Origin of the sequence: Brevibacillus parabrevis (assembly GCF_003710905.1) — a bacterium.
GTDB classification, from domain to species: domain Bacteria; phylum Bacillota; class Bacilli; order Brevibacillales; family Brevibacillaceae; genus Brevibacillus; species Brevibacillus parabrevis.
The window spans coordinates 1-56,398 of the sequence record NZ_RHHV01000023.1; the positions used below are offsets into that span (position 1 = coordinate 1).

The 56,398-nt window shown below is 51.6% G+C and carries 58 protein-coding genes (1 of these 58 cut by a window edge); 7 read left to right on the top strand and 51 right to left on the bottom strand.

All coding sequences use genetic code 11. From position 1 onward, the window contains the following. Positions 1-769 precede the first annotated feature (769 nt). Entirely contained in the window at positions 770-2,401 is a 1,632-nt protein-coding gene (gene groL / locus EDM60_RS26000) for a chaperonin GroEL (protein ID WP_063229481.1), read from the bottom strand. Positions 2,402-2,456: 55 nt separating this feature from the next. After that, positions 2,457-2,741: a co-chaperone GroES gene (groES, locus tag EDM60_RS26005; protein WP_007721023.1), complete on the bottom strand. Its 285-nt coding sequence runs from the start codon at positions 2,739-2,741 to the stop codon at positions 2,457-2,459. A gap of 263 nt (positions 2,742-3,004) precedes the next feature. On the opposite strand from groES, the gene EDM60_RS26010 reads away from it, so the two are divergent. Continuing rightward, the gene (locus EDM60_RS26010) at positions 3,005-4,348 is read left to right on the top strand and encodes a CAP domain-containing protein (RefSeq protein WP_122966557.1); all 1,344 of its coding nucleotides are present in this window, start codon (positions 3,005-3,007) and stop codon (positions 4,346-4,348) included. A gap of 7 nt (positions 4,349-4,355) precedes the next feature. Here EDM60_RS26010 and EDM60_RS26015 read toward each other — a convergent pair whose 3' ends face one another. The 6 genes from EDM60_RS26015 to EDM60_RS26040 all read right to left on the bottom strand — a co-directional run bounded on the left by EDM60_RS26015 (position 4,356) and on the right by EDM60_RS26040 (position 8,281). Then, on the bottom strand, positions 4,356-4,766 hold the full coding sequence (locus EDM60_RS26015; RefSeq protein WP_122966558.1) for a hypothetical protein: 411 nt from the start codon (positions 4,764-4,766) through the stop codon (positions 4,356-4,358). A 130-nt stretch (positions 4,767-4,896) separates the two neighbouring features. After that, entirely contained in the window at positions 4,897-5,673 is a 777-nt protein-coding gene (gene tatC, locus EDM60_RS26020) for a twin-arginine translocase subunit TatC (protein ID WP_122966559.1), read from the bottom strand. A gap of 18 nt (positions 5,674-5,691) precedes the next feature. Next, entirely contained in the window at positions 5,692-6,051 is a 360-nt protein-coding gene (gene tatA / locus EDM60_RS26025) for a twin-arginine translocase TatA/TatE family subunit (protein ID WP_063229477.1), read from the bottom strand. A gap of 41 nt (positions 6,052-6,092) precedes the next feature. Next, positions 6,093-7,094 carry a molybdopterin-binding protein gene (locus EDM60_RS26030; protein ID WP_122966560.1) on the bottom strand — a complete coding sequence of 334 codons (1,002 nt, stop codon included), beginning with the start codon at positions 7,092-7,094 and terminating at the stop codon, positions 6,093-6,095. Next, entirely contained in the window at positions 7,088-7,603 is a 516-nt protein-coding gene (locus EDM60_RS26035) for a MogA/MoaB family molybdenum cofactor biosynthesis protein (protein ID WP_122966561.1), read from the bottom strand. The genes EDM60_RS26030 and EDM60_RS26035 overlap by 7 nt, the downstream gene beginning before the upstream one ends. A gap of 99 nt (positions 7,604-7,702) precedes the next feature. Further along, positions 7,703-8,281, bottom strand: coding sequence for a 5-formyltetrahydrofolate cyclo-ligase (locus tag EDM60_RS26040; RefSeq protein WP_122966562.1), 579 nt, complete (start codon positions 8,279-8,281; stop codon positions 7,703-7,705). 105 nt (positions 8,282-8,386) lie between these two features. Here EDM60_RS26040 and EDM60_RS26045 point away from each other — a divergent pair, with 105 nt between their 5' ends. Next, positions 8,387-10,321, top strand: a complete 1,935-nt coding sequence (locus tag EDM60_RS26045) for an ABC-F family ATP-binding cassette domain-containing protein (RefSeq protein ID WP_122966563.1) — start codon at positions 8,387-8,389, stop codon at positions 10,319-10,321. An 18-nt stretch (positions 10,322-10,339) separates the two neighbouring features. Here EDM60_RS26045 and EDM60_RS26050 read toward each other — a convergent pair whose 3' ends face one another. The 7 genes from EDM60_RS26050 to EDM60_RS26080 all read right to left on the bottom strand — a co-directional run bounded on the left by EDM60_RS26050 (position 10,340) and on the right by EDM60_RS26080 (position 17,123). Beyond that, positions 10,340-12,574, bottom strand: coding sequence for a hypothetical protein (locus EDM60_RS26050; protein WP_122966564.1), 2,235 nt, complete (start codon positions 12,572-12,574; stop codon positions 10,340-10,342). Positions 12,575-12,814: 240 nt separating this feature from the next. Then, a complete protein-coding gene (gene tsaD, locus EDM60_RS26055; RefSeq protein ID WP_122966565.1) occupies positions 12,815-13,903 on the bottom strand; it encodes a tRNA (adenosine(37)-N6)-threonylcarbamoyltransferase complex transferase subunit TsaD in 1,089 nt (362 codons plus the stop codon). Continuing rightward, on the bottom strand, positions 13,903-14,358 hold the full coding sequence (rimI, locus tag EDM60_RS26060) for a ribosomal protein S18-alanine N-acetyltransferase (RefSeq protein ID WP_122966566.1): 456 nt from the start codon (positions 14,356-14,358) through the stop codon (positions 13,903-13,905). The genes tsaD and rimI overlap by 1 nt, the downstream gene beginning before the upstream one ends. A gap of 4 nt (positions 14,359-14,362) precedes the next feature. Next, positions 14,363-15,085 (bottom strand): tRNA (adenosine(37)-N6)-threonylcarbamoyltransferase complex dimerization subunit type 1 TsaB, encoded by a 723-nt coding sequence (gene tsaB, locus EDM60_RS26065; protein WP_122966567.1) that lies wholly within the window; start codon positions 15,083-15,085, stop codon positions 14,363-14,365. Beyond that, entirely contained in the window at positions 15,066-15,536 is a 471-nt protein-coding gene (gene tsaE / locus EDM60_RS26070) for a tRNA (adenosine(37)-N6)-threonylcarbamoyltransferase complex ATPase subunit type 1 TsaE (protein WP_122966568.1), read from the bottom strand. The genes tsaB and tsaE overlap by 20 nt, the downstream gene beginning before the upstream one ends. A 16-nt stretch (positions 15,537-15,552) precedes the next feature. Then, on the bottom strand, positions 15,553-16,584 hold the full coding sequence (gene thiL, locus EDM60_RS26075) for a thiamine-phosphate kinase (RefSeq protein ID WP_122966569.1): 1,032 nt from the start codon (positions 16,582-16,584) through the stop codon (positions 15,553-15,555). An 80-nt stretch (positions 16,585-16,664) separates the two neighbouring features. Beyond that, positions 16,665-17,123, bottom strand: a complete 459-nt coding sequence (locus tag EDM60_RS26080) for a SprT family protein (protein WP_122966570.1) — start codon at positions 17,121-17,123, stop codon at positions 16,665-16,667. Positions 17,124-17,233: 110 nt separating this feature from the next. Here EDM60_RS26080 and EDM60_RS26085 point away from each other — a divergent pair, with 110 nt between their 5' ends. Both EDM60_RS26085 and cmpA read left to right on the top strand, forming a co-directional pair. After that, complete coding sequence (locus tag EDM60_RS26085) at positions 17,234-17,569, top strand: hydrolase/acyltransferase (protein ID WP_122966571.1); 336 nt, start codon at positions 17,234-17,236, stop codon at positions 17,567-17,569. A gap of 79 nt (positions 17,570-17,648) precedes the next feature. Then, complete coding sequence (gene cmpA / locus EDM60_RS26090) at positions 17,649-17,771, top strand: cortex morphogenetic protein CmpA (RefSeq protein WP_122966572.1); 123 nt, start codon at positions 17,649-17,651, stop codon at positions 17,769-17,771. Positions 17,772-17,792: 21 nt separating this feature from the next. Here the strand turns inward: cmpA and EDM60_RS26095 are convergent, their stop codons facing one another. From EDM60_RS26095 to EDM60_RS26160, 14 genes are all read right to left on the bottom strand, one after another. After that, complete coding sequence (locus tag EDM60_RS26095; protein ID WP_122966573.1) at positions 17,793-19,955, bottom strand: Tex family protein; 2,163 nt, start codon at positions 19,953-19,955, stop codon at positions 17,793-17,795. 110 nt (positions 19,956-20,065) lie between these two features. After that, entirely contained in the window at positions 20,066-20,863 is a 798-nt protein-coding gene (gene sigB, locus EDM60_RS26100; protein WP_122966574.1) for an RNA polymerase sigma factor SigB, read from the bottom strand. Then, a complete protein-coding gene (rsbW, locus tag EDM60_RS26105) occupies positions 20,832-21,326 on the bottom strand; it encodes an anti-sigma B factor RsbW (protein ID WP_122966575.1) in 495 nt (164 codons plus the stop codon). The genes sigB and rsbW overlap by 32 nt, the downstream gene beginning before the upstream one ends. Then, positions 21,326-21,652, bottom strand: a complete 327-nt coding sequence (locus EDM60_RS26110) for an anti-sigma factor antagonist (RefSeq protein ID WP_063229461.1) — start codon at positions 21,650-21,652, stop codon at positions 21,326-21,328. Before EDM60_RS26110 ends, rsbW begins: the two co-directional genes overlap by 1 nt. 25 nt (positions 21,653-21,677) lie before the next feature. Continuing rightward, a complete protein-coding gene (locus tag EDM60_RS26115) occupies positions 21,678-22,679 on the bottom strand; it encodes a PP2C family protein-serine/threonine phosphatase (protein WP_122966576.1) in 1,002 nt (333 codons plus the stop codon). Next, positions 22,673-23,110: an anti-sigma regulatory factor gene (locus tag EDM60_RS26120; protein WP_122966577.1), complete on the bottom strand. Its 438-nt coding sequence runs from the start codon at positions 23,108-23,110 to the stop codon at positions 22,673-22,675. Before EDM60_RS26120 ends, EDM60_RS26115 begins: the two co-directional genes overlap by 7 nt. A gap of 224 nt (positions 23,111-23,334) precedes the next feature. After that, positions 23,335-23,685 carry a type II toxin-antitoxin system PemK/MazF family toxin gene (locus EDM60_RS26125; RefSeq protein ID WP_005830205.1) on the bottom strand — a complete coding sequence of 117 codons (351 nt, stop codon included), beginning with the start codon at positions 23,683-23,685 and terminating at the stop codon, positions 23,335-23,337. Positions 23,686-23,688: 3 nt separating this feature from the next. Continuing rightward, positions 23,689-23,988, bottom strand: a complete 300-nt coding sequence (locus EDM60_RS26130) for a CopG family ribbon-helix-helix protein (protein WP_025845698.1) — start codon at positions 23,986-23,988, stop codon at positions 23,689-23,691. 178 nt (positions 23,989-24,166) lie between these two features. After that, on the bottom strand, positions 24,167-25,369 hold the full coding sequence (gene alr, locus EDM60_RS26135; protein WP_122966578.1) for an alanine racemase: 1,203 nt from the start codon (positions 25,367-25,369) through the stop codon (positions 24,167-24,169). Positions 25,370-25,371: 2 nt separating this feature from the next. Further along, entirely contained in the window at positions 25,372-25,812 is a 441-nt protein-coding gene (locus EDM60_RS26140; protein WP_122966579.1) for a hypothetical protein, read from the bottom strand. 221 nt (positions 25,813-26,033) lie between these two features. After that, positions 26,034-27,482, bottom strand: a complete 1,449-nt coding sequence (locus EDM60_RS26145) for a coiled-coil domain-containing protein (RefSeq protein WP_122966580.1) — start codon at positions 27,480-27,482, stop codon at positions 26,034-26,036. 198 nt (positions 27,483-27,680) lie between these two features. After that, a complete protein-coding gene (locus EDM60_RS26150; RefSeq protein WP_122966581.1) occupies positions 27,681-28,718 on the bottom strand; it encodes an outer membrane lipoprotein-sorting protein in 1,038 nt (345 codons plus the stop codon). Positions 28,719-28,960: 242 nt separating this feature from the next. Next, entirely contained in the window at positions 28,961-29,347 is a 387-nt protein-coding gene (acpS, locus tag EDM60_RS26155; RefSeq protein WP_122966582.1) for a holo-ACP synthase, read from the bottom strand. Between the two features lie 118 nt (positions 29,348-29,465). Beyond that, positions 29,466-29,633 (bottom strand): gamma-type small acid-soluble spore protein, encoded by a 168-nt coding sequence (locus EDM60_RS26160; protein WP_063229453.1) that lies wholly within the window; start codon positions 29,631-29,633, stop codon positions 29,466-29,468. Positions 29,634-29,850: 217 nt separating this feature from the next. Here EDM60_RS26160 and EDM60_RS26165 point away from each other — a divergent pair, with 217 nt between their 5' ends. Continuing rightward, positions 29,851-30,102 carry a glutaredoxin family protein gene (locus EDM60_RS26165; protein ID WP_122966583.1) on the top strand — a complete coding sequence of 84 codons (252 nt, stop codon included), beginning with the start codon at positions 29,851-29,853 and terminating at the stop codon, positions 30,100-30,102. 21 nt (positions 30,103-30,123) lie between these two features. On the opposite strand, the gene EDM60_RS26170 is transcribed toward EDM60_RS26165, so the two are convergent. From EDM60_RS26170 to pstB (EDM60_RS26195), 6 genes are all read right to left on the bottom strand, one after another. Then, positions 30,124-30,456 (bottom strand): ArsR/SmtB family transcription factor, encoded by a 333-nt coding sequence (locus tag EDM60_RS26170; RefSeq protein WP_063229451.1) that lies wholly within the window; start codon positions 30,454-30,456, stop codon positions 30,124-30,126. A gap of 95 nt (positions 30,457-30,551) precedes the next feature. Continuing rightward, a complete protein-coding gene (locus EDM60_RS26175; protein ID WP_229049803.1) occupies positions 30,552-32,189 on the bottom strand; it encodes a GMC family oxidoreductase in 1,638 nt (545 codons plus the stop codon). Beyond that, a complete protein-coding gene (locus tag EDM60_RS26180) occupies positions 32,179-32,778 on the bottom strand; it encodes a gluconate 2-dehydrogenase subunit 3 family protein (protein ID WP_122966584.1) in 600 nt (199 codons plus the stop codon). Before EDM60_RS26180 ends, EDM60_RS26175 begins: the two co-directional genes overlap by 11 nt. A 6-nt stretch (positions 32,779-32,784) precedes the next feature. Then, positions 32,785-33,177 (bottom strand): hypothetical protein, encoded by a 393-nt coding sequence (locus EDM60_RS26185; protein WP_063229449.1) that lies wholly within the window; start codon positions 33,175-33,177, stop codon positions 32,785-32,787. Positions 33,178-33,338: 161 nt separating this feature from the next. Then, positions 33,339-34,625, bottom strand: coding sequence for an arsenic transporter (locus tag EDM60_RS26190; RefSeq protein ID WP_122966585.1), 1,287 nt, complete (start codon positions 34,623-34,625; stop codon positions 33,339-33,341). Positions 34,626-34,701: 76 nt separating this feature from the next. Further along, positions 34,702-35,454, bottom strand: coding sequence for a phosphate ABC transporter ATP-binding protein PstB (pstB, locus tag EDM60_RS26195; protein WP_122966586.1), 753 nt, complete (start codon positions 35,452-35,454; stop codon positions 34,702-34,704). A 211-nt stretch (positions 35,455-35,665) separates the two neighbouring features. Here pstB (EDM60_RS26195) and EDM60_RS26200 point away from each other — a divergent pair, with 211 nt between their 5' ends. Further along, positions 35,666-37,693: a methyl-accepting chemotaxis protein gene (locus EDM60_RS26200; RefSeq protein ID WP_122966587.1), complete on the top strand. Its 2,028-nt coding sequence runs from the start codon at positions 35,666-35,668 to the stop codon at positions 37,691-37,693. A 247-nt stretch (positions 37,694-37,940) separates the two neighbouring features. Here EDM60_RS26200 and pstB (EDM60_RS26205) read toward each other — a convergent pair whose 3' ends face one another. The 12 genes from pstB (EDM60_RS26205) to EDM60_RS26260 all read right to left on the bottom strand — a co-directional run bounded on the left by pstB (EDM60_RS26205) (position 37,941) and on the right by EDM60_RS26260 (position 51,695). Next, on the bottom strand, positions 37,941-38,714 hold the full coding sequence (gene pstB / locus EDM60_RS26205; RefSeq protein WP_063229446.1) for a phosphate ABC transporter ATP-binding protein PstB: 774 nt from the start codon (positions 38,712-38,714) through the stop codon (positions 37,941-37,943). A 15-nt stretch (positions 38,715-38,729) separates the two neighbouring features. After that, positions 38,730-39,620, bottom strand: coding sequence for a phosphate ABC transporter permease PstA (gene pstA, locus EDM60_RS26210; protein WP_122966588.1), 891 nt, complete (start codon positions 39,618-39,620; stop codon positions 38,730-38,732). Continuing rightward, positions 39,621-40,568, bottom strand: a complete 948-nt coding sequence (pstC, locus tag EDM60_RS26215; protein ID WP_122966589.1) for a phosphate ABC transporter permease subunit PstC — start codon at positions 40,566-40,568, stop codon at positions 39,621-39,623. It lies immediately after the preceding gene. A 94-nt stretch (positions 40,569-40,662) separates the two neighbouring features. Then, positions 40,663-41,616 carry a phosphate ABC transporter substrate-binding protein gene (locus EDM60_RS26220; RefSeq protein WP_122966590.1) on the bottom strand — a complete coding sequence of 318 codons (954 nt, stop codon included), beginning with the start codon at positions 41,614-41,616 and terminating at the stop codon, positions 40,663-40,665. Between the two features lie 187 nt (positions 41,617-41,803). Continuing rightward, a complete protein-coding gene (locus EDM60_RS26225; protein WP_122966591.1) occupies positions 41,804-42,352 on the bottom strand; it encodes a GerMN domain-containing protein in 549 nt (182 codons plus the stop codon). A 14-nt stretch (positions 42,353-42,366) separates the two neighbouring features. Next, positions 42,367-44,046, bottom strand: coding sequence for an N-acetylmuramoyl-L-alanine amidase (locus EDM60_RS26230; protein WP_122966592.1), 1,680 nt, complete (start codon positions 44,044-44,046; stop codon positions 42,367-42,369). A 186-nt stretch (positions 44,047-44,232) separates the two neighbouring features. Continuing rightward, on the bottom strand, positions 44,233-44,613 hold the full coding sequence (locus tag EDM60_RS26235; RefSeq protein WP_229049802.1) for a hypothetical protein: 381 nt from the start codon (positions 44,611-44,613) through the stop codon (positions 44,233-44,235). Positions 44,614-44,761: 148 nt separating this feature from the next. Next, on the bottom strand, positions 44,762-45,019 hold the full coding sequence (locus tag EDM60_RS26240; protein WP_063229439.1) for a hypothetical protein: 258 nt from the start codon (positions 45,017-45,019) through the stop codon (positions 44,762-44,764). Between the two features lie 111 nt (positions 45,020-45,130). Continuing rightward, positions 45,131-46,720, bottom strand: coding sequence for a peptide ABC transporter substrate-binding protein (locus EDM60_RS26245; RefSeq protein ID WP_122966593.1), 1,590 nt, complete (start codon positions 46,718-46,720; stop codon positions 45,131-45,133). Positions 46,721-46,901: 181 nt separating this feature from the next. Further along, a complete protein-coding gene (locus EDM60_RS26250) occupies positions 46,902-48,548 on the bottom strand; it encodes a peptide ABC transporter substrate-binding protein (RefSeq protein WP_122966594.1) in 1,647 nt (548 codons plus the stop codon). A gap of 433 nt (positions 48,549-48,981) precedes the next feature. After that, positions 48,982-50,607, bottom strand: a complete 1,626-nt coding sequence (locus EDM60_RS26255) for a peptide ABC transporter substrate-binding protein (protein WP_122966595.1) — start codon at positions 50,605-50,607, stop codon at positions 48,982-48,984. A 281-nt stretch (positions 50,608-50,888) separates the two neighbouring features. Next, complete coding sequence (locus EDM60_RS26260) at positions 50,889-51,695, bottom strand: helix-turn-helix transcriptional regulator (protein WP_122966596.1); 807 nt, start codon at positions 51,693-51,695, stop codon at positions 50,889-50,891. A gap of 118 nt (positions 51,696-51,813) precedes the next feature. On the opposite strand from EDM60_RS26260, the gene EDM60_RS26265 reads away from it, so the two are divergent. Then, entirely contained in the window at positions 51,814-52,263 is a 450-nt protein-coding gene (locus EDM60_RS26265) for an SRPBCC family protein (protein WP_122966597.1), read from the top strand. Between the two features lie 72 nt (positions 52,264-52,335). Here EDM60_RS26265 and EDM60_RS26270 read toward each other — a convergent pair whose 3' ends face one another. The 4 genes from EDM60_RS26270 to EDM60_RS26285 form a co-directional block, all read right to left on the bottom strand. After that, positions 52,336-53,988 carry a peptide ABC transporter substrate-binding protein gene (locus EDM60_RS26270; RefSeq protein ID WP_122966598.1) on the bottom strand — a complete coding sequence of 551 codons (1,653 nt, stop codon included), beginning with the start codon at positions 53,986-53,988 and terminating at the stop codon, positions 52,336-52,338. Between the two features lie 190 nt (positions 53,989-54,178). Next, positions 54,179-55,021: a MetQ/NlpA family ABC transporter substrate-binding protein gene (locus tag EDM60_RS26275; protein ID WP_122966599.1), complete on the bottom strand. Its 843-nt coding sequence runs from the start codon at positions 55,019-55,021 to the stop codon at positions 54,179-54,181. Between the two features lie 56 nt (positions 55,022-55,077). Further along, positions 55,078-55,743 (bottom strand): methionine ABC transporter permease, encoded by a 666-nt coding sequence (locus tag EDM60_RS26280; protein ID WP_063229431.1) that lies wholly within the window; start codon positions 55,741-55,743, stop codon positions 55,078-55,080. Then, positions 55,744-56,398, bottom strand: partial view of a methionine ABC transporter ATP-binding protein gene (locus EDM60_RS26285; RefSeq protein ID WP_122966698.1) — the 3' portion only. Its footprint extends 359 nt past the window's final position; the window shows 655 of its 1,014 coding nt (coding positions 360-1,014); the start codon falls outside the window, past its right edge — the gene reads right to left on this strand; it ends in the stop codon at positions 55,744-55,746.

Consider the following 56,398-nt stretch of genomic DNA (forward strand, 5'->3'; position numbering starts at 1 on the left):
CAGTTTTCAAAGAGCATTTTGTTCTTCTTTTTGTCATCAGCACCTCGTGGCGCCGACCTTTTAAACTATATCATGTCTTCTTTTTAAAATCAAGGGTTATTTTTAGAAGTTCATGTTTTTTTCACTCTGTTTAAAAACCCTTTCAAAAGCGACAAGAGTTATCTTATCAAGTTCACGATCAAAACGCAAGTATAAAATCACTGGAATTTTAACCCATAAATCCACTGCGGAAAACCATGCGCAGCTTCTCCGCAAAACGGCTACAGCAGAAGATAGAAACGGTTCCAATCGTTCTTGCATTTGCAATGGCTGATCTATAGAAGATTGCTCCCGCACCTGCACTCGACCAGACAACAGCTGAAATGTCTTCTAATTGGGCTACTAAGTGCCCGTACAGCTATGAGTGATATTCTTCCGTAACCCCCTAGCAGCCATCACAAGGGCCTTAAAACGCATAGAAGTCATACTCTGGCTTCTCCCCCTCAAAAGCTTCACAAGCTCTCCTTGCTTCAGCAGATGAACCGGGGTGCAATACATAATGCCTTTTTACAGGCGACTCGCTATTCAAGCTCGCCACAGCACCGAGCGAGCAGCAACAGACAGATGAAGCATCACCGCAAATGTATGCTTTCAGCGCAAACAGTTATATCGCAACACTCCGGCAAGAAGCGGAACAACAGTTGCCGACACGAGCAAAGAGAGCCTTTCCAATAAAAAAAGAGACAGACATATGTCTGCCTCTTCTTGCAGAAAACGGCGAGCCGCTTTCTTACATCATGCCCATACCGCCCATGCCACCCATATCTGGCATGCCCATAGGAGCTTTGTTTTCTTCTGGTTTGTCAGCAATTACTGCTTCTGTAGTCAGGAACATAGCCGCTACAGATGCAGCGTTGGACAGTGCGGAGCGAGTTACTTTCGCTGCGTCAACGATACCAGCTTCGAGCATGTTCACATACTCTTCGCTCGCTGCGTTGAAACCAATGCCAACTGCTTCTTTTTTCAGACGCTCTACGATTACAGAACCTTCCAGCCCTGCGTTCGCAGCGATTTGACGAACTGGCTCTTCCAGGGAACGGAGTACGATTTGTACACCTACAGCCTCTTCGCCGTCTACTTTGATCGCTTCAACCGCTTTGATTGCGTTGATCAGAGTAGTACCACCGCCAGGTACGATACCTTCTTCTACTGCTGCGCGAGTAGAGTTCAGAGCGTCCTCGATGCGGAGTTTTTTCTCTTTCAATTCGGTTTCAGTAGCTGCACCGACTTTGATAACTGCTACGCCGCCAGCCAGTTTAGCCAGACGCTCTTGCAGTTTTTCGCGATCGAAATCGGAAGTAGTATCTTCGATTTGTTGACGGATTTGCGCTACGCGGCTTTCGATAGCTGCCTTGTCGCCAGCACCTTCAACAACAGTTGTGTTTTCTTTGGTAACCACGATTTTGCCAGCGCGGCCCAGTTGCTCCAGCTTGGTGGATTTCAGATCCAGACCGAGCTCTTCTGTAATCACTTCGCCACCAGTCAAAGCAGCGATGTCTTGCAGCATAGCTTTGCGGCGATCGCCGAAGCCAGGAGCTTTTACCGCTACAGCTGTGAAGGTACCACGCAGTTTGTTCACTACGAGAGTAGCCAGCGCTTCGCCTTCCACATCTTCAGCGATGATCAGGAGTGGTTTGCCGCTTTGTACTACTTGCTCCAGTACAGGCAGAACTTCCTGGATGTTGGAGATTTTTTTGTCAGTGATCAGGATGTAAGGGTTGTTCAGAACCGCTTCCATCTTGTCAGTGTCAGTGATCATGTAAGGGGAAGCGTAGCCGCGGTCAAATTGCATACCTTCTACTACTTCCAGTTCCGTTACGAAACCTTTGGATTCTTCAACGGTGATTACGCCGTCTTTACCCACTTTTTCCATAGCTTCAGCGATCAGGTTACCAACTTCTTGATCGTCAGCGGAAATCGCAGCTACTTGTGCGATAGAAGATTTGTTTTCAACTGGTTTCGCGATGGATTTGATTTCTTCCACAGCAGCGCGAACAGCTTTTTCCATACCGCGACGGATTACCATCGGGTTAGCGCCAGCTGTTACGTTTTTCAAACCTTCACGGATCATAGCTGCAGCCAGAACAGTTGCAGTGGTTGTACCGTCACCCGCGATGTCGTTTGTTTTGGTAGCAACTTCTTTAACCAGTTGCGCACCCATGTTTTCGTAAGCGTCTTCCAGCTCGATTTCTTTCGCGATGGTTACGCCGTCGTTTGTAATGAGTGGAGAACCGAATTTTTTCTCCAGAACCACGTTACGGCCTTTTGGACCGAGGGTTACTTTAACCGCATTTGCCAAAGTTTCCACACCGCGGAGCATGGAGCGGCGAGCGTCTTCAGAGAATTTGACTTGTTTTGCCATCTAATCTCTACCTCCTGATATGTGTTTTGTCGTTCGACTTCCTATGTCAAGAGCCTTAACCGATGATCGCGAGGATATCGGATTCGCGCAGCACGAGGTATTCTTTATTGTCTACCTTAACTTCAGTACCAGCGTATTTGGAGAAGATTACTTTATCGCCTTCTTTTACTTCCAGAGCGATGCGCTCGCCGTTGTCAGCAACACGGCCAGAACCAACTGCGATTACTCGGCCTTCTTGCGGTTTTTCCTTTGCAGAATCAGGCAAAACGATACCGCTTGCAGTCGTTTCGTCTTTGGAGATAGCTTCGATTACCACACGGTCACCCAATGGCTTAAGCACTAAAAACACCCTCCTCAAAAAATGTAGGTAAACAAAGTTTCTGTTGTTAGCACTCATAACAGTTGAGTGCTAACACCCAATTCCTATAATAATGAATCGCTATGTACTTTGCAAGTAGTTTCCCTCATTTTTTCCCAACCGCTCGTCTCGATTTGCCGTTCTTCTACTAGATGACTTTTTCTAGCAGACGGTTCTAGCAATCAGTCTGTCTCATATAAATCAAACATACGATCAGACAAGCCTGCCAAGGAGGGAAATGTTCCATGCAAAAATGGCTCTGGATCGGCTTGATTGCCCTCGGTGTGCTGGGGATCAGCCGTTTGTTCTCATCGGACACCACTTCCTTTATACGGGTAAATATCTACCCTGCCGACATCTACTGGGACGGACGCAAAATCGCCACAGGCAATGCGCAAGGGTATTATGTAGAGAGAGGCCAGGAGTTGCCCGCTTCCCTGGAATATCGCGGAACGCTTTACGTCCCTCTTTCCATGATCGGGCGGCATCTCAACAAACCTGTCGGCTGGGACGAATCCTCGCATTTTGCCTGGGTTGGTCAGCCTCCGACAGTCCCGACCGAGCTGTCGTCAGAAGTCAGCGGCTCCCCTGCTCCATCGTCTCCCAAAGCGGAGGACGCCATACCCGCTACCGCACCAGCTCAAAACGCTCCGGCAAAAACGGCCGATTCGGGAGATGCTTCAATGAAATCATCTGCTACGCTTTTTGGCATGACAATCGGCATGTCCTCCGATGAGGTCAAAAAGCTGTTGGGCGAACCGGCTCGCAAAGACCCGAGCAGTCTCGGCTATGAATGGTGGGTGTACAATCGCGATCCGGCCAAGTTCGTGCAGGTGGGCATCGCAAGCGGCAAAGTCGTCGATCTCTACTCTCTCGCCCCGGATGCAGCACTTGGCAACATCGGCGTGGGCAGCAGCCTGCAAGCATTGGAGCGCCAGTACCCTCTGCAAAATACAATCACCTTTTCCTATATGGGAGCGAACATCCAGATCACCAACCAAAAGCAGCAGCGCCCGCTCGTCATGAAAGACGGAGTCCCGCACATTTTTTATTTGGACAAGCAAAATGGCAACAAAGTGACCGGGTTGCGCATGATCGACACGCAAATGCTTTTGCGCGGCGGATTTTACGAGACGAAATGGTCCTACCAAGGGCAAGCGCCTGACTTCGATCCTCCAGCCCTGAATGTAGGCCAACGGGAACAAGTCAACCTCGCCAACGAACGGCAGACCATCGATCTCGTCAACGTCACCCGCTACCGCTACAAGCTGCCTCCCCTGCAATGGAACGAGGAAGCTGCCCAGGTTGCCAGAGGGCACAGCCTTGATATGGAAACAAACGATTACTTCGACCACATCTCCCCGACGACCGGAAGCAGTCCTTTTGACCGTCTGAAGCAAGCGAATATCACCTACAGCATGGCGGGGGAAAATATTGCGGCAGGTTACCCCGACGCCATTGAAGCGCACGAAAGCTGGATGAACAGTCCCGGGCACAGGAAAAACATCCTGGAAAAGGACTTCACCCAGCTAGGTGTCGGGGTCATCACTGATTATTTCACCCAAGCGTTCCTTACTCCCAACAAGTGATCCTTCCTCAGCGCAATTGAACGTTCGCCCGCAACTGATCCACCGCGCCTGTAAACTCGACCACGACCGTCTCGTACTCTTTCGTGTGCAAAATCAGCCAGGGACGTCTTCCGCCTTTTTTGGGCATGATGACGAACATCTCGGCAATGTCGGTATCCAAACTAGCCGAGGCAAGCTTCAACCGCTTGGGAGGAGCCAACGGTATTTTCACAATCATCACATGGTCCAAAGACGGGTTCAGTTCCTGCACTCGCCCACTCACTGTCGCAAGCAGCTGCTCCGCTTCTTTTTGAAACACGTCTGAATTGGCAAACGTGGCGACAACCTGCTGCTTGTCGGAATCGAACAACTCTACCTGCTCTGCACCAACTGCGGAACCGGACGAAAAGAACAGAGTCAAACATAAAATCAGCCACATGGTTTGCAAGCACCTCCCTTATTAACTTTTCTAGTATCTCCCACCTGTTTGCAAAGTCATGCCAACCGCTTGGCAATAAAAAAAGACCCGCTGCTATCCATTCCATAGCACGGGTCTTCTTTCGTATAAGTTATCGTACCAGCTCGTCCGTTTCGTAGCTGCCGTATTCTTTTTCCCACTCGGCTTCTTCGCGCAGCTGCTTGCGGTACACGATGCGCGACAGCCAAATGCTCATCTCGTACAGCAGCAAAAGCGGAATCGTCACCATGATGTCGCTGACAATCTCAGGTGGCGTCAGCGTAATCCCGACTACAGCCAGTCCGAAATAGGCCAACCGTCTTACTTTTGCCAACCTCATCGGGTTGAGGATGCGCAGACGGGTGAGGAACATCACGATGATCGGCAGTTGGAACAAAATGCCGAACGGGATGACCATGTTGAACAGGAAGCCAAAATACTCGGCGATTCCGTAATTGGGGTCAGCCCCGATCGTCGCAGTCATGCCGGTCATGAACTGCATGATCATCGGAAATACGACGTAATAACCAAACAAAATGCCTACGATAAAAAGCAAACAGGCCGCCGGAATAAAGTAAAGCGAACCGCGTCGCTCACGTTCCTCCAAACCTGGCGAAACGAAGCGCCAAAGATGGAACAAGGCGACAGGCAGCGCCGCCACCGCACCAATCAAAAAGGCAAACTGCATGTACACGCGAAGAGCATCGGATGGATGCAGGGAAATAATCGGCACTCCATCGGCAATCGGCTCTTGCTTCAAGTATTCAATCAACGGACCGGCAAAGTAAAAACCGGCTATCAGCGCGACGACAAACACCGCCAGCACCCATATGATGCGCCTGCGCAACTCCGTCAGGTGTTCAACCACTGTCATTTCACGATCTCTCATGGCAACCACCTTACCTGATTATGCCTTCTGCTGCTCTTTCTCCATCTGAAGGCGTTCCAATTCCAGCTTTTCACGAATTTCCTTTTCCAAGCGCTCGCGCTCCAGACGTTCGCGAACTTCACGCTCGATTTTTTCACGATCAAAAGCGTCCTTCTCGGTCACGACTGCCGCTTTCGCCGGAGCTTCTTTGGCAGCCAGCTCCTTTTTCTTCGCTTCGTCGTCCTCATCGTCATCGCTAGTCAAACTGCGCGTAGCGTTTTTAAACTCTTTCAGCGTGTGTCCCACGGCGCGTCCAAGCTCCGGGAGTTTTTTCGGGCCGAACAGCACCAACGCCAACACGAGAATCAGAATCAATCCAGGAATCCCAATCGAACTCATTTTCTTCACTCCTTTTTCCTGTTATTTGCCAGTCTAACCAGCTAACACTTCCGTAAACCGCCATAACCGAGTCTCGTCATGTCAGAAGCAACAATTCGTTCTCCTGCAAGAATCCGCGGCAAAAACACATCAAATGAAGTGAACGGCTCATGCATCACAGCTCCAGGAAGGCCGAGAATTGGAACTTCCCCTTTATAGGCAACCATCAGCATGGAGCCAGGCAGCATCGGCGTTCCGTATCGAACCACTTCCGCTCCTACACCTGCGATCGCTCCCGGCGTCCTGTCATCCGGATCGACGGACATACCGCCCGTGACGAGCACCAGATCGACGCCTTCGTCGAGGAACGAGTGAATTTGCTGTTCAATCGCTTCCTTGTCGTCAGGAGCAAAACGTTGGTCCACAACAGTAGAGCCGAGCGCTTCCACTTTGTTCCGAATCACCGGGCCGAACTTGTCCGCAATTCTGCCGGAGAATACTTCCCCTCCGGTCGTAACGAGACCGACTCGCTTCTCCTCAAACGACTTCACCTGAATAATCGGGCCGTCAAACTGCTTGACCAACTGTTCCAGTTCAATGATGCGCGTCTCCTCGATGATCAGGGGAATAATTCTCGTGGCAGCCAAAGTATGCCCCGGATGCACGATTTGATCACCGTACATGGTGGAAAAGGCAATTCCCTCCAGCGTGTTCAAGGCATGCACCGCTTCTTCGTTGATCTTGGCAAGGCCAGTCCGCGATGCTTTCATCGATACTTTGCCCTCGTACGGAGGCGTCAGCGTCAAGCCTTGCCCGGATACGGCCTTGGCAATCCGAATGCCTGCCTCTTCTTCATGAATGAAGCCCTCAGGCATTTCCAGCACGTAAATGTGCTCCTTGCCGATGGACAAAAGCGGCTCAATATCCGCTTCGGTCACGACATGTCCTTTTTTAAACAGGCGGCCTTTAAACTCGCCAGGCAAAATTTGCGTCATGTCGTGCGGCAGCATCATGCCGATGGCTTCCCGCACTGGAACTTCCCGCATTTTCGGTTTTTCTACCAACCCAATCCTCCCCAATCTTCGTTGGCTTCCCCTGTTCCTTGCAAAATGTGCAAAGCGTCCGCGAGCATGTCGCCGATCGCATTAAAACAGATTTCGACCCCTTTAGGGTTTCCAGGGAGGTTAATGATGAGCGAGTTGCCGCGCGTACCCGCAACAGCGCGCGTCAGCATCGCACGGCGGGATTGCTGCAAGCCGGCACGGCGCATTTCTTCCGCCAGCCCCGGTACAGGCCGGTCGATGACCCATTCTGTCACTTCCGGCGTAACATCGCGCGGGCTGAGCCCTGTCCCGCCAGTGACGATCAGCAGGTCGCATTTTTCACGATCCACCAGCTCAATCATATGCTCCTGCAAGTCTTCCATATCATCAGTAACGGCACGGTAGACAGCAACATCTACGTCCAGCCAATCCCTTGTCAGATTGCGGATGATGGGAATCCGATCATCTGCCCGATCTCCTCTGGCAATCGAATCACTCGCCGAGATAACGCCTACCTTCCATTTACCCACAGTTCATTCCTCCGTTTTCTCATTCGTTCATATTGTACACTTTTTTGTCCATAGTGTAGAGAGAATAGCGCGAAAAAGGAAGCGCCTGACACAAAACCTTCACGATTGAAAATAGCCTTTTTCCGTTACAATCCCGTCAAGCCGGATGTCGTGAGGCTCCAGCGGGACATGCTCCACGACCTGCATGGAGAAGCCAACCCCTACTAAAAACGGCAGTCTGTCCAGTCCAGCCAAAAAGCGATCGTAAAACCCGCCGCCGTAGCCCATTCTGCCGCCATGCCTGTCAAAAGCGACACCTGGCACAACTACGGCCTCCAACAGAGACACATCCGCTTCCTCTGCTTTTTCCGGGTCCGGCTCCATAATTCCGTACACGCCCTGCTTCAGCATATGTTCTCCGGTAAATCGGTAAGGGATTAATCGGCGCTGCTCGACCAAAGCAAGCGGCAGCCAAACTTCCTGGCCTCTGTTCATCGCTTCCCGAATGAAAGGCAAGATGTCTACTTCGTCGCCAAACGGATGGAAGGCAAAAATCGCCCTGGCACTGGCAATCCGCTCATTCTCCAGAAGGTGACGGCATATGTGCGCAGAATACTGCTCTCGCTCACTTGCCGGAAGCGCTTTTCGCCTCTCCAAAATATGGCTTCGCAGCTGCTTTTTATTCGTTTTTTGGTCCATGGCGGCTTGTCCCCTCTCCTTTCGCACAAGGACCGCGTCCTGAAGGCTTGTCCCGTGCGCTCTCTCTAGGCTACACTTGCATTACTATATAAAGAGGTGAATCAGATGATTTTGCTACAGGCTGAACATATAGAAAAAACGTATGGCATCGAAACCATTCTACAGGACATCTCTCTGCAAATACAAACAGGAGAACGGGTCGGACTGGTCGGCGTAAACGGCGCGGGCAAATCTACCCTGATGAAAATACTTGCGGGCGAGTTGAGCTATGACAGCGGGCTGGTTCGCATCCCGAAAGACGTAACGGTCGGTTACCTGGCCCAAAACGGCGGCCTCGAATCGGAGCGATGTATTTGGGATGAGCTGCTGAGCGTGTTCGACCACTTGCGGGCGGAGGAAAAGGAATTGCGCGAGCTGGAAGCCAAAATGGGCGACCCGGCCGTGCTGGCAGATGAAAAACGATACCAGCAAATTTTGGAGAACTACTCGCTGCGCTCAGAAGCTTTCAAGGAAAAAGGCGGTTACAGCTACGAAGGGGCCATTCGCGGCGTCCTGCACGGCTTGCGCTTCGCGGACATGGACTACCAGACTCCGATCAAGACATTGAGCGGCGGGCAGAAAACGCGGCTGGCGCTTGCCAAGCTGCTGCTGCAATCTCCGACGATTTTGCTATTGGACGAGCCGACCAACTACCTCGATATCGAGACGCTCACCTGGCTGGAAACGTATTTGCAAAACTATCAGGGAGCGATCCTGGTCGTATCCCATGACCGCTACTTCCTCGACAAGCTGGTGACTGTCGTCTACGAAATCGAACGGACTCGCGCTACGCGCTATGTCGGCAACTACAGCCGCTTCCTCGATGAAAAGGCTGCCCGGCTGGAGCAAGATTTGAAGCGATTCGAGAAGCAGCAGGAGGAAATCGCCAAGCTGGAAGATTTCATCGCCCGCAACATCGCTCGCGCCACGACAACCAAACGGGCGCAGAGCAGACGCAAAACATTGGAGAAAATGGACCGTCTGGACAAGCCAATCATGAACAACAAGTCGGTGAATTTTTCCTTTGAAGTAGCCAAAATGAGCGGAACCATCGTCATGAAAGCAAGCAACCTGTCTGTCGGCTACCCGGATGCCGTTCTCTCCCGCGGCCTGACTTTTGAAATCGAGCGCGAGGAACGCGTCGCACTGGTCGGGCCAAACGGGATCGGCAAATCTACTTTGCTGAAAACGATTGTCGGACAGTTGCAAGCTCTTGCCGGAGACGTACACTTCGGAAGCAACGTCACAATCGGCTACTACGACCAGGAACACCGCAACCTGAACGAGCGCAACACTGTGCTGGGGGAAATCTGGGACGAGTATCCGAACATGCTGGAAAAAGACGTGCGGACGCTGCTCGGCAATTTCTTGTTCAGCGGCGACGATGTCCAAAAGAAAATCAGCGATCTGTCAGGCGGCGAGCGCGCGCGTGTCTCCCTGGCCAAACTGATGCTGAAGCAAGCCAACTTCCTCATTTTCGACGAGCCGACGAACCATCTGGACATTTTCAGCAAAGAAGTGCTGGAAAACGCGCTCTACGACTATCCGGGCACTATTTTGTTCGTCTCCCATGACCGCTACTTCCTGAACAAAATCGCCAGCCGCGTGCTGGAGCTGACAGGCAATGGCGTGACAAGCTATCTGGGCAACTACGACTACTACGTGGAAAAGAAGCAGGAACTGGAGGAGCTGGCCGCCGAGCAAGCCGCGCAGCCAGCGAAAAAGCAGGGAACGACTACAGCCGCCCAGGCGGAAAAATCGTCCTACGAGCTGGACAAAGAAGCAAAACGGCGCGAGCGCCAGCGCCAGCGCCGTCTGGAAGAGATCGAGGCAACGATCCAAAAGCGGGAAGCCGATATCGTCAAGTGGGAGGAAGAACTGTGTCTCCCGGAAATCTACAGCGATCATATGCAGGCCAAAGAGCGCAACGATCTGATCCAGGCCGCCAAACAGGAGCTGGAGCAGCTGTATGATGAATGGAGCTCGCTGTCCGAGGAATAAGCGAGGCAGACGCTCTGTCTACGTGGAGCAGCGCTTTTGCTCAGGCTCCTCCAAAGCCGCGTAAAGCGCTGGAACGATCAGAAACGAAATGCAGGTCGCAGCCGTCACGATCCCGGAGTCATTCAACGCAAGACCTGCGAGCGATCCGGCGATGACTCCGGCGAAGCCTTTTACCAAATAAGGCGTGTCTTGCGCCAGATGCCGGAGAAAGCGGTCATTTTTCAAAGAGAGCACGCCCAGTGCAATGAGCGAGACGGCAAAGACTTTGCTCCAGATCGAGACGCGAATCAGCCGCACGTTCATCGCCAGCTTTCGCTCGATCATCTGTCCGACCTCGCCCCATTCACCTGCGAGTATTTGCTGCGAGACTCTCCCTACATGGGTGAGCGGCTGGTCGGACAACAGACTCGTCGCCATCAACCCGATTACCCCGAGAACGAGGCCGCCTGTTAACAGCAGGAGGCCTTTTTTGCCGATTCGCAGGTTATGCAGCCGGGCAAACGCGACAAAAAGCCCGATCAAGCCTGCCAGAAAGCCGCCCGCATCTGTCCCCAGGTTCGGCGCGACCATGTAGTAGAGCACAACCGCACAGACGAGCAAGGAACCGCCGGGCAGTGCCAAGCCAGCCACAGGGAGCACTCTCGTCCGCTCCCGATACAGCTGGTACAAGGAAGCGACAAGCATGACCGTTCCTCCGATGATCACTCCCTCGTATTCATTGCCCAATCCGTAAAACCGCGCCCCGATCACCGGATCATAGCCGAGAAAAGACTGCCGCATCAACGTTGCTCCCGTCCACCCGTCGAGACATACAACTGCCACCGTGACCGCACTGACACCCAGCGTTATTTTTGCGAGCGATTGATTCTCCTGCCAAAAGGCAATCGCCAGAGCAGCCATGATCAATACTCCCAGTATCAGCGAGCCGTGCACCTTCCAATCCAGCGCCGCTTCCAGCAAAAGCAACGCAGGGAACCAGAGCAACGCCAGAAGCGCCAGGCGAACTCCTCTGCGCACGCGCGACAGCCCCACTCCTTCTCTTCTTCTCCCCCACATCCACAGCAGCGCTGCGCAGCCTACCGTCACAATTTGCAGCATCACGTAAGTGTACAGGACAGACGGCCTTGTCGCGTACGTATGATGAATCTGTTCCACTTGGCTGAGCAGTTGCGACAGGTCGCCTTCTGTCCGGTAAATGGAATGACCCGTCAACCCTTTAGGGACAGGCACGTCCAGCCAGGTCAGCACTGTCGGCAACACATCCAGCCCGCTCACGAGACCGTTCTGGCGCGTCGTTGCAGAAGTCAGCAGCCCGGAAGACTGATCCGACCACAGCAAAAGCGGCGAGAGCAGCGCCTTGTCTTTTGCCGCCACGGAATTGACGGCGGGCGATACCAGCATGATCATCTGGTTAGCTCTGCGCAAGGAAAGCAACTGGTCGAGAAACTGCGCCAAATCGTTCTGGACGCGCTGATATTGTCTCGCAAACTGCCCCGGCTCCATGTCCGGCCCCAGCTGATACAGGCGGGACAAATCAGAAAGCTGTACCGCAATCAACCCGGATGAACGGTCTGCGCGAATCCGATCGAGCAAGTAGGCCGTATTCGTTTTCACTCCGTACGGGTATCCTCTGACAGACAGCGAGTTTGCTTCCGATACGTCTCCGGCAGGAACTCTCCCTTCCTGATCCATAGCGAAAAGCACAGCCTGCCTTTGCCTGGTTTCCTCAAAGTCTCCATTGCCGTAGGAGGCGATCCGAATCTTGTATGCTGCCAGTGTCGTGCCCAACAGTCCAAGGCGGGAAGTATACGGCTTGTCGCGGTTGTCCTCATGCAGACGGAATATACCGGGAAAAAGGATCGCTGAGCGCGCCAAGTCGTGCGCCCGATAGCCTCCCAACTCCTGCATCCGCTCTCCTGCCGTCTCGCGCGGCGAAAAAATTTCCGCGGGGTGATAGGCTGTGCCGCTTCGCTCTGTGTACAGAGCCTGTCCTCCGCTCCCCATCAGCAAGTAGCCATTCGCAGCCGTTCGCGGCCCTGGCGTGCGCAAAGAAAGAGCTGCTGCCCCCGCTTGGCTGATCCACTTATCCACAAGCGGCAAGCTTTTGAGCTTTTCCAGATCGGCAAAAGACATCCCTTCCACAAACAACAGGATGACTTGCGGTTTTTCTTGAACTGCCAGCGTTTTTCCGGGATTTGTATGTGCAAACAATATCAGGATGAGCAAAAAGAGCAGCACGATTTTGGACTTCATCGGGTTCCTCCTGTTGATAACCAGAAATTTTTATCCACATATTCCACAAAATAATCCACAGGCTATACGTGAATTTCCCGGTCATTTTCTCGTGTTATCACCAGTATTCACAGGGGGCTGTGAGAACAACCCGGAAAGTTATCCTGAACTTGTGGATAATGTCGAAAAAGCTCGATTTCTGGGAGTACGAGGGACGAAAAAAAGCCCATTCCCGGGAATGGACTTTTCGTTTTAAATCGTTTACTGTTCGTTTTCATTCAGCGACAAACCAGGGACGCCGTTCAGATCGAGAGCGGCAAACTGCCCTTTTTCATACTTGATATAGCCTGCTGCCGCGATCATGGCAGCGTTGTCCGTGCAAAGCGAGAGAGGCGGGATGACAAGCGGGATTCCCTCAGACTCGCAACGTGCCTGCAAACGTTCCCGCAGGCCGCGGTTCGCAGCTACGCCGCCTGCCAAAAGCACTTGCTTCGCCTGGCAAGCGCGGACGGCGCGAATCGTTTTTTCCACCAGCACTTCGGTCACCGAGTCCTGGAAGCTCGCGGCCAAATTCGCGGGTTCAATCGTCTCTCCCCGTTGCGCTGCGTTGTGCAACGTGTTGAGCACGGCTGATTTCAGACCGCTAAAGCTGAAATCGTAGGAGTCCGGTTCCAGCCAGGAACGCGGCAACGGGACGTTCGGTTCCCCTTCATGCGCGAGTCGGTCAATGTGCGGTCCACCCGGATACGGCATGTTCAGCGCCCGCGCTACCTTGTCATACGCCTCTCCGGCAGCGTCGTCTCGCGTCTCGCCCAAAATTTCGAACTGTCCGTGCCCCTTCATCCAGACAAGCTCCGTATGACCGCCGGAAACAACGAGAGCGATCAACGGAAAGTCCATCTCCTCGACAAGCCGGTTGGCGTAAATATGTCCTGCGATATGATGGACACCGATAAGCGGGATTCCCCTTGCCAGCGAAATAGCTTTTGCCGCCGCTACCCCGACCAGCAGGGCGCCTACAAGACCGGGCCCATACGTTACCGCAATGGCGGAAATGTCCTCCAGCTTCTTGTCTGCCTCAGCCAAAGCTTGCTCAATGGTCAGCGTAATGTTCTCCACATGTCTGCGGGATGCGACCTCCGGCACCACGCCACCAAAGCGCTTGTGGATGTCTGCTTGTGAAGCGATGACATTGGACAGCACCTCGCGGCCATCGCGCACGACAGATGCCGATGTCTCGTCGCAGCTAGTCTCGATTCCTAAAATATACACGGGCGCGCCAGACTTTTTATGCGCCTCATATGCTTCTCGTACGCGCATCTCGTAGCGCGATGTAGTCGTCTTGTTCATTACAAAGTCACCCACATAATGATTGCGTCCTCATTGTTATCTGAATAGTATCTTTTGCGCACGCCATGCTCGCGAAAACCGAGCTTGGTGTACATGTTCCGCGCCACAAGGTTGGATGGACGGACTTCCAGCGTCATGCTTTTCGCCCCAAACATCCTCGCGACTCCCATCATTTTGATCATGAGACCCAGCCCGATTTTTTTCCCGCGGAACAATGGATGGACGGCCACATTGGTAATATGGGCTTCGTCAAGCACGATCCACATGCCGCAGTAAGCGACGATCCGGTTCTGGTGGACAACGACGACATAACGGGCGTTCGGGTTCTTCGTCAGCTCATTGACGAATGCGTCGTGCGGCCAAGGAGTGGAAAACGACAGTCGCTCCAATTCAGCCACAGCCCCGACGTCCTGCATCGTCATGAAACGATATTCCAAATCGATTGGTTGGCTCATCCTTCTACTCCTTTACGGCCCCCGCCTGCTTTTGGGCAAGCCACTTCGCTTCGGCTTCCGCCAGTTGCAAATACTCGGGCACTAGCTCGTGCGCACTGCCCGCTTGCTGCAGTCGGCGCAATGCCACGTATCCGATATGAGCGGCACGAGGGTGATTGGATGCGGGAGACGCAAAGCGGGCCTGCTCTCCCAGTTCTTGTGCAATCGCTTCCCGGTGAATCCGCACATCTTCGCCCAGAAAAAGAATCGGCTGTCCTTGAGCCATATCCCTGAGCTGGGGCAACCAGTCCTGGAGCAAGATGATTTTTTCATCCCCCTGCACGTCAACCGCGTCCAGACCGTTCGCGCGGTAGCAGCCTGTGTACACCTGTCCCCGGCGAGCGTCGAACAACGGTACGATCAACCCGGGAAAGCCCAAAGCATTCATAGCCACTACTTCCAGGCTGGAAACGCCGATGACTGGCACGTTCAACGACCATGCCATGCTTTTGGCCGTAGCCACTCCAATGCGCACTCCCGTATAGGAGCCTGGTCCATTCGCTACTCCAAAGCCGCCAAGCTGCTCAGGAGAGGTTCCGGTCGCATCCAGCAACTCGCTTACGCAGTCCATCAGCCGAATCGAATGGTTTTTTTGCTGATTCGTCGTCATTTCGGCAAGGACGCGTTCTTCCTCCACCACCGCTACACTTAACACCAGATTGGATGTATCAATCGCCAGTACGCGCATCAAAATCAAACTCCTCACACAATTTCACGTAACGCTCTCCCTTGGGACACAGCTCGATGCTTCGCTCATCCTCGCCAGATGTTCGCAGGAAAACCGTCAGCCGATCCGCCGGCAAGTAATCCTCAAGCAAGGAGGCCCACTCGACGACACAGACTCCCTCGCCAAAAAAGTAATCGTCCAGCCCAAGCGAATCAGGATCATCCCCTACCCGGTAGACGTCCATATGATAAAGCGGCAAGCGCCCCTGATATTCTTTTATGATCGTAAACGTCGGACTGTTCACTACTTGGCGAACGCCAAGCCCTCGTGCAAGCCCTTGGGTAAACGTCGTCTTTCCGGCCCCCAGATCGCCTTCCAGCGCCAAAAAGTCACTCGGGGCCAGACACTGTGCCAGTTGCTCTGCAAAACGCTGCGTTTCCTGCGCGCCTGCAAGCTTCCAGATATAGCCCATTTTATCCACTCCTCGCTTACTCGCGCCGCTTGAAATGATTGTAGCCTGCTTTCGGCAGAGCCGTTCGGCTTTCGCCAGTCCGCAGCGACAGCTTGGGTGCAGCAGTCTGCTCGGCTTCCACCGCACCGATTACAGAGAACAGGATGCCCGCTGCCGCAAAACGTTCGCGGACGGCATCAACCTCGCTCGCTTCGATTGTTCCGACGAGCTGGTAGTCCTCTCCGCCGTAAAATGCCCACTCCACCGGGTCTTTTCCGAACTGCAAGGCGCAGGCCCGCGCCTCTTCTTCGATCGGGATCAGGGCAGCGTCTACACAAATGCTGACCGAGCTTGCCTCCGCGATTTCCCACAGCTCAGAAGCCAAGCCGTCACTGACATCGTTCAACGCCCCGCAGACACCGGATTCCAGGAGCAGACGCCCAGCTTTTACCTGAGCGACCGGGCGCTGGTGAGCTGCTATCAGTTTCGCCCAACGCCCTGACCATTCAGTCACAGACTGCTGTTCTTGCCGATCTTGTAGCAACACATGCAAACCGGCGGCAGAGCTGCCCACATGTCCTGTTACAAAAACAGCTTGCCCCGCGCGGGCGTGCGAACGCCGAATGGGGCGTCCTTTTTCCACCTCGCCAAGCACGGTGACAGACAAGTGCAACGCATCCGGTGCGGATACCGTATCCCCGCCGATGACTTTCACGCCGTACATGTCACATGCCGCGTAAATTCCATCGTATATGCCCTGGCACTCTTCCGGCGTCCAGTGCGGTGCCACTGCGATGCTGACCAACGCATAGCGGGCGTATCCGCCCATCGCCGCGACGTCGCTTACATTGCTCGTAACGGCTTTGTAGCCGATGTCACTCGGCCGCATCGTTTCTTTTAAAAAGTGAACGGTCTCGACCATCGCGTCACAGCAGGCCACAATTTCCATCTCTGGCGAAGGAGAAAAAACGGCGGCATCATCCCCCAGCCCGACAGTCAAGCCGTCTCCTTCCTGTCCGTCCGAACGGCTCGTCCATTGCCGGATCAGGGAAAATTCGTCATGTGCCACCTCAAGCGCTCCTTTTTTGCATAGTCAGTCCATTATACCTCTCGTGTCAAAATGCACGCAAGAAAGCCGCGTCTCGCTTGCTACTTCAGTTCTCTCAGCTGCAACGTTCCCCGGCATCGTCCGCAGCGGTAGCGGGAAGGGTCCATTCGCCTTTTTCGTTTATACGTCATCCCGCACGAATGGCAGGCAAGCTCGTAGCGATAAGGCATCACCGCTCGTCCGCTTCCTACCTGCTGGCAATACCGGCTGCCGCCGACCTGGGCAAGCAGTCTGCGAAAGTCCTGGTCTATGTGGCGATAGCCTTTCTTCTCCAGATGCAAGTGATAGTGACACAGCTCATGCTTGATGATCGCAATCAGCTCGCCTTCTCCATGCTCCGCCAGATGTTTGGGATTCAATTCAATGTCGTGGGAGCGCAGCAAATACCGTCCGCCTGTCGTGCGCAATCTGCTGTTGAAGCGAGCCCGATGGCGAAATGGCTTGGCGAAAAATTGAGTGGAGATTTGCTCCACCAGCTCTTGCAATTCGGTATCGGTCATGTCCTCTCTAACGCTCCTCTCTCCTTTTCACCATAGCAGTTCCTGTTGAAAAGTGCCAGACAGATAGGCTACACTGGGTGGAAGAAAAGTAGATTGGTTTGGAGGAGCTTATGCGCTATTTGATCTTGCAGGAAAAAGACGGGTTGACGTTCGTTGCGCTGCCTGAAACGCATATGTATCAGCTTGTTGCCCTGTTCAAGCGACTGTACAAGGAAATCGACAAGCTAACCATCGAGGATCGGCCACAGCTGCCGACCGTGCTTGCGGAATGCGCTGACCTGGAGCTTTTGGGAAGCGGACTCGCCGTTGTGGATGGACTCGATTACGTCAGCAGTCTGGAAGAACGCTTTGCCGCACTCCCCGAGAGTCAGTATCCACTGATCTCCTTGTTGACCGAGATTCGCGCTTTACAGGCCCAACTTGAATTTTTGCGCGACGAAGAGTAAGTTTTTTGGAAAATAAGTACCTCCTGATCGTCTTTGTGCATACATTGCCAATAGGCGAATAATTCCAGGAGGTACCTACATGCCCCAATGGATGCGTAAGCAGTTGCAGCGTGCCTTCAACGGGAAGGACATTCGACAAATTCGTTTGCTGAACAGTTGCTGGTTCTTATATTGGGAAAAACATGGCGGCCGTCCCGAGTAGCAGGAGGCCGCCTTTTTATGTTTACGCTTCGCCCGGGGCGATCATGGTCAAGCCCACGCGCTGGCGCTTTTCATCGATTTCGACAACCCACACATCCACGATGTCTCCTACGGTCACAACGTCGAGCGGATGCTTGACGAAGCCTTTTTTCAGCCGGGAAATGTGAACAAGCCCATCGTTTTTCAGACCGATATCCACAAACGCCCCGAAGTCTACCACATTGCGAACCGTTCCTTGCAGCTTCATCCCTACTCCGAGATCGGACAGTTGCAGCACGTCGCTGCGCAAGAGCGGCTTCGGCAGCTCATCGCGGGGGTCGCGTCCCGGACGCAACAGACTCTCGACAATATCCGTGAGCGTCGGAACCCCGATGCCAAGCCGCTCGGCTGTCTTCTCGATATCGAGCGATTGCAGGCGCTCTTTGCAGCGCTCGCTGCCGATTTCGCTCGGCGCAATTTCGATCATCGCCAAAAGCTTGTGCGTAGCCGCGTACGATTCCGGGTGAATCGGGGTCTTGTCCAGCGGATCGCTTCCTCCTGTGATGCGCAAAAAGCCGATGCACTGCTCGTACGTCTTGGCTCCCAGTCGAGGAACTTCCTTCAACTGGCTGCGAGACGAGAACATGCCGATCTCTTCCCGCTTTTTCACGATGTTGCCCGCCACTTGCTTGCTGATTCCCGATACGTACTGCAACAGCGACGAGGATGCTGTGTTGACGTCCACCCCGACGTGGTTTACCGCCGATTCGACGACAAATTGCAAGCTGTCGGCCAATCTCGACTGGGACACGTCATGCTGGTATTGGCCCACGCCAACCGATTTCGGGTCGATCTTGACCAGTTCGGCAAGCGGGTCCTGCAAACGCCGGGCGATCGAGGCAGCACTGCGCTCCGCTACATCGAGGTCCGGAAACTCTTCTTTCGCCAAAGGTGAAGCTGAGTACACCGACGCTCCCGCTTCATTCACGATAATGTACATGACCTGGCGCTTGAGTTCCTTGAGCAGATTGGCAATAAATTGCTCCGTCTCACGCGAGGCCGTACCGTTGCCGATCGCGATGACACTGACATCGTACGTCTCGATCAACTGGCGAACTTTTGCCGCTGCTTCTGCCACTTTGTTTACCGGAGGAGTAGGGTAGACGACCGCTACTTCCAATAGCTTGCCCGTCTCATCGACTACAGCTAATTTACAGCCAGTCCGGAATGCCGGGTCGACCCCGAGAACGACTTTGCCTTTTACCGGAGGCTGCAACAGCAGATTGCGCAAGTTCTCCGCGAAAATGTGGATGGCCCGCTCTTCTGCCGCCTCTGTCAGCTCGGCGCGCACCTCCCGCTCGATCGACGGCGCAATCAAGCGCTTGTACGCGTCCTCGACCGTCTGCTCCATGAGTGAGCGAACGACCGTCTCGCCGGGAACCATCCGCCTTTGCACCCAGGCCAAAATCTCGGCGACTGGCGCTTCTACGGTCACCTTCAGGATGCCTTCGCTCTCTCCCCGGTTGATGGCGAGCACGCGATGGGGCACAACCTTTTTCAAAGGCTCGCTGTATGCGTAATACATCTGGTATACGTTTTTCTCGTCTGCTTCTTCTGCCTTTTGCTCGGTCACCAGCAGCCCTTTTTGCACGGTGCGCTGGCGAACCCACTGGCGGATGTCCGGATCGTCGGAAATGTGTTCGGCAACGATATCCATCGCCCCTTGCAAAGCTTGCTCGATCGTTTCCACGCCTTTTTCGGCATCCACGTATTTTTGTGCTTCCTCTTGCGGATCACCTTTTTTCGGCAGGCTCAACAAGTACGTGGCGAGCGGCTCCAATCCCTTTTCCTTGGCCATCGTCGCTCGCGTGCGGCGCTTTTGCCTGTACGGTCGGTAAAGGTCTTCCACTTCTTGCAGCTTCGTGGCCCGCTCAATTGCCGCCTTCAATTCATCCGTCAGCTTGCCCTGCTCCTCGATGAGCCGGACTACTTCTTCCTTGCGTACTGACAGGTTGCGCAAATAACGCACGCGTTCCTCGATCGCCCGAATTTGCGTTTCATCCAACTGCCCGGTCATTTCCTTTCGGTAGCGGGCAATGAAAGGAACGGTATTGCCTTCATCCAAAAGGGCAACCGTGCGTTCCACCTGATGAGGTTTGACGCCCGTATCCTGGGCGATTGTCTGGATCATCAATGTAAGCTCCATACATTCCTCCTGCGCTCGTACTTCGCCGTTTATTGTACCATATTTGCTAGCAACGTCTGGAAACGGGCAAAAAAAAGAGGTGCACATGCCCCTCCTCCCAAGCTTCCCTGTTAGGTTGCTGTTCTCGCCGTTTCCAGCTGTTCTACCCGCAAAGCCTCTCTCAACTTGCCCAATGCACGACGCTGCAAGCGGGAAATATGCATCTGGGACATGCCCATGATGTCTCCGGCCTGCTTCTGGCTCAAATTTTGATAAAAGGTTAAATGAATGATTTCTTTTTCCCGCTTGTCCAGAACGTGCAGCGCCCGGTCGAGCATCAAGTTTTGTTCGACTTGTCCGTAGCCCACTTCTTGCTGGCCGACGAGATCCAGCAGTGTGATCGTGTTGCCGTCGTTGTCTGCTTCCAGCTCGCTGTCCATGGAAAGGGAATGGTAGCTCCGCCCCATTTCGAGCGTCTCCAATACGGCTTCTTCCGTTACGCCCAGGCAGTTCGCAATATCGGATATTTTCGGCGAACGTTGCAGCTTGGCTGTCAGCTCATCCACAACGCGCTTGATCTTCGGGCTCAATTCTTTTACACGGCGCGGCACGTGCACACTCCACGTCTTGTCCCGGATGTATCGCTTGATTTCTCCGACAATCGTCGGGATCGCAAAGCTTTCAAACGTTCTGTCAAAAGAAGGGTCAAATCGGCGCAGGGACGCAAGCAGCCCGATCATCCCCACCTGGACAAGGTCTTCGTACATGACTTGTCCACGCACAAACTTTTTGGCCAACGTTTCAACTAGCGGAGTATAGGCGGTCACCAACTGCTCCTGCAGGCTTTCGTCCCTTGTCTGCCCATACAGTTGAATGAGCTGCCGGAGCTCCTCCGGACTATACTTCCGTTTCCGAGATTGTCCAGTCATCGCCAGCCACCCCATCCCGCCGAACATACTTGGTCATGGAGACCATCACTCCTGATTCGGAGCGAATCACTACCTCGTCCATCAGTGTGTGGATGAGATAAAGGCCAAGACCTCCTTCATCCAGATCCTCAAGGTTTCTTCCTGCATAAATCGGTGTCAGTTGTTCTGGCAACAGCTCTTCGGCAAATCCTACGCCCTGATCGCTCACCTCGATGCACAGACGATCGGAGCAAACCTGACATTCTATATGGATAAAACCAGCTTCTTCTTTATCCTTGTACGCGTGTTTTACTGCATTCGTGCACGCTTCCCCTACTGCAAGCTTGATATCCTCAATCTCCTCATAGGAAAAGCCCATGCGATTCGCTATCCCCGACACAGTAAGCCTCGCCACGCCCAGGTAATCCGTTTGATTTGGCAAAGTCAACCGAATCCTGTCAGCCAGAGGTTTTTGTTGAGCCATTACTCGCTCTCTCCTTTGCGGACGGCAATATGTTCGTACAAGCCTGTGATGCGAAACAGCCTTTCCACGCGTGGAGACAATTTTTGAACCTCAAACGCGCATCCGTTTTGCTTGCACGCTTTCATGGCCGCGATGAAAATTCCGATTCCTGTGCTGTCCATATACTCGACCGCTTCCAAATCGACCAAAATGCGGCTGGCGCCAGGCTGATTTGCGAGAGACATGAGTGTCTCCTTTACTTTTGGTCCTGTATGGGCGTCAATATCTCCCCCAAGGACCACCAGATGCTCTGCCTCCTGGCTAGTGGTGTTCATGAACAGATCCATCGCCATCTCCCTCCCTTGCATTGCTTCATGTTCTTCGAAGTACAATCATGGTGTAGTCATCCAGCAGTTCAAATTGGGAGAGCGTAAGCAGCCTGTTGTACAGGGCGTTCGCCATTTTTTGGGCATGGACGCCCACTTCGGCTTGCATGTGGAGAATTAACTCATCCCTTTGCAAATAGTATCGGTTTTTTTTGCATTCTGTTACACCATCTGTCAGAAGAATCAGAACATCTCCCGGTTCCAGGCGAACTTCCCGCACTTCGTATTCGCTACTCGGGCATAGCCCCAGTGCTGAGCCTTGTCCTTCCAAATCGGCAAACTTTTTTTCTGAAGCCCGATACAAAAAGCCAGGTTCATGCCCCGCCACAGCATAGCGGAATGAATGGAGCCGCGTATCGTACGCTCCGTAGAGCATCGTTACAAACATGCTCGGATCGATGTTTCGACCGACAATCCGGTTGAGATGGTGCAGCATCTCGTCAGGGCCAAGCGGCATCTCTCGCAAGCTGTCAATCGCGTACTTGAGCATGGACATGCACATCGCTGCGGAAATTCCTTTTCCCGTAATATCCGCAACGCTCAGGCAAAAGCGCTCTTCGTCCTGACAAATAAAGTCGTAATAGTCTCCGGACATTTGCTTCGCTGCTATGCTGACAAGGCCGATCTCCAAACCGGGATAAGCGGGTATTTCTCCAGGCAAAAGCGTCTGCTGCATCGCCTGGGCCACTGCCATCTCCGCTTCCAACTGTTGATGCCTGCTCCGCCAGCTATGTACGGACCGATGTTCGTTGCCGTATTCAATCATTACTTCGGTCAGGATGGAAAAGGACGCACGCACAAATTCCGGGACATCGCCCAGCTTTTCCAATGCCCGCCCATGCATATCTGTCAATTCTTCCGGCGAAATATTGCGGGCGAGCAGCCACTTGCCCATCTGCTGGGCTACGTACAGCTGATCCTCGCCAGGGCCGTTCAGGTAATCCCGAAGAAGCTTTACATACTCTTCCTCCAAGCTTCGGATTACCATTTGTCTCTCCCCTCCTCCAGCGGGCTGTTCCACTTCACGACGACCACTCGCGTTCCTTCTTCTCGGGAGCTGTGGATTTCAAATTCATCCATCATGCGCCTGACTCCTGGCAACCCTGCCCCGAGTGCGCCGGAAGTCGAATAGCCGTCTTCCAAAGCTTTGCGGATATCGGGGATTCCCGGTCCCGCATCTATTGCGGTCATTTGCAAGCCAATCACACCGTTTTTTTCAATCGGCTCAATCGTGATTGTCCCGCTACCTGCGTACAAATAAATGTTACGGGCCAATTCGGAGATGGACGTGGCGATTCGGGACTGCATGATTGTACCGAAGCCGAGCTGTCTCGACATATTTCGCCCCACTTGTCTCGCTGTTACGATGTCTGTTTCTTGTTTGATCTTGATTGTCTCAGGACTACAGCTCTGCCACAATCAAAAAACCCCTTCCGCCCTCACTTAATAGGTAGAAATAAATGAAAATGAATGCGATCGAAGTTTTTTCTCTACCTCGGAAGTAATAGCAAATCGTGTCACTTTTTGTCTACTATTCACAACAAACACATTCGCTACAGACATGGCAATTCCCTGCCCCCACAGCAAAAAAACCACTTGCTTCACCCAAGTGGCTTTTCCTCTCCCAGCGCTTGATTCATTTTTTAGAAATCAATGAGGCCCAAGCTGATTTGTAAAGACTCATTGACCCGATCCATCATCTCGTCATCGAGATGGGTAATCTTATCGGTCAGCCTTTGTTTGTCAATGGTTCGTATTTGTTCCAACAAAATGACGGAGTCACGATCAAATCCATATGTTTTTGCGTCAATTTCCACATGCGTAGGCAGCTTTGCCTTCTGAATTTGCGCCGTAATGGCTGCGACGATGACCGTCGGACTAAATCGATTTCCAATGTCGTTCTGAATGACTAAAACAGGCCGCACGCCTCCTTGCTCAGAGCCAACGACCGGTGACAGGTCCGCGAAAAATACATCGCCACGTTTGACAATCACAGGTCACACCCCGCTAACTAAGCGGACAAGAGTATGGTCAGCCTCTTCCTCAGCGCCAAAAGCCTCCGATGCCATTTTCAGATTAATCTTCGCCATCTCCATATACCCTTTTTGCATTGTCTCCCGGATCGTACGTTTTTTACGCTCCTTCAAATACAAATGCATCGCCTGACGAATAAACTCGCTGCGATTGGATTTCTCCTTTTGAATGACGCCATCCACTTCCTGTAGCAAGTGTTGCGGCAAACTGATCATGATGCGTTTCGTGTTTGACTTCGACAAGACAAATCCACCTCCAACCATGACCGTAACTTCCATCTACCATGCCAGTTCTTGAAAGAACAGCCAGTATGAACAATACCATTATGTCGAAACCATTGCAAAAATATACCTATCCGTAAGCGTTTCAGGCAAAAAAGCCCGCATTTGCGCTTAACTAATATTCGCGCTCCACTAGAAAACTCCTGCTGATTTTTGCTTGCTAGTTATTTACACTTTTTACAGGCACATGCTTCATCGCCAGCGGATGAAACACCTCAGTGATTTCCTTGTTGCGGACATAGACGCGCGGAATCCGGTAATTCAGCATGCAGGGGACTTCATAATTAATCGTTCCAAGCAACTGAGCAACCTCATCCAGAGAGATTTCCTCATCCCCCTGTTTGCCGTATAGAACGATTTCATCGCCGACCTGCCCAGCCTCCGGTTCCAGTCTGATCATGGTTTGATCCATGCAGACTCGCCCTACGATTGGATAGCGGGAACCATTGTACAACACTTCTCCCCGATTGGACAAGAGGCGGGAATACCCATCGGCGTATCCAATGGGCACAGTGGCGATTCGCTCACCTGGTTCTGCCGTATAAGTCGCGCCATAGCTGACCGTAAACGGCTCCACTGCTGTTTTTGCATGGGCAATTTTGGTTTTCAGGGAAAGGGCAGGGACAAGAGTCACGTCCGCACGCTCTTTCATGTACGGTGAAGGATACAATCCGTATAAACCTATGCCTAAACGGATCGTATCATACCCCCAATCGGGAAAAGCGATGGCGGCAGCTGTATTGCAGCAGTGTACTGTGGGCAACTGCTTTCCCGCTGCGCGCAGTGCTTGCAAAAAAGATTGAAACGTCTCGTGTTGTCGTCGCACATGGGTCGTGTCCGGTTCATCCGCGCAGGCAAAGTGGGTGAAAATGCCTGTCCATTCCAGCTTGGGGCTGTCTTCGAGAGCGCCTACCACATCGAGCAACGCCTCTGCTGTCTGGACGCCCAAACGCCCCATGCCTGTGTCCGTTTTTACATGCACGCGGACGGGATCGAGGCCCTTTTGTTCGAGCAGTCGGTTCGCTGCCCGAATCCAGTCCGTGCTGTATGTCGTCAGTTCAACATTCAGTCTGCTGGCACTTTCGAGCGAATCAGTCGGCGTATACCCGAGCACCAAAATCGGCGCTTCGATTCCTGCCTGTCGCAGAATAATCGCTTCATCGAGCATCGCCACCGCCAGAGTGTCGGCACCGCTCGCAAGCGCCTCCCTGGCTACGTGCACAGCGCCGTGTCCGTAACCGTCTGCCTTGACGACAGCCATAATGCCCGTGTTTTTCGGCAAATGGCCGCGGAACGTCTCAACATTGGTCCGGATGGCGTCCAAATCAACCTCAACCCAAGTGTCACGACAAAACGGTTTCATTCCTATCTCCTCTTGTTCCCTTTATTATAGTAACTCAAGCGCTCATTCAACTGATTGAGAAACTGCCTGGAAACCATCAACGATTCTTTTTTGCCTCCCAAGCGATAGAAATGGCGGCCTTCGTAAACCTGCTCCACTTCTGACAAAGGATAGCTCGTTTCTTTTCCGGAGATGCTGACGATCAGGTGAGTCTTCGTCAGCTTGTACACAGGACGCATAATCGACTTGTACAGGAATGGAGCAAGACCGACGACTGCTATGGCAATCGCAATAGCCAACACTTTGAAGGTCGCGTCATTCCTCGGAAAAATTTGTGCGAGAATCATCATCCCCAAAACGAAGGTGATGGTCTCGGCAATCCGCATGCTCCAGCTTTTGCGCAACAGCATGTCCTTGTAGGTCGACTCTTCCTGGTACAATACATCGGTAGACGATTTTTTCATCTTGCTGCATGCCACCTCATTACGGTATAAGTTACCTTGAATGTATCGTGTTTTCCCGGTGCGTGTCAATTCAGGGTTTGTCCTTTTACCTCATGCGTGCACGCAATTACCGCCGCCATGCGGCTAACTGCGGCCTATCCCAGTGTTGTTGGCGGACTGCTCGGCTACGGAAAAAAGCAGGCGAGAAGATTCGCCTGCTCTTTTGTGCGTTCGTTTGCGGACTATTGTTCGCCCGCTTTGTCCTGTTCTGCCTTTTTCTCGCCGTGTCCTCGGAATGCCCCTTTTGTGAAGCTGCCTTCCACCATTTTTTGCACGCGATCTGCTGCGTTTTCGTTCATTTTGTCAGCTTGTTCTTGCGTCAGCTTGCCTGCTGTGACCGCTTCTTTCAGCTTCGCTTCTTGTTGTTCAACCAGCAAAGATACGAGGTCGTCTACCGACACGCCTTGCGCTTCTGCTACTGCTGCCAGCGACTTGCCTGCTTTCAGTTCTTCGCCCAGCTTGTCTGCATCCAGTTTCAGCAAGGAGAGCAGCTCTTCGTTTTTGTCGAAGCCGCCGCCGAAACCGAAACCAAAGCCTTTGCCCGGTCCTCTGTCCTGATGCGTGTTTTGCACCATTTCTTTGACGCGCTCCGCTGCGTTTTCGTTCATTTTGTCAGCTTGTTCTTGCGTCAGCTTGCCTGCTGTGACCGCTTCTTTCAGCTTCGCTTCTTGTTGTTCAACCAGCAAAGATACGAGGTCGTCTACCGACACGCCTTGCGCTTCTGCTACTGCTGCCAGCGACTTGCCTGCTTTCAGTTCTTCGCCCAGCTTGTCTGCATCCAGTTTCAGCAAGGAGAGCAGTTCTTCGTTTTTGTCGAAGCCGCCGCCGAAGCCGAAACCAAAGCCTTTGCCTGGTCCTCTGTCCTGATGCGTGTTTTGCACCATTTCTTTGATGCGCTCCGCTGCGTTTTCGTTCATTTTGTCAGCTTGCTCTTGCGTCAGCTTGCCTGCTGTGACCGCTTCTTTCAGTTTCGCTTCTTGTTGCTCAACCAGCAAAGATACGAGGTCGTCTACCGACACGCCTTGCGCTTCTGCTACTGCTGCCAGCGACTTGCCTGCTTTCAGTTCTTCGCCCAGCTTGTCTGCATCCAGTTTCAGCAAGGAGAGCAGTTCTTCGTTTTTGTCGAAGCCGCCGAAGCCGAAACCAAAGCCTTTGCCCGGGCCTCTGTCCTGATGCGTGTTTTGCACCATTTCTTTGACGCGCTCCGCTGCGTTTTCGTTCATTTTGTCAGCTTGTTCTTGCGTCAACTTGCCTGCTGTTACCGCTTCTTTCAGCTTCGCTTCTTGTTGCTCAACCAGCAAGGACACGAGATCGTCTACCGACACGCCTTGCGCTTCTGCTACTGCTGCCAGCGATTTGCCTGCTTTCAGTTCTTCAGCCAGCTTGTCTGCATCCAGCTTCAACAAGGAGAGCAGTTCTGTGTTTTCTTTGAAGGAGACGCCTTTGATGCCCCCGCCGTGATGATTCATTTTGCCGCCGAAAGCGAATTTCACCTCTGACGGTTTCTCCAATTTTTGCGCTTGCGCCTGTGTTTGTGTTGTATCTGCTGCAAAGGCGCTGCCCAAGCTCCCAATACTCAGAACTGCTGCCATCGTGCCCAAAAGCATTCCCAATTTTGCTTTGCTAAACATATTTGCTCAACCCTTTCACTCGGTGTAGTTATGTACCGCTTCTTCCGGGTACATGCTCAGTCTACACAGGCTATTTTAGATTCCCTTTTGAGAAAAATGGAAAAGTTGCGGGAAAGTAAAGGAGGATTGGTAAGAGACAAAGCTTCGTCTGGACACAACAAAAAGAGGACGGTCATAAGCCGTCCCCTCTCCCTATTTTTATTTCCCGCCGAGACCGTAAGTCGACTGAGCGACATTGACCATCTCTTCTTCTGGCAAATCTCCGGCGATTGTAAATTCGACACCGTCCAGCTCCCATGTGAGCAGTCGTGTTTTTTCACCCGTTTGTGCCAGCACCCCGACTGTGAAGCCGAGATTGACAGGCATGCCTTGTTCATAAGATACGGAAGCTTCTGTCGGACGGGCTTCGATCAGCTTGTAGTTATACGCCCCTTTGTAGTTGAGGATGACTGTCCGCACGCCATCACGCGTCACTGGCTCGATATCGCCCTGCTTGACTCCCTCAGGCACGTAAGTCGGCACGATCACACCGAACTGGCTGTTCGGAAGCTTGGCGACCTGTCCGTTTGCGCCTGCCATCGTTGGAATTGCTGGCAAAGAGCTTGTGCTCATGTTGCGATCTCTGTCAAACGCATCCTTGTCAAAGGTAGGGTTGAACGAAAATTCGGTAAAGTCGATTCGCACCAGTGGCTTCATGCTCGAATCCATAATCTCCGCATGAGTTGGCTTGAAGTCTTCTGTCAGCCAAATCTTTTGCTTGGTGAGCGAGCGATTGCCGCTGTAGTTTGCTTTCACTTCAAAGACGTACTGCTTTTCCTCCATCTTCATTTGACGCTCCGCATCGTCAATAATGCTCTTCGCCAGCGTCTCATACAAATAGAGTGGGCCATTGTTCTCCGGCCAACCGCTCTGGAAGCGGAAGCTTTTGTTCAGGTGCGGAGTCAGGACAAAAACTCCTTCGTTATTGCGCAGAATGATCTGGGTAATTCCACGCTGCTTGGAGGTGAGCGCCACCCGATAATTCGTGGGCTTCTCATACCAGACCTGGACGTCATACTCCATAGGTGTAGAGCCCGTCTGCATAGTCAAAACCGCCTGAGACTTGTATCCGCTCATTTTCCCCAGTGCTCCGTTCAGGTCACTCACCACATCTTCTGGTGTTTTCTGACCGAAGCAACCGCCGAGCATCAACGTAAAGACCAACAATAACACCAGTGGTAAAGCTGCCCTTTTCATTCAATGAACTCCTCCTTGTCAACTTTTTCGACAAAGAAGGGCACCCCTGTCTATTTCCTGGGAAATCTGTCAGTCTTTCGCCTCTTGCAGCGCTCATCGTGTCAAAAAGCTGTACGGGGTACAAAGGACGCGATATCGCTTGATCGGCTGAAGACTTACCCTTCCTGTGTCAGAGCAGGTAGTCCCTCCTGATCTACGCGATATAAATGTATGTCCATCCTCGTCCCAATATGCAGACAAGTTTACAGCTCTTCCACAACCACCTGTGCCATAGCGTGTGTCTGACTGTGCGAAATGCTTACGTGTACACGAATGCGTGCCGGTTCCAGCCTCAGTCGGGTCAGTACATCCGGATTGATCTGCATCAACGGCTTGCCCGTTTCGCTCGGAGTAATTGCCATATCGAGAAAGCTGAGTGCCTGTCCGATCCCCGTCCCGAGTGCTTTTGCCCCGGCTTCTTTGGCCGCGAACCTGCCAGCCACCATCTCCGCCTGCCTGTGCGCCGATTTTCCCGTCAGCAGCTGCTTTTCTTCATCGGTGAGAAAACGGTTGATCGCATTTTCCCTTCGCCCCATCAATGTTGCAACTCGTTCAATCTCTACTATATCCACGCCAATACCGACAATCATGGGCAAAAGCCCTCCCAGCTTGTAGATTCTGCTGTCACAGTACCATCCTCTTCCCCCTTTTTGCAAGCCAAACGAAAAAACCCCCGCAAGATGCGAGGGTTGTTGTTGTCCACAGCTACTACTCAGTAGCTTGACCTGCTTGTTGGCCGGATTTTTGAGCGGATTGTTGGTTTTGACGACGAACTTCCGCTACGTTTGTTTCGCTAGCAAATTCAGTAGCAGTGTTTTGCGCCTGAGCCGCTTGGTTAGCTTTGTTCATTCCTGCTTGCTTGTTTTGTTTAGGCATCGTTCCATTCACCTCCTCGACGTCACTGAATATAATTTGTACCGCCCCCCTCACTCATATCCATCCTAATTTTTCCAGACCGTACAAACTCGCTCCGATTGCTTCTGTCCTGTTTTCACCAGCGAACCGGGGTATCCTATAAGTGCAATACCGCGCAGGAAATCCATAAGCAAGCGCGAATTAAGTGATCGACTACCACTTGAGAGGAGCGTTTTACATGGCTCAAACCGTTATTGTTTACACCCAGACGACATGCGGCCCTTGCCAGGAAGAAAAAATGTGGCTGACATCCCAAAACATCGCTTTTGAAGATAGAGATATCCGCAAAAACGACGCCTTTTTCCAGGAAGCCATCAACCTCGGGGCCAGCATGACTCCCGTTACTTTCATCGAAAAGGAAGGCGGCGAACAGTTTGTCATTCACGGCTTCGACAAGGAAGAATTAAAAAAAGCGCTGGATCTCATCTGATCCAACGCTTCCTAAGACTGATCAGCCGAACGAAGGTTCATCGGCTGATTTTTGTTTGACAATCGGTGACATATCTGGCAAGTGAGACAAAATTTGCTTAACGGCAGGAGAGCATTCTGTATTAACAGAGTAAAATACCCATGGTCCCTTGCGACGCTCTTTGACCAAACCATGTGTCTTTAGCTTAGCTAAGTGCTGGGAAACAGAGGGTTGGGAAGTTTGCAGAATCTCCACGAGATCACGGACACACAGTGATTGGACTTGCAAAAGAGCCATGATCGTCAAGCGCGTCTTGTCACCAAGCAGCTTGTAAACTTCGGATAAAAACAATACCTGCATCAAATCCGTTTCCATACGAACCCACCTTTGCCTTGCATATCTGTTTCCCAGTATACTATATGGCTTATATGATGGGGAAGATATGAACGTAAAAGTTCCTTGAACACTTCTTAAACATCTCGCTGCTGCATCGCTTCGATCAGCTTGTCCGCTGTGCGCGCAGCCAGCGCCATTACTGTGTTTGTCGGGTTGCTGCCACTCGATGTAACGAATGTGGAAGCACCCGCTATGAAAAGATTGGGAATGTCATGAGATTGCCCAAACTCGTTCACAACCGACTGCTCGGGGTTATTCCCCATTCGGCAGCCCCCCATCAAATGAGCGGTATCCGAGACGACATGCTCCGGCTTTCCGCCCATCGCTTCCATGATCCGGTTCATCTGCCCGATGGCATGCTGGTACAGCTTGCGGTCGTTTTCCTGATAGCTGAAAGTGACTTTCGGTATCGGCATCCCGTTTTCATCTTTTTCCCCGCTAAGCGTAACGGCATTGTCAGGATGAGGGAGCACTTCCCCTACCAGCGTAATTCGCGCATACATGTTGTAATCAAGCATCGTTTCCCGCAGTTGTTTGCCCCACAAAAAGGTTTTGTCTTCCCGCTCCGTCGCGATTGCTCCCGCCATGCCGACTGGTCTTGATCCATGCGCACTCAGCGTGTACCCTCTGGCGAAGCCGCGCTCCCGCTCCGTCTCATAAAAGTGCTGGGTCAAGGCAAGCACTGGCGTTCCTTTGTACAGGCGCACTTCTTCCGGGAGCCGCCCGTAGACGTCATGACTTGAATGAGGCATGATCGCTTTGCCTACCCAGCCGCTGGAATTGGCCAATCCTTGGGGGAACCGCGATGTCGCCGAGTTCAACAGCAAGCGTGGCGTTTCCACAACAAAACCGGCGAGAATAACGACCCGCGCCATCTGCCGATGCATCAGCCCCTGATGGGAAAACAACACTCCGCTGACTCGGTCGCCCGCCATCAATATTTCCGTGACCGTGCAGTCAGACAATACTTCCGCTCCTTCTGCGATCGCCTTTGGAATATGATGAATCAGACCACTGTACTTGGCATTCGGCATACAGCCCTGGTTGCAAAAGCCGCGGTTGATACAGGGCGGACGTCCGTCAAACGGAGCCGATAAAATCGCGAGGGGGGCAACTACGCTTTCGATCCCCAGCTTGTCGCAGCCTTCCCGGAACAATTGGGCGTTGGCGCTGATCGGTTCGCGAACCGGGTAAGGATACGGCCCCTGAAAAGCTCCCCACGGAAAATGATGCGGGCCTGACACGGCAATTTCCCGCTCGATCTTGTCGTAATACGGAGCCAGGTCATGATAGGTGATCGGCCAGTCTTCCCCGACCCCATCTGCTGTCCGGGTCATAAAATCGCTTTCGTGAAATCGTAAAAATACCCCTGTAAAATGAACGGTGCCTCCGCCGATTCCCCGCCCGGAGTTGTTATGACCCAGCCGCAAAGGGTCGTTTCCCGCAACCAGCCTCGTCTCCTGCCAGGCAAGCCGCTGCATGCTCAACTCGTCGCTGGCAAAGTCGCGCTGCGGGTCCCAGAACGGCCCTGCTTCCAGCACGACCACGCGCAGTCCTGCTTTCGCCAATTCGTACGCCAGCACCCCTCCTGCCGCGCCTGCTCCGACGATGCATACATCTGCTTCTTCCGCGTATTTTCGTACCAGGCCATCCTGGGAGGAACGTGCCCGATCCGCTTCGTTGGGATGCCGCTTCTCGTCGTTATTCGCCATTTGCCTTCGCCTCCCATGGGTCTGTCAATCCTTTTTCCACCCGCACATAACCGCGGGGATAAGCTGGCCCGCCGTAACCGATATCCGACCAGACGAGCGGGTGCGAATAATAGGCTTGCACGGTATCGTGCAGCAGCTTTTTGAAAAAATCGACGGCCGCAGCATGCGTCCACGCCTCTTGCTCCTTCACGCTGCCGCCAGAAATCCGCTTCAACACCTGCTCCTGATCGCCAGCGGAGAGCGCGCCAAACTCGCAACCGAACTCTGCGTGACTCTCAGCTTCCACACCTGCCAGGCCGAGACGATACAGCTGTTTTTTCTCCGGAACACCGACCTTGCGCTGCGATTCTCCGACGGGACTCGCGAGCGACTCATCGATATGCGCCACGACAAAAGTCAGCACCTCCAGCCTGTGGTCGTCTACAAGCACACTCACAATCGCTTGCAGCAAAAGGGCCTCGGCAGGCAGCAAGTAGCTGTGGGCGACCTGCGGCATTTTCCTGGCTCCAACAATTTGTCGCGTGTGAACATCCCAATTGGCGTGCTCTTCCCACACATCATAGGCAGGGTAACGTCTGTGCTTTGCCATCTGCCCTCACCCCCAGAACAGGGCCAATAGCCCCAAAGCAGAAATCGCCGTAATGAGCAGAGGAAGAATAACCGGAGGGCCGACCAAAAAATTTTGCGATTGCGAAAATCCGCCTACGCGCTGTTTGACTCCTGCGGCGTGCAGATAAGCCCCGTACACGCCTCCCCCCATGCCGACGAACATCATCAAGGCAAACACCCACCTGAGCCATCCTGCATTCACGAACGACAACACAATAGCGGCAACCGCAAAAATCGGCAGTTCAATCACAGGCACCCACATCGCCCAATGCCGAAAGTTTTGTCTGGAATGAAACAGAGTGACTTGAACGGCAATCAAAATGAACGACAGTCCCGCAAACAAAATAAGCACACGCTCGATCGGCCAGCCCTGCCACATGGAAACATCCTCCTTTTGCTGTATGTTGCGCCTATTTTTCCCTTTGCTTCTGCTGTCCTATTCGAGTAAAAAAGCTATTTTCGGAAAACACCCCTCTTCGCGTCCATAAAAAAACAAGCCTGCTGGTCCAATCGTCAGCAGACTTGCTTTATCCGTTTCTTTTAAAGGATCAGTGTCAGGTACAACCCGAGCAAAGTAATGATGAGAGTTGGCACCGTCAGCACAACCCCTGTGCGAAAATATTGACCCCACGTAATTTTCACGCCTTTGCGGCCCAGTACGTGCAGCCACAGCAAAGTGGCGAGCGAGCCAATCGGCGTTATTTTGGGTCCGAGATCGCTCCCGATGACGTTGGCGTAGATCATCGCTTCGCGGAAGACGCCTTCTGCTTGCGTGCTGCCAATCGCCAAAGCGTTGAACATGACGGTCGGCAAGTTGTTCATGATCGAAGACAAAATGGCGGAAATCAGCCCTGTGCCTAGCGTGGTTGCAAGCAAGCCGCAATCCATGAGCGCAACAAGCGCCGCTTTCACCAAATCCGTAAGCTGCGCATTGTGCAGTCCCCAGACCACTACATACATGCCGATGGAAAAAATGACGACCACCCACGGCGCTTCCTTCATGATCCTGCCCATGGCAATCGCCTTGCTTTTTCGCGAGACGAGGCAAAACACGAGAGCGGCGAGCGCGATGATGAACGAAACAGGCACATGGATCGACTCGCTTAGAAAAAAGCCGAGCAACAGCACGCCGAGAATCGGCCACGCCAGGCGAAACAGTCGCTGATCGCGAATAGCCTCTCCCGGCCGCCGAAGCTGGGACAAATCTACGTGACGCGGGATGCTTTTGCGATAGTACAGAAACAAAACCAACAGGCTGCCGCCGACAGAAAACAAGGTGGGCAAAACCATTTTCAGCGCGTATTCGGCAAAGCCGATGTCGAAATAGTCAGCGGAAACGATGTTGACCAGGTTGCTGACCACAAAAGGCAAGGAACTCGTATCAGCGATGAAGCCGCTCGCCATGACAAATGCCAAAACCATCCCGCCGTCGAGCTTGAGTGCGCGAACCTGGGCGAGTACGATCGGCGTCAGGATCAGCGCTGTTCCGTCATTCGTAAACAAAGCAGACACCAGCGTCCCGAGCAAAATGACGTAGGTGAACATCAAGCGGCCATTTCCTTTTGCCAATCGCGCCATATGCAGGGCGGCCCATTCAAAAAAGCCGATCTCATCCAAAATGAGCGAAATGATGATAATGCCAACCAGGGCAAACGTGGCATTCCAGACGATCGACGTCACTTCCGCCACATCAGCGAGTGACACTACCCCTGTCACAAGAGCCAACACAGCTCCCCCTACCGCCGGATAGCCGATCGACAAACCTTTTGGCTGCCAAATAACCAATGTCAGCGTAACGATAAAAATCAACAATGAAATCCAGACCACCGCGTATGTCTCCCCTCCACGCCAAAAAGAGCGAACCCGCAATCGGTCCGCTCCTCTACCTTACTACAAACTTGCTTTATCCGAAACGGCCAGTAATGTAGTCCTCTGTCCGTTTGTCGCGCGGGTTTTGGAAAATCGTTGGCGTCTGGTCAAATTCCACAAGCTCCCCGTTGAGGAAGAACGCCGTTTTGTCAGAAATTCGCGCTGCTTGCTGCATGTTATGCGTCACGATGACGATCGTATACGTATCTTTCAGCTCTTCCAGCAGCTCCTCGATTTTCGCCGTGGAGATCGGGTCCAGCGCAGAAGTAGGCTCATCCATCAAAATGACTTGCGGCTGGACAGCCAGCGCGCGTGCAATACAGAGACGTTGCTGTTGTCCGCCAGACAGTCCGGTAGCAGGCTTTTTCAACACGTCCTTGACTTCGTCCCACAAAGCAGCGGCCTTGAGACTGTTCTCCACGATCTCGTCGAGCTTGTGGCGATCCATCATGCCGTGAAGTCTCGGTCCGTAAGTGACATTGTCGTAAATGCTTTTCGGAAACGGATTCGGATGCTGGAACACCATTCCGATATTTTTACGCAACCGCTCGACTTCCACGCTGGAACTGTAAATGTCTTCATCAAACACCTTTACAACTCCGGTGATTTTGGTGTTCGGAACAGAGTCGTTCATCCGGTTCAACGTGCGCAAAAACGTAGACTTCCCGCAGCCGGACGGCCCGATCAAAGCTGTAATGGAATTTGGCTCAACATCAAGATTTATATGATAGAGGGCTTGTTTGTTACCGTAGAAGAGATTTAACTCTCTTACCGAAATAACACTCATGCTTTCCTTCGCTCCTTCGCGGTTGTAGCATCTGATTACTCAACCACTATAGCTCGCCAATGTTATGCTTTGATGAGGACTATATTAAGTTTCCATAAAGTTTTAAAGCTAGGTAAAGTTATGGTAAATGTTTCTTGCAAACCATATACGCCCCCAATAGTACACCCTACAATAAAGCTGAACGTTTTGTCGAATAAGGGGAGAGCATGTAATGCCGAGAAAAAAACGTATATTGGGCAACGCGTCGTTTCATTACCGATCGATTTTTACCAGATTGTTTTTCGGGATTTTGACTATGGTAGTCAGCATGATGGCCATTGCCGCATTCTTTATCAGTTATCAATCGGAAAGCACACTCAATGAAAAAACGAAGCAGCAGCTCTTCGATGCATCCGGGTCTGCCTTGCAGGAAGTGAACAGCCGCGTACAGTCAATCATCACCGCTCTTTCCTCCTATGCTTCTACTTACAAAAACAGCAAAATCACAAACAGTCAGAGCTTCGGCATCTTTACCGACATGGTTAACAGCAATCCGACGATTTCGGAAATTCAGGTCGTTACAGCAGATGGGCGTTACTTGACCTTCCCAGGCTCCCCGCTGGACAGCTCTTATGATCCGCGGGCAGCAGACTGGTACAAAGGAGCGTGGGACAAGCCAACCGCTTTTGTTTCGGACGTGTTTCAATTTTCCGCAACCGAGTTTCCCAAAATCGCCGTGTCGATGGCTTTGCGCAACGACGAGGAAGAACCTGTCGGGGTAGTCGTAGCGTTCGTCTCCGTGCCAAAGCTCAGCGAGTCGATTGGACAAATCAAGCTGGGAAATACCGGGTACGCGATGATTGTCGATCAGCAAGGGAAGCTGCTCGCTCACCCGGATAAAACGTACGCCTTGCAGCGCCCCCTGCTCACGGAGCTGCCCGTCGTCTCCAATGTGATCGCAGGCAAGTCAGGCTTTGATTCGTTCCATATAAACGGCATGGATGCGTTCGCTGCCTACAAGTTCGACCCGGCGCTCAAATGGGGAATGATCGTCGTTCAATCCGTATCAGAGGTCAAGCAGGAGGTCCGCCGCTTGCAACTGACGATTCTGGTCATCTCGCTCGTCGGTCTGATTTCACTGGCTTTGCTGCTCTATTTGTACGTTCGCAAAATTATCAAGCCCGTCAAAGAAGTCCAGCAAAAAATGACGGCTTTCAGCGAAGGCGACTTGTTCCAGACGATGCACGTCCAAACCAATGATGAAATCAGACAGCTCGCCGACAGCTTCAACCGGATGAGCGGACAGATCAGAACGATCATCGGCAAAATCCAGTACGTCATTTCCGATGTCAAACAGGTGGCCGAGCATGTCGGAACAGGCTCGCGACACTCCCACGCCATGCAGACAGAGGTCGTCTCCGTCACGGAGCGACTCGCCCTGGAAATGGACAACCAGCAAGCCCAAATCGATGATATTCACCAAACTATGGCAGACATCACGCAAGAGTTGGGCCGCGTCACCCAATCGATGGAAACAGCGATCATGCAAAATCAGAAATCGCGGGAACAAAGCGCCAAAGCCGCAACCTCAATCGCCCTGTTAAAAGACAACATGCAAAAAATCTCGACGGATATGAAAGCATCCCTTCAGGCGATGGGTTCGATGCGAGAAAGCATGGATGACATTCGGGACATTCTCGGCTGGATTTCCTCCATCTCGCAGCGCACCAGACTGTTGTCTTTCAACGCCCGGATTGAAGCATCGCGAGCTGGTCAGGCTGGACTCGGCTTCGGCATCGTGGCTGACGAAATCCGCCTGTTGTCGGAGCAAACCGAGGAGGCCACTACTCGCATCCAACACGTCATCACGTCCGGCGAGAACCGGATGGAGCGCGTAGAAGCTTGTCTGGCAACTACCGATCACGCGACCGTCGACGGGATTCACACATTGCATCAGGCGACAGATATTTTCCAGCAGACGATCTCGATCAGCGAAGTTTTGACGACGCAGTTTGAAGCGATCAGGCAGTTGGCCGAAACGATCTCCAGTCAAAGCCAGGTCATTTTCCGGCGCGTCGACAGCCTCGCGGATTCCGCTCAGGAAGTGGTTGCCGGCACCCAGCAAGCCGTCGCCGCCAATCAGGAAAGTCTCTCGCTGTCTGAGCAGTTCCTGCACGATTCAGAGCGACTCGCTGGCATCGTAGAAGATTTGGAGCACGAAATCCGGTTTTTCCGGGCAGTAGAAAAGCCTTCTGCATAGAAGGCTTTTTTTGTTGCCTGTTTTGCTGTCTAGCGGACTCGTCGCACGGCGCAGCAATCATCATCAACGCTTGGGGAGTCATGCTGCATTTCGTGGCTCTGGCTCCGGCGTTGTCCTTGCCCTTGCCCTTGCCCTTGCCCTTGCCCTTGCCCTTGCCCTTGCCCTTGCCCCGAGACTGTACAAGAAAAGGCCCTCCTGCGCAAGCTTGCTGCCAGGAGAGCCTTTTCTTTTCCTTCGTTTTCGCGATTCAGCCAAAGCGACCGCTGATGTACGCCTCTGTCTTGTCGTTTTCTGGCGAGGTGAAAATTTTTCCCGTTTCATCCATCTCGACCAGTTCGCCGAGCAAAAAGAACGCCGTCTTATCCGAGATGCGCGCCGCCTGGTGCAAGTTGTGCGTCACGATCACGATTGTGTACTCTTCCTTCAGTTGCATGACCAGCTCTTCGATTTTCATCGTAGAAATCGGGTCGAGCGCAGAAGCCGGCTCATCCAGCAGCAAAATGGTCGGCTGCATGGCAATGGCGCGTGCGATGCACAGACGCTGCTGCTGTCCGCCTGACAGAGACAGGGCGGAATCGCGCAGACGGTCTTTTACTTCGTCCCACAAAGCCGCTTTGCGCAAGCTCGTCTCCACCAATTCGTCCAGCTTGCGACGATCCGTCAATCCGTGAAAACGCGGGGCGAACGCGATATTTTCATAGATCGATTTGAAAAAAGGGTTGGCCCTCTGGAACACCATTCCGACGACCTGGCGCAAGCTCTCGATGTTGACTTCCTCACTGTTGATGTTGATTCCATCCACGACAATCGAGCCTGTCACGCGGCACGAAGGAACGAGGTCGTTCATCCTGTTCAGGCTGCGCAAAAGCGTCGATTTTCCACAGCCGGACGGCCCGATAAAAGCCGTCACCGAGTTGCGCTCGACTTCCATCGAGATATTTTTGACGGCTTGCTTCTCGCCGTAATAAACCGAGACATTGTTTGTTGAAATAATCGTATCCTGCATGGTGAGTATGGACATCCCCGTCATCTCTCCTTAGTTGGACCCTGAAGTCATCTTTTTGTATACCCAAGTACCAAACCAACGGGCCGAGAGGTTAAAGAGCAACACAGCAATGATCAGAACAGCTGCCGCACCGTCTGCCACATCGCGAGCGTCTGGCGTCAGCCCCTCGCTGTTTACTTTCCAAATATGCACGGCCAATGTTTCAGCCGGGCGGAACGGATTCAGCGGAGAGGTCGGACTGTTCAAGGAGAAATCAGCAAAGTTCAGGTTCGGCGAAGACATCCCTGCCGTAAACAAAAGCGCAGCCGCTTCCCCGAAAACGCGGCCAGAAGCGAGGATCGCCCCGGTGAGAATGCCCGGGAGCGCTGCCGGAAGAATGACGGAAACGATCGTCCGCCATTTGGTGATGCCAAGCGCCAGGCTTGCTTCTTTTTGACTGCGCGGCACGTTGCGCAGCGCATCCTCTGTTACGCGTACGAGCAACGGAAGGTTGAAAACGGTCAAAGCCAGGGCACCGGAGAACAAGGTATACCCCCAGCCCGTCATGTTTACGAAGACGAGCAAACCAAACAGGCCAACAACGATAGACGGCAACGAAGAAAGCACTTCTATACTCATGCGGATAAACTGTGTGAACTTGTTATCCGGCGCATATTCAGCCATATAAATTCCTGCTCCGATGCCAAGCGGCAAAGCAATCAGCATGGTCAGAACCAGCAAGTAAAACGAGTTGAACAGCTGCGGTCCGATCCCGCCTCCTGCGTTGACGATATCAGGCGGAGAAGTCAAAAAGTCCAGGTTCAGCTTATGCCAGCCTTGCGTCAAAATGAAGCCGAGCAAGCCGATAAGCGTACCGATAATCAAAGCGGCAATCAGAGTCAGCACAACAGTCGCAATACGGTCCATCAATCTCGCTCTCATTTACTTCACCAGCCTTTTTCTGCCCAAAAAGCGCAAGATCATAATGAAAACGAACGACATCAGAAGCAGCAGAAGAGCCATGGACCAGAGCGCATTGTTGTAAGGCGTTCCCTGAATCGTATTTCCCATGTTAAGCGTAATTCCGCTCGTCAGCGTGCTGATTGGATCAAGCAAGCTGCCTGGAAGCTTCGTCGTGTTACCGATCACCATTTGTACCGCAAGCGCTTCGCCAAATGCGCGCGCCATCCCCAATACGACCGCCGTCAAGCAACCCGGCAGGGAAGAATGCAGCACGACATTCCAAATCGTCTGCCAACGCGTCGCACCCAGAGCAAGCGATGCGTTCCGCAAATCTTGAGGCACAGCCTCGATCGCATCTGTCGCCACACTGGTGATCGTAGGCAAGATCATCAAAGCGAGTACGAGTCCCCCAGCCAACAGACTGAAGCCCAACACATCGAACTGTTCGCGAATAAACGGAACCAACAAAGTAAGACCTACATATCCGTATACAACGGATGGAATCCCAACCAAAAGCTCAATAACTGGTTTCAACACTTTTTTCCCGAAGCCCGGGAATATTTCCGTCATGAAAATCGCTGCGCCAATTCCGAGCGGTGCCGCGATCAATGCAGCGAGAGCCGTTACCAAAAACGATCCGAGGATGAAAGGAAACACACCGTAGAGTGCAGGCTCGCCCTCTGGGTCCCATTTCACCTGAGTCAAAAATTCACTGATACTGACACCGTCAACAAAAAAGGTGGACAACCCTTTGGAAGCGATGAAGTACGTAATCGACAAGACGACGATGACCAGCAAAGCCGCACATACCATGGCGATTGTTCGCCCGGTCATATTCTCTGTAAATTGGCGTTTATTGTATGTCAGCATTTTTCGCGCAATCAGTGATTGGCGATTTGTCCCTACCCCTTCAATACGATGGTTCATGTTCTCCCTCCTAGAAAGAAAACGGCTTTCGAGCAAGCAAAATGAGGGGTAAGGCCCCCCCACCCCTCTATTTTGCTGTTGACCCGTGAGTGTCTTATTTTTGCGTTACTTTGCCTTCTGCATCACGTTCTACTTTCATGTCTGTGATTGGCAGGAAGCCCAGTTCAGTAATAGTTTTCTTTTGTACTTCTTCAGACAGAATGAACTCCAGGAAAGCTTTTGCGTTGCCAGTTGGCTCGCCTTTTGTATACATGTGCTCATATGCCCACACTGGGTATTTGTTCGATGCAATGTTTTCTGCGTTTGCTTCTACATCGTCGAGTTTCAATGCTTTTACGGAGTCATTGAAGTAGGACAGAGCCAGGTAGCCGATTGCGCCAGGAGTTTCCGCGATGATTTTGCGAACGGTACCCGAGGAATCCTCTGTGATGCCTTCTGCTTCTTCTTTTCCGTCCAGTGCGAATTTGCTGAATGTTGCACGGGTTCCGGAAGACTTCGGACGGTTTACCAGCGTGATCTTCATATCGTCGCCGCCAACATCTTTCCAGTTGGTGATTTTGCCAGTGAAGATGTCGATCAGTTGTTGCTTGGTCAGGTTGTCTACTTTTACTTTCGGGCTAACCGCTGCTGCCATACCAACAACTGCTACTCTATGGTCAACCAGTTCGTTTGCCGGAATGCCTTTTTTCTCTTCTGCGAAGATGTCGGAGTTACCGATTGTTGCTGCGCCGCTTGCTACTTGGCTCAGACCTGTACCGCTTCCTCCGCCTTGAACTTGGATTTGCACACCTTGATTTTTTGCCATAAAGTCTTTGGCCGTTTGCTCGACCAGAGGCTGCAAAGCGGTAGAACCAACTGCAGTGATCGGTTCACCCGATGTAGTTGTTGTCGAACCAGAGTTGTTTTGTTCCGGAGCCGGGGTAGCTGGTTGCTGCGCCGGTTGTTGCGCTGGTTGCTGTGGTGCTGGAGCCGCATTGTTGCTTCCACAACCTGCGAGCAATGCTCCTACAAATGTCAGCGCCATTAACATTTTGCTGAGTTTTTTCATTGGATGAAAATCCTCCTTAAAAGGTTCGGTTTGTTTTTTCTCTCTTACAAGTACAAACTATACAGGTCGAATGTTGTAGGATTGTGATGCCATTGTTAAGCTTTTTTAAAGATGGTCGGGCAAATGTATAAAAGGCGGCACATCCTGTTCAATCAGGTTGTGCCGCCTTTTGCTTGCGGTTAACTATTTATTTGTTGCGGGTCAAAGGCTGCGATATATCGACATGCCCCATCAACGATTCCGTTTTCTTGCCGTCTTCCAGGATGACGATTTGTTTTACTTCCGGGAATTGAAAAAAGGTTTCTTTCAGCGAGTCCACTGCCATTCCTTCGCCGCTGGAACCGAGGTTGTACTGGTTTTTGCTATCCGCATCAATCGTCAACGTGCCGTCAGCAAACGTCAACGAATGGTACTGGAAGTCTTTCCAGAGCGGAAAGTGAGCATCTGCCTTCACTGGCTTCCCAAGTAGCGCGAGTGTTTTCTTGTACTTCTCGATGTCTTCTGCAAACGAGATTTCCTGTTCTTCTTTTTGCAGCTCCATCAGATCGCTGTCGGAGTAGTAGACGGTCACGACCTGTTTTTTCAGTGTCGGCTCTGTAGTCGATGGGTCTGTTTTATTGCCGGATGGCTGTTCAACAGGTGTTGTCGGCTGCGGTGCAGGCGTTGCATTTTGTCCGCAACCAGCCAGAAGCAACACAGCAAAAGCTGCCACCCCGATCATCAGACTTTTTTTCATCGTGAAAGCCTCCCTTACTGATAAGACTGATAGTATTCACGAATAGCCGCAGCAAGGGCTTTCGCGATTTTGTCCTGAAATTCCGATGAGGTAAGCAACGCATTCTCTTGCGGGTTGGACAGGAAGCCTGTCTCTGTCAGGACAGCCGGCATTTTGGTGTTTTTGATGACGTAAAAGCCGCTTGCCTTGACGCCCCGATCCGGGAACTGCGTAGCACCTTGCAAATACTTGTGAACGACTTGCGCAAATGTTTTGCTGTTTGCATTGTAATAGAACGTTTCCGTTCCGCCTGTCGTCGGTTTCGGGAATGCGTTGGCGTGGATGGACAGGAACAGATCCGCATCCATCTCGTTGGCAATCGCCACCCGCTCTGACAGCTCATAGAATACATCTGTCGTACGCACCGGAACTACCTGAAACTCCGGATATTGTTTCAACAAGGCTATTAGCTTGTTTGCGACAGCCAGATTGTAATCTTTTTCGTGGTTGCCTGCCACGCCCAACGTTCCAGGGTCTTTTCCCCCATGACCAGCATCGACTACGATGAGGTAGCCTGTCTTTTTAGGTTTTGGGGTAAGCTTCACTTCGATACCGTCTTTCGTATACGCCAGATTATACGCGCTCTTCTGGTTCAACTCAATGACGACGCGAACCGTCTCGGGAGAAGCACTGTACTGGCTGTAGCGAAGGCTGGCGATGAGCGGCTCTTCCTCCGGCACACTCGCGGCTGCCTGCTGCTCATCGTTATAAGAATCGGAGTCTTCTGCACTCTGTTCGTCCTCGTCATCTGCGGAAGCAGCCTGCTGGCGATCCTCAGATGCTCCCGTGCTCGCTGCTTGTTCCTTTTGCTTCAACTCTTCCACCAAATCATCTGTCAAAGCCGTTTGGGGAAGATCCAGCACAATGCGATGGGGGCCTGTCAGTACAAAAGCGTTCGCCTGTACAGGCAGCTTCATATTAATATGTACGCGATCCCCATCTTGCTCAACACCTGTCAGATGATTAAGTCTTTCAATCTCGACCAAGTTCTTTTTCTGGTTCCAGTCAATCGACCCGCCCAGTTCGTCTTCCACTTGCTTCAACGGGAGAACCAGCTGGCTGTCGATCGTCATGCCGCGCTCTGGGCGACTCCAGGCAAAGCCTTTTTGCCCGACTTGTTCTGCCACTGCATCGGCAGCCACATACATCGTGTCAGACACCTGGTACAGCTTGATCGCTTTTTCAGGAGCGCGTCCGTTCAATGTCACTTGCGGCGTCTCATTGGCAATGACGGTACGGGAACTGCTGTCCCAACCTACTGTGATTCCAAGCGATTCCCCGACAAATCGCAAAGGCAGCAGCATGCGCTTCTCGGAAATGACAGGGGCTGTATCCAGCTTGACCTGTTTTCCGTTCAGTTGCGCCGTGCGCGAGTCCAGCGTGAGGGAAAGCTGCTGAGATCCCTTCGTAATAACAGCTGTCCGGGTCGCTTCATTCCAGGCGACATCTGCGCCCAGACCTTCTGCGATGACACGGACGGGAACCAATGTCCGCCCGCTTTTGATCAATGGCGGTACATCCGGGGTAACTGCTTGTCCACCAATCATTAAGCTGACAGTCTCCTCAGTTGCACTACTTGCCGCAGCCGCCCAACCGGGGATAAGCAGCAGGACCAGCAGCAGCGCCAGAAGCAGAGGGTAAAATCGTCTTTTCATCCTGACCTCCTCCGTGATGTCTGATTTGTTATGTGGCGTTAGCCCATTGTGCAACGTTCACCATTCTATTAGACGCTAGTGAATCTGTAAAGTTTATAGTCTTTTCGTACCAAAAAGACAAAAGACTGCTCTTTTTTGACAAAGAGGCAGTCTTTTGAGAGAGAATCGTGTCTGATCCTGCTTGTTCTATCGAAGGAAGCGCGACAAGCCGCGCCTTTCTCTTCTGCTTACTTCCTGAACTGGTCCCTGCCCTTTCAGCATATTCAAGCCCCCGCTGGCAATAAACTGCTGAATCATGGACATGACAGCCGGATTTGACAGGACTTTGATTGAATCCGCTACTTTCGGGTTCTTCAGTTGGGGAATAGCCCCGCTCAAGTGCGGCAATAACGGCAGCAAATCTTCAATCGAGATCGCAGGCTTCGGTTTCTCCGGGGCGGACTGTACAGGAACCGGACGCTGGCGTCCACCGAACAAGATGCTGCGCCGCGGTCCCAGACTGGGCGTAGCCTTCAGTCTTCCAAGCGTGTCCTTCATATCCTGCAACTCTTGCTTCATCTGGTTCATCTCGCGCATCACCTGGGCATTGCTCACATCATGCGCATCAGCCAGCCTGTGCATCGTCTCTAACAGTTGGCCCTGGGAGACGGCCTGCTTCTTTTTCCTTCGGGTCTTGGCAGCGATAATCCCACCTCCCTCCTAGATAAGCCCCCCTTTATTTAAAGCGCTTTTTCAGGTTGTCGATGTCTTTGGAATTAACACCTTTTTTGGACAGCTTATTCAGCAGGCTCCCGACGTTTTCGGTCTTGGACATTTGCCGAAACTGCGCCACATATCCGTTCAGTTCCTTGTCTGAGAAGTTTTTGCCCGCTTTTTTGCCCAAATCGCGAATGACCTCTTTCAAGCCTGCGTCCGTTTTCAGCTTGTCTTTGGGAATTGACCTTACAATGCTGAGCAATTTGCCAATATCCACAGCGATCCCCCCTGGTTGCAGTTTGTTCCTTTTTACTCTATGTAGCCAGGAGCACAATGGATTGGTCATTTGTCCATGCGTTGGAAAAAAAGAAAGAAGGGCATCAGCAGATTAAGGCTTGATATCTGCGTATTTGAAGTCGATCATTCCCAAGCCGTCCATAACCACTCCATCGACCTTTTTGCTTTGCAGCCAATTTTGTGAATAGTAGTAGATCGGCATGATCGGCATTTCGTCCATGAGGATTTGCTCGGCCTTGGCGAGAATCGCTTTGCGTTTTTGCGGGTCCTGCTCTTTTGCCGATTGGTTCAGCAGTTCTTTATACTGCGGATTTTCCCAACCCGTGTCATTGTGCCCACCGTCTTTGTCCTTGAACATCTCCAAAAAGTTGATCGGATCGTTGAAGTCGGCGAGCCAGCCAGCGCGGGCTATCTGATATTTCCCTTGGTCGACGCCTTCCAGAAACTTTTTCCACTCGCTGTTTTCCAGCTGCACGTCTACGCCGAGGTTATTTTTCCACTGCAATTGAATCACTTCTGCGACGATTCTGTTGCCTTCGGAATTGTTGTAGTAGAGGGTGACGGGAGGGAGCTTGCTGATTCCCGCTTCTTTCATTCCTTCTTGGAGCAGCTTTTTCGCCGTTTCCGCGTCGTTGTCTTTGAAGTAGCCGTCCTCGTTAAGTGCCATGCTCGGCGGCACAAAACTTGTCGCGGGGAGGGAGTTGATCCAAAGAGACTCAATCATCATCTGGCGATCCAGTGCATAGGCAAAAGCTTTGCGGATTTTGGCATTGTTAAAAAGAGCTTGCTCGGTGTTGAAGCGATAAAAATAAGTCCCGGCAATCGCTTGCGTATTAACGATCACAGGCTCCTTCAACACATTCCCGATATCGATAGGAAGAGACGACAAAGGCGCACCAACCCAGTCCAGGTCGCCGTTCTCAAACATCGTAAGCGCCACTACTTCGTCAGTTATCATGGAAAAATGGATCTCGTCCAATTTTACGCTCGCTTTATCCCAATAGTTCTGGTTTTTCGTCAGAATCAGCTGCTGCTCAGGCTTCCAAGTCTCGATTTGAAAAGGGCCGTTGCTCACGATCGTTTTCGGATCATTCGCCCAGTGCTTGTTGGCTTCCACTACTTTTTTGTTGGCGGGATAGTAGGTGTAGAAAGCCGTCAGCTCCGTAAAAAACGGGGTCGGACTGGTCAGCTCCACGACCAATGTTTGCGCATCAATGGCTTTGACCCCTACATCTTCCGCTTTCCTGGTTCCTTTGTTGTACGCTTCCGCTCCTTTCAAATAGTACATCTGATAAGCGTACGTCGATGCTGTCTCAGGGTTCAGCGCGCGTTTCCAAGCATATTCGAAGTCATGAGCAGTTACCGGATCGCCATTGCTCCACTTAGATGGACGGATTTTAAATGTATAGGTTTTGCCGTCAGCAGAAACCGTATAGCTTTCCGCTGCTGCTTCATGAATTTTTCCATCTTTGCCTACACGGGTCAATCCCTCGAAAATTGCCCTAGTTACTGCTCCTGACGTTGAATCTTCCGCGATCCCCGGGTCCACAGTCGGCGGGTTCGAGTTCATATTCATCCTGAGCACCTTCGGCTCCGCCGCTTGTCCGGCATCCGCATACCCTGCCAAGCTTCCCCCAACAATCAGCATTGCGCTTGTAACTGCTACTACGCTTTTTTTCACGATCAAAACTCCTTATTTTTTTATATGGACTTCTACCATCAGTATACAAGCGAGAGGGATTTTTTGGGTGATTTTTCTAATAAAAGGATTGCACCATGCTCGCCGACCGCTTGCCGCAAAAAAAAGAAGAGAAGCGTTAAAAACGCCTCTCTTCCTTATATCAGTTGCATCTCTTCAATGATTACTTGATGTCAGCGTATTTGTAGTCAACAGCACCCAGACCGTCGATGATTACGCCGTCAACCTTGTCGTTTTTAACCCAAGATTGAGTGTAGTAGTAGATTGGCATGATTGGCATTTCATCCATCAGGATTTGCTCAGCTTCTGCCAAGATTGCTTTACGTTTTTCTGGATCTTGTTCCAGAGCGGATTGGTTCAGCAGCTCTTTGTACTTCGGATTTTCCCAACGAGTATCGTTGTTTCCGCCGTCTTTTTCTTTGAACATTTCCAGGAAGTTGATTGGATCGTTGAAGTCACCCAGCCAACCAGCGCGAGCTACTTGGTATTTACCTTGGTGTACATCATCCAGGTATACTTTCCACTCTTTGTTTTCGAGTTTCACGTCTACGCCGAGGTTTTTCTTCCATTGGTCTTGAATCGCTTCTGCGATCTTTTTGTGACCTTCGGAAGTGTTGTAGGAAAGTGTCAGGGTTGGCAGTTTGCTGATGCCTGCTTCCTTCATACCTTCTTCCAGCAATTTTTTCGCTGCATCGAGGTCTTTGTCCTTGAAGTAGCCGTCTTTGTTCAGAGCCATGCTCGGTGGCACATAGCCTGTTGCTGGCAATTGACCAGCTTGCAGGATGTTGTCGATCAGGCTTTGACGATCGATCGCGTAAGCAAACGCTTTACGGATTTTCACGTTGTTGAAAGGTGCTTTTTCTGTGTTGAAACGGTAGAAATAAGTACCTGCGATCGGTTGAGTTGTCATTTTTCCGGAATCTTTCAGAGCCGGAATTGCGTCTGTTGGCAATGCGGAAGTTGGAGCACCTGCCCAATCCAGTTCGCCATTTTCATACATGGACAGCTCAGTGTTCTCATCTTCTACCATGGAGAACTCGATTTTGTCCAGTTTTACGTTGTCTTTATCCCAGTAGTTGTCGTTTTTCACAACAACCAGTTTGCTCTTGTGTTCCCAAGTTTCCATTTTGAATGGACCGTTACCAACGATTGTTTTCGCGTCAGTAGCCCATTTGTCGTTGCCTTCAACTGTTTTTTGGTGAACTGGGAAGTATGTTTTGAACGCTACCAGTTCCAGGAAGAATGGAGTTGGGTTAGTCAGTTCAACTTCCAGTGTTTTGTCATCAATTGCTTTTACGCCTACATCTTCTACTTTACCAGTACCTTTGTTGAAGGCTTCAGCACCCTTCACATAGTACAGTTGGTAAGCGTAGTTGGAAGCTGTTTTCGGATCGAGCGCGCGTTTCCAAGCAAATTCGAAGTCTTTTGCGGATACGGCATCGCCGTTGCTCCATTTAGCATCGCGGATTTTGAATGTATATTTTTTACCGTCTGGAGAAATCTCAATTTTTTCAGCTGCTGCTTCATGTACTTTGTTATCTTTACCTACACGAGTCAAACCTTCAAAAGTAGCTGTGATGATCGTGCTGGAAGTTGTATCTTCCGCAATACCAGGGTCAGCTGTTGGCGGCTCGGAGTGCAGGTTCAATTTCAGTACTTTTGGTCCAGCTGCTGGAGCAGGAGTTTCCGTTTTGTTACCTGCTGCTGCATTATTATCTGCTGGCGCTGCTTGGTTACCGCCACCGCATCCTGCAAGTGCCGCACCAAGAACGAGGATAGAACTCATTGCTACGAAAACATTCTTTTTCATACAAGTAATCCCCCTTTTCTAAATCTTTTATCAATATACATGGTTTTATATTATTTTTAAATATGTTTTAGAATGATTTAATAAATTTTTATTTATTTATAAAGATGTTTAATCTTTTATAAAAAATAATTTATTGGAAAAATATAATAGCAAGTGCTCGACGTCTTTATTCTCATCTGGAAAACGTTGATTTGGCGCGGTTTTGTCGCACTTCTTCTCGCAACACTCTTGGCAATCCTGCCCAAAATGGCTTATTGATGCGTGTCGCTCTCAAACTCATTTTTTATTTGTAATTTTACAAATATTCATTTTTCTCATTGCCCTCTATTCTGTTTTCTTTATGGATGAACAAACTCGACAAGCTTTGACGGCGATTTCCCTCCGCATTCAACAAAAAAAGAGGAGCTGATCGCTCCTCTTTCGTTCTTTGCTATTATTGAATGTCTGCCCATTTCCAGTCTACGAAGCCCAGACCGTCCAGAACAACACCTTTTACCTTGTCGCTCTTCACGTAGGAATGAGTGTAGTAGTAGATTGGCGCAGCTGGCATTTCGTCCATGAACAATGCTTCTGCTTCTGCCAAGATTTGTTTGCGCTTCTCTGGGTCTTTTTCAACCGCAGATTTGTTCAGCAGCTCTTGATACTTCGGACTTTCCCAGTTGGTATCGTTGTTGCTGCCTTTTTTCAGCTTGAACAGATCCAGGAATGTGTACGGATCGTTGTAGTCGCCAGTCCAGCTGGAACGAGCGATTTGGAATTTACCTTGGTGCAGGTCATCCAGGAATACTTTCCACTCTTTGTTCTCCAGCTTCACTTCTACGCCAAGAGCTTTTTTCCATTGGTCCTGGATTGCTTCGGCAATTTTCTTGTGACCTTCGGATGTATTATAGGAAAGAGTCAGAGTTGGCAGCTTGGTGATGCCTTCCTCTTTCATACCTTCTTCCAGCAATTTTTTCGCTGTTTCTACATCGTTATCTTTGAAGTACGGGCTAGATGCTACTGCCATCGTTGGAGGCACCAGACCCATTGCCGGTTCTTGGTTTGCTTGTGTTACGTTGTCGATGATTGTTTGACGGTCGATCGCATAAGCGAACGCTTTACGGATTTTCGCATTGTTGAACGGCGGTTTCTCTGTATTGAATTTGTACAGGTACGTGCCCGCAATCGCATGCGTTTGCATTTTTCCGGAGTCTTTCAGAGCCGGAATCGCGTCTGTTGGCAGTGCGGAAGTTGGAGCACCTGCCCAATCCAGATCGCCGTTGTCAAACATGGACAGCTCCGTGTTTTCATCCTCGACCATGGAGAAATCGATCTTGTCCAGTTTTACAGCATCTTTATCCCAGTAGTTCTCGTTTTTCGCGAGAATCAGCTTGCTTTTGTGCTCCCAAGTATCGATCTTGAACGGACCGTTACCTACGTGAGTTTTCGCGTCGCCTGCCCAGTTTTGCGTTCCTTCAACCACTTTTTGGTTCACTGGGAAGTACGTGTAGAAAGCAGTCAGCTCCAGGAAGAACGGAGTCGGGTTTTTCAAAGTAACAACAAGTGTTTTGTCGTCACTTGCTTTTACGCCCACGTCTTCAGCTTTCGCTTTGCCTGTGTTGTACTCTTCCGCGTTTTTCAGGTAGTACAGTTGGTAAGCGTAGGTAGAACCGAGTTTCGGATCGAGCGCTCGCTTCCAAGCGTATTCAAAGTCTTTTGCTGTAACAGCATCGCCGTTGCTCCATTTGCTGTCACGCAGGTGGAATGTATAAGTAAGTCCATCTTCAGAAACGTCAATTTTTTCCGCTACGGATTCATGTGGTTTGCCATCTTCACCAATACGAGTCAAACCGTCAAAGGTCGCACGCAAAACAGCACCGGAAGTGGAATCCTCAGCCAAGCCAGGGTCAGCCGTTGGTGGCTCACTCTTCATGTTCATGCGCAGAACTTTTGGACCGCTTGTTTTTTCACTATTAGCAGAATTTCCTTGCTCTGCTGCTTTCTCGCCGCCGCCACAGCCAGCCAGCGCCGCACTCAGAACCAGGATGGAACTCATCGCTGCGAATACGCTTTTTTTCATTGGTGTTGACCCCCTTTTGTATGTGTAACACTCATGGAAAAGCTACTTCAACAAATATACTGCATTTTTAGTAATATTGAAGACATTTTAAGCAAGTTTAATTATGTTTTATTCAAAGATCAAATTGTATTAACGGAAATAAATTCACATTCTTCATTAAATGAAGTATGCCTCGCGACGGAAAAACTATGCGAACCGCGGAATTTTCGCCATTCTTCCCATGCAAAAACAAAGAAGCCTTCCCGTCTTGGCAAACGACGCCGGGAAGGCTTTCTTCAAAATTATAAACTTTGGATTTGTCGATATTGTTGTGGAGATACTCCGACAATGGAACGGAAGTCCCGGATGAAATGCGAGTGGTCGTAATAGCCAAGCGCTATGGACATCTCCAACCAGTCGCTCACTACTCCCTGATCAATCAGTTGCGCCGCTTCGTGCAGCCGATACCGCTGAATCACTGATTTCGGGCTGACGCCAACATAACGGTCAAACAGTCGCTGCATCGTCCGCAACGTCATGTCGGACAGTCGAACAGCATCCTCTACCTTCAGCACATTCCGATCCGCCTGAATCCTTGCGACCAACTGAGAAATTTTTTCTACATTCGGATCTTGCTGGGGCAGCCGTTCAATCAGAAACTGCTCGAATCGGTCAACCATTGCCTGATCGTCCGGCAACTGGAGTATTTCTGCTTCCAGTGCGGCCGTGTCCACCTGGAACACTTCTTCTATAGTAGTAGATGTACCGTATAGCTCCGAAACAGGTTTTTGCCAAAACGGAAAGAATCCCCCTGGCTTGAATTTTACACCGAATACATGACCTTGACCCGCAAGCATATGGGAGGACGTGGACGGAGCGACTCCGAAAATTCCCGATGCCCCCTGTTCAAAAACGAGATTGACGTTGGGGTGGGCCAACACTGTTTGCGAATAAGGAGCTTGTCCGCGCAAATCCCATCTGACTACCCAATAGTGCTGAACGAAGTATCCGATCTCCTTGCTTGGCTCATACCGTTGCAGCGAAAACTTTTTGCCGCCGAGCACGGCATGCAGCACGCCTTTTGGCAGCATATCCGGATTTTTTTCCATTTAGTCCGCCTCCTGTCGCGTTTTTACAATACACCCCTGTTTTGTCTGTCTATACTAAGAGTAGTAGTTGCAGCTGGGGATTACAATTTCAAAATTTATTGATAACAGGAGGCACGACATGGATCATATTTTCAATTTTTACATCGGAGCTACCCCAGAACGCGTATGGCACGTTCTCACTTCGGAAGAGGGAGTCAAAAGCACGTTTTTCAACTCCGTCATCCGCTCCACTTTTCAAGTCGGTGACGATCTGGCTTATGTCGGGCCTGGAAATGATGGCCCTGAGACAGTCCATGTGTACGGAAAGGTTCTGGCATTCGAGCCGCAGCAAGTCTTCAGCTTCCTGGAGCATCCTGGCCCGTCTTACCGGCCCAACCACGCTGAACTGCAGAGCCGCGTAACCTTCAAGCTGGAGCCTGTCGGCGGATGTACACGACTGACCTTGATCAACGACCAATGGACCGAAAATCATCCTTCCAACGCCAACGCGAGTCAAGATTGGCCGATGATTCTCTCCAACATCAAGACGTATGCAGAAACAGGAAAAACGTTGGATTTCGGCTACTAAGCCGGACAATTTGAAAAGGGAACCCCGGAAGCGGCATGCCTTGGCACTCTCGCTACCGGGGTTTTTGGCCTGCTACTCGACCATCTCTGCCCACTTCAGATCGATAAAGCCCAGTCCGTCTACCTGTACGCCTCTTACCTTGTCGCTTTGCACCCAGACGTCGACATCCGTAAAGAGCGGAATGACTGGCATGGCGTCCATGAAAATTTGCTCGGCTTCCGCAAACAGCTGCTTGCGCTTCTCCGGGTCACTCTCCAAGGCGGACTGTTTCAAAAGCTCTTTGTAGCGCTCGTCTTCCCAGCCCGTATCGTTGTTTCCGGTCTTCGCGTCGCGGAACATTTCCAAATAGTTGATCGGATCGTTGAAATCGGCATTCCAGCCCAAGCGGCCAATCTCGTAATTCAGTTCATGCAAATCTTGCAAGTGAACCTTAAATTCTTTGATCGCCAGCTTCACGTCGATGCCGAGATTGCGTTTCCACTGATCCTGCATGGCTTCCGCGATTTTTTTGTGTCTGTCTGTCGGGTTGTAGGACATCGTAATCGTGGGCAAGGTGGTCACACCCAGCTCTTGCATGCCTTCCGCCAGCAGCTTTTTCGCTGTCTCGACATCGTTGTCGCGGAAGTAGCCCTCCGGTTTGATAATCATCGATTGAGGCAGCATTCCCATCGTCGGCACTTGTCCAACCTGCGTGATGTTGTCCACGATGCTTTGGCGATCGACCGCATAGGCCAACGCTTTGCGGATTTTCGCATTTTTCAGCGGCCCTTTGGTCGTATTGATTTTGTACCAATACATCGTCGCTTTCGGATGAACGACCAGCTTGCCGGCTTCCTTCAAAGACGGGATCGCATCAGTCGGCAAACCGCCAAGCGGTTGACCAGCCCAGTCCAGCTCGTTGTTATCAAACATGGACAGCGCTGTATTGTCATCCTCAATCATGGCAAATTCGATTCGGTCGAGTTTGACAGCATCTTTATCCCAGTAGTTTTCGTTCTTTTCCAATACAATCTTGCTCTTGTGCTCCCAGCCCGTCATTTTGAACGGACCGTTGCTAACGTGTGTTGCTGCTTCATTCGCCCAGTTCGGATTGGCTTCTGCCACTTTTTTGTCTACAGGATAATAGGTGTAAAAGGCCGTCAATTCCAGGAAAAATGGTGTCGGGTTTTCTAGCGTGACTTCAAGCGTTTTGTCATCAAGAGCTTTTACCCCCAGCTCGGTTGCTTGCGCCTTGCCCGTATGCACCTTTTCCGCATTTTTGATGTAGTATAGCTGGTACGCATATTCGGCACCCAGCTTCGGATTGAGCACACGCTTCCAGGCATACTCGAAGTCGTGCGCTGTCACCGGATCGCCGTTACTCCACTTCGAGTCGCGAATCGTAAACGTGTACACGCGCTTGTCGTCGGATATTTTCACGTCCGACGCAACCGAGTTCATCGGCTTGGCGTCTTTGTCTAATCTGGTCAAGCCGTCAAAAGTAGCACGAACGACCGCGCCTGACGTAGCATCCTTGGCAAGCCCAGGGTCCGCCGTCGAAGGCTCGCTTGTCAGGTTGGCCCTGAACACTTGCGGCTTGCCAGCGCTCGCCGTCTGCTTGGCTTCTCCTGCCTTTTGCTCGGCAGGTGCAGAAGGCGGAGCGGCGGCCTGATTCCCGGAACATCCTGCCAAAATACTTCCAGCCACAAGCGACACGCCGAAAAGTAGTTTGAATGTTTTGTTCATCTGAATTTTCCCCTTTATCAATTTTTTCTATCGCCACCACAATATACTCGACAAAAATCGTCTTGAGAATGGGGTTCGGTGAGATTTAATTAAATTTTACGAATATTTATACTTTTATAAATGAAAATAAACCCAACCAGCCACACGGGCCAAATTGGGTTTATTTGTTGATTCATCAATTAGCTGTTCCTTAGAATGCAGGAACGATGGAACCTTTGTATTCATCTTCAATGAACTTTTTCACTTCTGGGCTGTTCAGTTCTTTCGCCAGCTTTTGGATCGCTTCGGAATCTTTGTTGTCTGGACGAGCTACCAGGAAGTTCGCATATGGAGACTCTTTGTCTTCAAGGAAGAGAGCGTCTTTTGTCGGCACCAGTTTTGCTTCGAGTGCGTAGTTGGTGTTGATCAGCGCCAGGTCAACTTCTTCCAGGACGCGTGGCAGCATAGCAGCTTCTACTTCTTTGAACTTCAGGTTTTTCTTGTTTTCTACAACGTCTTTTACCGTTCCGCTGATGCCAGCGCCTTCTTTGAGCTTGATCACGCCGTTTTTCTCCAACAGTGCGAGCGCGCGTCCGCTATTGGTCGGGTCGTTTGGCAAAGCAATGGTCGCGCCTTCTGCCAGCTCGTCAACGGATTTTACTTTTTTGCTGTAAGCACCGAAAGGCTCGATGTGCACGGCGATTACTGGCTGCAAGTCCATGTTTTGACCTTTATTGAACTCTTCCAGGTAAGGCTTGTGCTGGAAGAAGTTTGCGTCCAGTTGCTTTTCATTCAGTTGTACGTTTGGTTGTACGTAATCGGTAAACTCTTTCACTTCCAGGTTAACACCTTGTTCTTTCAGCTTTGGAGCGATGAACTTCAAAATGGCTGCGTGTGGAACCGGAGAAGCGCCTACTTTCAACGTTACTTCTTGCTGTTGTCCGCCTTGTGCGCCGCCTTCAGTTGGAGTTGGAGCTGTTTCCGTTTTGCTTCCGCACGCTGCCAAGGAAAATGCCAATACGGTAGAAAGTACAGATACGACTAATTTTTTCATAAATGATTTCCCCCTATTTTTTGGTCTGTGTTCTGCAAAGCTTATATGGAAAGACCTTACTTGCGGCTGAATCGCATAACCAGGCGATCCCCCAGCGACTGCAAGATCTGGACCAACACGAGCAAAATAATCACTGTAACAATCATGACATCTGTCTGGAAGCGTTGGTAGCCGTAGCGGATTGCCAAATCTCCCAGCCCGCCGCCGCCGATTACGCCGGACATCGCGGTGTAAGAGACGAGGGCAACTGTCGTGATCGTAATCCCGGCCACCAGACCTGGACGCGATTCAGGAAGCAGCACGTTCCAGATGATTTGCCAGTTGGAGGCTCCCATCGACTGAGCAGCTTCGATGACTCCTCGATCCACCTCTCTCAGAGAGGTTTCCACCAGCCGCGCAAAAAACGGGGCTGCACCGATGACGAGCGGCGGAATCGCTCCGAGTACCCCGAGTGAAGTACCCACAATTACTTTTGTCACAGGAATCAGCAAGATCATCAAAATGATAAACGGTACAGAACGCAGTATATTGACAACGAATGAGGCAATCGCATAAAACACCTGGTTTTGCAAAAGCTGTCCGCGAGAAGTCAGGAACAAAATAATCCCCAGCGGCAAACCAATCAGGATGGTAAACAGTGTCGAGAAGCCAAGCATCGTCAGCGTATCTATTGTTCCCTCGGCGATCTCCGACCAATCCACATTTTCCAAAGTCCAGTCCATCTATATCACCTCTACTTCCAAGCCACGCTGACGCAACGTCTCGATGGTTTTTTCGTTTTGACGGACATCGCCTTCCAGCTCGACGACCAGTTGGCCGTACGGCGTATCCTTCATGCGGGAAATCGTTCCTTGCAAGATGCTGAACACCGTGCCTGTTTCTTGCATCGTCTGGAACAAGATCGGCTGGTACGTCTTTTCCCCCAGGAATGTGACGCGGGCAATCGTGCGGTTTCCTGCCGCCTTTTCGTGCGCGACTGCTTCCCGCAGCTCGCTGGAATCGGCCACCTGCTCGACAAATTCCTGTGTCGTCGGATGCTGTGGCTTGAGAAACACGTCCAGAACCTCGCCCGACTCGACAATTTTTCCGCCATCGATGACGCCTACGCGGTCGCAGATGGAACGGATCACGTGCATTTCGTGCGTGATCAGCACGATGGTCAACCCCAGTTTGCGGTTGATATCGAGCAAGAGCGCGAGAATCGAGTTCGTCGTCTGCGGATCGAGGGCGGAAGTCGCTTCGTCGCACAGCAACACTTTCGGATCATTGGCCAGCGCTCGGGCGATGCCTACGCGCTGCTTCTGACCGCCGGACAATTGCGACGGGTACTTGTCCCGATGCGCTTCCAGCCCGACCAGTTTGAGCAGCTCGTCCACT

What these genes read in the sequence shown, in the direction of transcription:
- groL (WP_063229481.1), bottom strand. Translation starts at nt 2,401, where the DNA reads ATGGCAAAACAAGTCAAATTCTCTGAAGACGCTCGCCGCTCCATGCTC.
- EDM60_RS26010 (WP_122966557.1), top strand. Translation starts at nt 3,005, where the DNA reads ATGCAAAAATGGCTCTGGATCGGCTTGATTGCCCTCGGTGTGCTGGGG.
- EDM60_RS26015 (WP_122966558.1), bottom strand. Translation starts at nt 4,766, where the DNA reads ATGTGGCTGATTTTATGTTTGACTCTGTTCTTTTCGTCCGGTTCCGCA.
- tatC (WP_122966559.1), bottom strand. Translation starts at nt 5,673, where the DNA reads ATGAGAGATCGTGAAATGACAGTGGTTGAACACCTGACGGAGTTGCGC.
- tatA (WP_063229477.1), bottom strand. Translation starts at nt 6,051, where the DNA reads ATGAGTTCGATTGGGATTCCTGGATTGATTCTGATTCTCGTGTTGGCG.
- EDM60_RS26040 (WP_122966562.1), bottom strand. Translation starts at nt 8,281, where the DNA reads ATGGACCAAAAAACGAATAAAAAGCAGCTGCGAAGCCATATTTTGGAG.
- EDM60_RS26045 (WP_122966563.1), top strand. Translation starts at nt 8,387, where the DNA reads ATGATTTTGCTACAGGCTGAACATATAGAAAAAACGTATGGCATCGAA.
- EDM60_RS26050 (WP_122966564.1), bottom strand. Translation starts at nt 12,574, where the DNA reads ATGAAGTCCAAAATCGTGCTGCTCTTTTTGCTCATCCTGATATTGTTT.
- tsaD (WP_122966565.1), bottom strand. Translation starts at nt 13,903, where the DNA reads ATGAACAAGACGACTACATCGCGCTACGAGATGCGCGTACGAGAAGCA.
- rimI (WP_122966566.1), bottom strand. Translation starts at nt 14,358, where the DNA reads ATGAGCCAACCAATCGATTTGGAATATCGTTTCATGACGATGCAGGAC.
- tsaB (WP_122966567.1), bottom strand. Translation starts at nt 15,085, where the DNA reads ATGCGCGTACTGGCGATTGATACATCCAATCTGGTGTTAAGTGTAGCG.
- tsaE (WP_122966568.1), bottom strand. Translation starts at nt 15,536, where the DNA reads ATGGGCTATATCTGGAAGCTTGCAGGCGCGCAGGAAACGCAGCGTTTT.
- EDM60_RS26080 (WP_122966570.1), bottom strand. Translation starts at nt 17,123, where the DNA reads ATGACCGATACCGAATTGCAAGAGCTGGTGGAGCAAATCTCCACTCAA.
- EDM60_RS26085 (WP_122966571.1), top strand. Translation starts at nt 17,234, where the DNA reads ATGCGCTATTTGATCTTGCAGGAAAAAGACGGGTTGACGTTCGTTGCG.
- cmpA (WP_122966572.1), top strand. Translation starts at nt 17,649, where the DNA reads ATGCCCCAATGGATGCGTAAGCAGTTGCAGCGTGCCTTCAACGGGAAG.
- EDM60_RS26095 (WP_122966573.1), bottom strand. Translation starts at nt 19,955, where the DNA reads ATGGAGCTTACATTGATGATCCAGACAATCGCCCAGGATACGGGCGTC.
- sigB (WP_122966574.1), bottom strand. Translation starts at nt 20,863, where the DNA reads ATGACTGGACAATCTCGGAAACGGAAGTATAGTCCGGAGGAGCTCCGG.
- rsbW (WP_122966575.1), bottom strand. Translation starts at nt 21,326, where the DNA reads ATGGCTCAACAAAAACCTCTGGCTGACAGGATTCGGTTGACTTTGCCA.
- EDM60_RS26110 (WP_063229461.1), bottom strand. Translation starts at nt 21,652, where the DNA reads ATGGATCTGTTCATGAACACCACTAGCCAGGAGGCAGAGCATCTGGTG.
- EDM60_RS26115 (WP_122966576.1), bottom strand. Translation starts at nt 22,679, where the DNA reads ATGGTAATCCGAAGCTTGGAGGAAGAGTATGTAAAGCTTCTTCGGGAT.
- EDM60_RS26130 (WP_025845698.1), bottom strand. Translation starts at nt 23,988, where the DNA reads ATGGTTGGAGGTGGATTTGTCTTGTCGAAGTCAAACACGAAACGCATC.
- alr (WP_122966578.1), bottom strand. Translation starts at nt 25,369, where the DNA reads ATGAAACCGTTTTGTCGTGACACTTGGGTTGAGGTTGATTTGGACGCC.
- EDM60_RS26140 (WP_122966579.1), bottom strand. Translation starts at nt 25,812, where the DNA reads ATGAAAAAATCGTCTACCGATGTATTGTACCAGGAAGAGTCGACCTAC.
- EDM60_RS26145 (WP_122966580.1), bottom strand. Translation starts at nt 27,482, where the DNA reads ATGTTTAGCAAAGCAAAATTGGGAATGCTTTTGGGCACGATGGCAGCA.
- EDM60_RS26150 (WP_122966581.1), bottom strand. Translation starts at nt 28,718, where the DNA reads ATGAAAAGGGCAGCTTTACCACTGGTGTTATTGTTGGTCTTTACGTTG.
- acpS (WP_122966582.1), bottom strand. Translation starts at nt 29,347, where the DNA reads ATGATTGTCGGTATTGGCGTGGATATAGTAGAGATTGAACGAGTTGCA.
- EDM60_RS26160 (WP_063229453.1), bottom strand. Translation starts at nt 29,633, where the DNA reads ATGCCTAAACAAAACAAGCAAGCAGGAATGAACAAAGCTAACCAAGCG.
- EDM60_RS26165 (WP_122966583.1), top strand. Translation starts at nt 29,851, where the DNA reads ATGGCTCAAACCGTTATTGTTTACACCCAGACGACATGCGGCCCTTGC.
- EDM60_RS26170 (WP_063229451.1), bottom strand. Translation starts at nt 30,456, where the DNA reads ATGGAAACGGATTTGATGCAGGTATTGTTTTTATCCGAAGTTTACAAG.
- EDM60_RS26175 (WP_229049803.1), bottom strand. Translation starts at nt 32,189, where the DNA reads ATGGCGAATAACGACGAGAAGCGGCATCCCAACGAAGCGGATCGGGCA.
- EDM60_RS26180 (WP_122966584.1), bottom strand. Translation starts at nt 32,778, where the DNA reads ATGGCAAAGCACAGACGTTACCCTGCCTATGATGTGTGGGAAGAGCAC.
- EDM60_RS26185 (WP_063229449.1), bottom strand. Translation starts at nt 33,177, where the DNA reads ATGTGGCAGGGCTGGCCGATCGAGCGTGTGCTTATTTTGTTTGCGGGA.
- pstB (WP_122966586.1), bottom strand. Translation starts at nt 35,454, where the DNA reads ATGAGTGTTATTTCGGTAAGAGAGTTAAATCTCTTCTACGGTAACAAA.
- EDM60_RS26200 (WP_122966587.1), top strand. Translation starts at nt 35,666, where the DNA reads ATGCCGAGAAAAAAACGTATATTGGGCAACGCGTCGTTTCATTACCGA.
- pstB (WP_063229446.1), bottom strand. Translation starts at nt 38,714, where the DNA reads ATGTCCATACTCACCATGCAGGATACGATTATTTCAACAAACAATGTC.
- pstA (WP_122966588.1), bottom strand. Translation starts at nt 39,620, where the DNA reads ATGAGAGCGAGATTGATGGACCGTATTGCGACTGTTGTGCTGACTCTG.
- pstC (WP_122966589.1), bottom strand. Translation starts at nt 40,568, where the DNA reads ATGAACCATCGTATTGAAGGGGTAGGGACAAATCGCCAATCACTGATT.
- EDM60_RS26220 (WP_122966590.1), bottom strand. Translation starts at nt 41,616, where the DNA reads ATGAAAAAACTCAGCAAAATGTTAATGGCGCTGACATTTGTAGGAGCA.
- EDM60_RS26225 (WP_122966591.1), bottom strand. Translation starts at nt 42,352, where the DNA reads ATGAAAAAAAGTCTGATGATCGGGGTGGCAGCTTTTGCTGTGTTGCTT.
- EDM60_RS26230 (WP_122966592.1), bottom strand. Translation starts at nt 44,046, where the DNA reads ATGAAAAGACGATTTTACCCTCTGCTTCTGGCGCTGCTGCTGGTCCTG.
- EDM60_RS26235 (WP_229049802.1), bottom strand. Translation starts at nt 44,613, where the DNA reads ATGAACCAGATGAAGCAAGAGTTGCAGGATATGAAGGACACGCTTGGA.
- EDM60_RS26250 (WP_122966594.1), bottom strand. Translation starts at nt 48,548, where the DNA reads ATGAAAAAGAATGTTTTCGTAGCAATGAGTTCTATCCTCGTTCTTGGT.
- EDM60_RS26255 (WP_122966595.1), bottom strand. Translation starts at nt 50,607, where the DNA reads ATGAAAAAAAGCGTATTCGCAGCGATGAGTTCCATCCTGGTTCTGAGT.
- EDM60_RS26260 (WP_122966596.1), bottom strand. Translation starts at nt 51,695, where the DNA reads ATGGAAAAAAATCCGGATATGCTGCCAAAAGGCGTGCTGCATGCCGTG.
- EDM60_RS26265 (WP_122966597.1), top strand. Translation starts at nt 51,814, where the DNA reads ATGGATCATATTTTCAATTTTTACATCGGAGCTACCCCAGAACGCGTA.
- EDM60_RS26270 (WP_122966598.1), bottom strand. Translation starts at nt 53,988, where the DNA reads ATGAACAAAACATTCAAACTACTTTTCGGCGTGTCGCTTGTGGCTGGA.
- EDM60_RS26275 (WP_122966599.1), bottom strand. Translation starts at nt 55,021, where the DNA reads ATGAAAAAATTAGTCGTATCTGTACTTTCTACCGTATTGGCATTTTCC.
- EDM60_RS26280 (WP_063229431.1), bottom strand. Translation starts at nt 55,743, where the DNA reads ATGGACTGGACTTTGGAAAATGTGGATTGGTCGGAGATCGCCGAGGGA.